Origin of the sequence: Paenibacillus catalpae, from assembly GCF_900112695.1 — a bacterium.
GTDB classification, from domain to species: Bacteria; Bacillota; Bacilli; order Paenibacillales; family Paenibacillaceae; genus Pristimantibacillus; species Pristimantibacillus catalpae.
The window spans coordinates 1-57,671 of sequence record NZ_FOMT01000004.1; the positions used below are offsets into that span (position 1 = coordinate 1).

Annotated in this window: 43 protein-coding genes and 1 rRNA gene (1 of these 44 running past the window's edge); 5 read left to right on the top strand and 39 right to left on the bottom strand. The window is 50.8% G+C overall.

Annotated elements, in window-relative coordinates:
• From BM200_RS17845 to BM200_RS17970, 24 genes are all read right to left on the bottom strand, one after another.
• Positions 1-181, bottom strand: a 16S ribosomal RNA gene (locus BM200_RS17845); the annotation flags it as partial.
• A 286-nt stretch (positions 182-467) separates the two neighbouring features.
• On the bottom strand, positions 468-1,139 hold the full coding sequence (locus tag BM200_RS17850; RefSeq protein ID WP_091188643.1) for a DNA alkylation repair protein: 672 nt from the start codon (positions 1,137-1,139) through the stop codon (positions 468-470).
• A 289-nt stretch (positions 1,140-1,428) separates the two neighbouring features.
• Positions 1,429-2,673, bottom strand: a complete 1,245-nt coding sequence (locus BM200_RS17860) for a Ger(x)C family spore germination protein (protein WP_091187975.1) — start codon at positions 2,671-2,673, stop codon at positions 1,429-1,431.
• Positions 2,654-3,778, bottom strand: a complete 1,125-nt coding sequence (locus BM200_RS17865; RefSeq protein WP_091187976.1) for a GerAB/ArcD/ProY family transporter — start codon at positions 3,776-3,778, stop codon at positions 2,654-2,656. The genes BM200_RS17860 and BM200_RS17865 overlap by 20 nt, the downstream gene beginning before the upstream one ends.
• The gene (locus BM200_RS17870) at positions 3,775-5,334 is read right to left on the bottom strand and encodes a spore germination protein (RefSeq protein ID WP_091187978.1); all 1,560 of its coding nucleotides are present in this window, start codon (positions 5,332-5,334) and stop codon (positions 3,775-3,777) included. Before BM200_RS17870 ends, BM200_RS17865 begins: the two co-directional genes overlap by 4 nt.
• Before the next feature lie 149 nt (positions 5,335-5,483).
• Positions 5,484-7,088 (bottom strand): helix-turn-helix domain-containing protein, encoded by a 1,605-nt coding sequence (locus BM200_RS17875; RefSeq protein ID WP_091187980.1) that lies wholly within the window; start codon positions 7,086-7,088, stop codon positions 5,484-5,486.
• Complete coding sequence (locus BM200_RS17880; protein ID WP_175532918.1) at positions 7,085-8,839, bottom strand: sensor histidine kinase; 1,755 nt, start codon at positions 8,837-8,839, stop codon at positions 7,085-7,087. Before BM200_RS17880 ends, BM200_RS17875 begins: the two co-directional genes overlap by 4 nt.
• A gap of 35 nt (positions 8,840-8,874) precedes the next feature.
• Positions 8,875-10,446 (bottom strand): ABC transporter substrate-binding protein, encoded by a 1,572-nt coding sequence (locus BM200_RS17885; RefSeq protein ID WP_091187983.1) that lies wholly within the window; start codon positions 10,444-10,446, stop codon positions 8,875-8,877.
• Positions 10,447-11,086: 640 nt separating this feature from the next.
• The gene (locus BM200_RS17895; RefSeq protein ID WP_175532919.1) at positions 11,087-17,431 is read right to left on the bottom strand and encodes an S-layer homology domain-containing protein; all 6,345 of its coding nucleotides are present in this window, start codon (positions 17,429-17,431) and stop codon (positions 11,087-11,089) included.
• Between the two features lie 52 nt (positions 17,432-17,483).
• Complete coding sequence (locus BM200_RS17900) at positions 17,484-18,326, bottom strand: sugar ABC transporter permease (RefSeq protein ID WP_091187988.1); 843 nt, start codon at positions 18,324-18,326, stop codon at positions 17,484-17,486.
• Position 18,327: 1 nt separating this feature from the next.
• Positions 18,328-19,638 (bottom strand): carbohydrate ABC transporter permease, encoded by a 1,311-nt coding sequence (locus BM200_RS17905; RefSeq protein WP_091187990.1) that lies wholly within the window; start codon positions 19,636-19,638, stop codon positions 18,328-18,330.
• 110 nt (positions 19,639-19,748) lie between these two features.
• Positions 19,749-21,104 (bottom strand): extracellular solute-binding protein, encoded by a 1,356-nt coding sequence (locus BM200_RS17910; protein ID WP_091187992.1) that lies wholly within the window; start codon positions 21,102-21,104, stop codon positions 19,749-19,751.
• 264 nt (positions 21,105-21,368) lie between these two features.
• Entirely contained in the window at positions 21,369-22,364 is a 996-nt protein-coding gene (locus BM200_RS17915; protein WP_091187993.1) for a formylglycine-generating enzyme family protein, read from the bottom strand.
• A 183-nt stretch (positions 22,365-22,547) separates the two neighbouring features.
• On the bottom strand, positions 22,548-24,014 hold the full coding sequence (locus tag BM200_RS17920; RefSeq protein WP_091187995.1) for a sulfatase: 1,467 nt from the start codon (positions 24,012-24,014) through the stop codon (positions 22,548-22,550).
• 11 nt (positions 24,015-24,025) lie between these two features.
• Complete coding sequence (locus BM200_RS17925) at positions 24,026-24,889, bottom strand: carbohydrate ABC transporter permease (RefSeq protein ID WP_245773079.1); 864 nt, start codon at positions 24,887-24,889, stop codon at positions 24,026-24,028.
• Between the two features lie 12 nt (positions 24,890-24,901).
• A complete protein-coding gene (locus BM200_RS17930; protein WP_091187996.1) occupies positions 24,902-25,822 on the bottom strand; it encodes a carbohydrate ABC transporter permease in 921 nt (306 codons plus the stop codon).
• 86 nt (positions 25,823-25,908) lie between these two features.
• On the bottom strand, positions 25,909-27,213 hold the full coding sequence (locus BM200_RS17935; protein WP_091187998.1) for an ABC transporter substrate-binding protein: 1,305 nt from the start codon (positions 27,211-27,213) through the stop codon (positions 25,909-25,911).
• A 223-nt stretch (positions 27,214-27,436) separates the two neighbouring features.
• Positions 27,437-29,059: a response regulator transcription factor gene (locus BM200_RS17940; RefSeq protein WP_091187999.1), complete on the bottom strand. Its 1,623-nt coding sequence runs from the start codon at positions 29,057-29,059 to the stop codon at positions 27,437-27,439.
• Positions 29,056-30,861 (bottom strand): cache domain-containing sensor histidine kinase, encoded by a 1,806-nt coding sequence (locus tag BM200_RS17945; protein WP_091188001.1) that lies wholly within the window; start codon positions 30,859-30,861, stop codon positions 29,056-29,058. The genes BM200_RS17940 and BM200_RS17945 overlap by 4 nt, the downstream gene beginning before the upstream one ends.
• A 179-nt stretch (positions 30,862-31,040) precedes the next feature.
• Positions 31,041-32,777 carry an extracellular solute-binding protein gene (locus BM200_RS17950; RefSeq protein WP_425434580.1) on the bottom strand — a complete coding sequence of 579 codons (1,737 nt, stop codon included), beginning with the start codon at positions 32,775-32,777 and terminating at the stop codon, positions 31,041-31,043.
• A 211-nt stretch (positions 32,778-32,988) separates the two neighbouring features.
• On the bottom strand, positions 32,989-33,654 hold the full coding sequence (bglS, locus tag BM200_RS17955; RefSeq protein ID WP_425434591.1) for a beta-glucanase: 666 nt from the start codon (positions 33,652-33,654) through the stop codon (positions 32,989-32,991).
• Positions 33,655-33,794: 140 nt separating this feature from the next.
• The gene (locus BM200_RS17960; RefSeq protein WP_091188006.1) at positions 33,795-38,084 is read right to left on the bottom strand and encodes a carbohydrate binding domain-containing protein; all 4,290 of its coding nucleotides are present in this window, start codon (positions 38,082-38,084) and stop codon (positions 33,795-33,797) included.
• Positions 38,085-38,216: 132 nt separating this feature from the next.
• Complete coding sequence (locus BM200_RS17965) at positions 38,217-39,095, bottom strand: carbohydrate ABC transporter permease (RefSeq protein WP_091188008.1); 879 nt, start codon at positions 39,093-39,095, stop codon at positions 38,217-38,219.
• A gap of 14 nt (positions 39,096-39,109) precedes the next feature.
• Positions 39,110-39,994, bottom strand: coding sequence for an ABC transporter permease (locus BM200_RS17970; RefSeq protein WP_091188010.1), 885 nt, complete (start codon positions 39,992-39,994; stop codon positions 39,110-39,112).
• A gap of 220 nt (positions 39,995-40,214) precedes the next feature.
• On the opposite strand from BM200_RS17970, the gene BM200_RS17975 reads away from it, so the two are divergent.
• Together BM200_RS17975 and BM200_RS17980 are read left to right on the top strand one after the other, a co-directional pair.
• Positions 40,215-41,921 carry a cache domain-containing sensor histidine kinase gene (locus BM200_RS17975; protein ID WP_091188011.1) on the top strand — a complete coding sequence of 569 codons (1,707 nt, stop codon included), beginning with the start codon at positions 40,215-40,217 and terminating at the stop codon, positions 41,919-41,921.
• 27 nt (positions 41,922-41,948) lie between these two features.
• Positions 41,949-43,574: a response regulator gene (locus BM200_RS17980; protein ID WP_091188013.1), complete on the top strand. Its 1,626-nt coding sequence runs from the start codon at positions 41,949-41,951 to the stop codon at positions 43,572-43,574.
• Positions 43,575-43,635: 61 nt separating this feature from the next.
• On the opposite strand, the gene BM200_RS17985 is transcribed toward BM200_RS17980, so the two are convergent.
• From BM200_RS17985 to BM200_RS18030, 10 genes are all read right to left on the bottom strand, one after another.
• Positions 43,636-43,947: a hypothetical protein gene (locus BM200_RS17985; RefSeq protein WP_091188015.1), complete on the bottom strand. Its 312-nt coding sequence runs from the start codon at positions 43,945-43,947 to the stop codon at positions 43,636-43,638.
• 135 nt (positions 43,948-44,082) lie between these two features.
• On the bottom strand, positions 44,083-44,562 hold the full coding sequence (locus BM200_RS17990; protein ID WP_091188017.1) for a DinB family protein: 480 nt from the start codon (positions 44,560-44,562) through the stop codon (positions 44,083-44,085).
• 20 nt (positions 44,563-44,582) lie between these two features.
• A complete protein-coding gene (locus tag BM200_RS17995; RefSeq protein ID WP_091188018.1) occupies positions 44,583-45,104 on the bottom strand; it encodes a GNAT family N-acetyltransferase in 522 nt (173 codons plus the stop codon).
• A gap of 1 nt (position 45,105) precedes the next feature.
• The gene (locus BM200_RS18000) at positions 45,106-45,477 is read right to left on the bottom strand and encodes an iron chaperone (protein ID WP_091188020.1); all 372 of its coding nucleotides are present in this window, start codon (positions 45,475-45,477) and stop codon (positions 45,106-45,108) included.
• 17 nt (positions 45,478-45,494) lie between these two features.
• Positions 45,495-46,211, bottom strand: coding sequence for a GntR family transcriptional regulator (locus BM200_RS18005; protein ID WP_091188021.1), 717 nt, complete (start codon positions 46,209-46,211; stop codon positions 45,495-45,497).
• Positions 46,212-46,222: 11 nt separating this feature from the next.
• Positions 46,223-47,242, bottom strand: a complete 1,020-nt coding sequence (locus tag BM200_RS18010) for a sugar kinase (RefSeq protein ID WP_091188023.1) — start codon at positions 47,240-47,242, stop codon at positions 46,223-46,225.
• Entirely contained in the window at positions 47,232-47,990 is a 759-nt protein-coding gene (gene dagF / locus BM200_RS18015) for a 2-dehydro-3-deoxy-phosphogluconate aldolase (RefSeq protein ID WP_091188024.1), read from the bottom strand. Before dagF ends, BM200_RS18010 begins: the two co-directional genes overlap by 11 nt.
• The gene (locus tag BM200_RS18020; RefSeq protein WP_091188026.1) at positions 47,983-49,095 is read right to left on the bottom strand and encodes a DgaE family pyridoxal phosphate-dependent ammonia lyase; all 1,113 of its coding nucleotides are present in this window, start codon (positions 49,093-49,095) and stop codon (positions 47,983-47,985) included. Before BM200_RS18020 ends, dagF begins: the two co-directional genes overlap by 8 nt.
• Positions 49,073-50,182 (bottom strand): amidohydrolase/deacetylase family metallohydrolase, encoded by a 1,110-nt coding sequence (locus BM200_RS18025; RefSeq protein ID WP_091188028.1) that lies wholly within the window; start codon positions 50,180-50,182, stop codon positions 49,073-49,075. Before BM200_RS18025 ends, BM200_RS18020 begins: the two co-directional genes overlap by 23 nt.
• 232 nt (positions 50,183-50,414) lie before the next feature.
• Complete coding sequence (locus tag BM200_RS18030; RefSeq protein ID WP_091188030.1) at positions 50,415-50,759, bottom strand: DUF1801 domain-containing protein; 345 nt, start codon at positions 50,757-50,759, stop codon at positions 50,415-50,417.
• A 138-nt stretch (positions 50,760-50,897) separates the two neighbouring features.
• Between BM200_RS18030 and BM200_RS18035 the strand changes: the two genes are divergently transcribed.
• On the top strand, positions 50,898-51,506 hold the full coding sequence (locus tag BM200_RS18035; protein ID WP_091188032.1) for a transglutaminase-like domain-containing protein: 609 nt from the start codon (positions 50,898-50,900) through the stop codon (positions 51,504-51,506).
• Between the two features lie 74 nt (positions 51,507-51,580).
• Here BM200_RS18035 and bshB2 read toward each other — a convergent pair whose 3' ends face one another.
• The 3 genes from bshB2 to BM200_RS18050 form a co-directional block, all read right to left on the bottom strand.
• Positions 51,581-52,243 (bottom strand): bacillithiol biosynthesis deacetylase BshB2, encoded by a 663-nt coding sequence (bshB2, locus tag BM200_RS18040; protein WP_091188035.1) that lies wholly within the window; start codon positions 52,241-52,243, stop codon positions 51,581-51,583.
• Positions 52,244-52,273: 30 nt separating this feature from the next.
• Positions 52,274-52,618, bottom strand: coding sequence for a YojF family protein (locus tag BM200_RS18045; RefSeq protein ID WP_091188645.1), 345 nt, complete (start codon positions 52,616-52,618; stop codon positions 52,274-52,276).
• 84 nt (positions 52,619-52,702) lie between these two features.
• Positions 52,703-53,257 (bottom strand): GNAT family N-acetyltransferase, encoded by a 555-nt coding sequence (locus BM200_RS18050; RefSeq protein ID WP_091188037.1) that lies wholly within the window; start codon positions 53,255-53,257, stop codon positions 52,703-52,705.
• A gap of 165 nt (positions 53,258-53,422) precedes the next feature.
• Here BM200_RS18050 and BM200_RS18055 point away from each other — a divergent pair, with 165 nt between their 5' ends.
• Entirely contained in the window at positions 53,423-54,241 is an 819-nt protein-coding gene (locus BM200_RS18055; RefSeq protein WP_091188039.1) for a methyltransferase domain-containing protein, read from the top strand.
• A gap of 61 nt (positions 54,242-54,302) precedes the next feature.
• Here BM200_RS18055 and BM200_RS18060 read toward each other — a convergent pair whose 3' ends face one another.
• Together BM200_RS18060 and BM200_RS18065 are read right to left on the bottom strand one after the other, a co-directional pair.
• A complete protein-coding gene (locus BM200_RS18060; RefSeq protein ID WP_139230804.1) occupies positions 54,303-55,004 on the bottom strand; it encodes a VOC family protein in 702 nt (233 codons plus the stop codon).
• A gap of 64 nt (positions 55,005-55,068) precedes the next feature.
• A complete protein-coding gene (locus tag BM200_RS18065; protein WP_175532920.1) occupies positions 55,069-57,156 on the bottom strand; it encodes a right-handed parallel beta-helix repeat-containing protein in 2,088 nt (695 codons plus the stop codon).
• A gap of 207 nt (positions 57,157-57,363) precedes the next feature.
• Between BM200_RS18065 and BM200_RS18070 the strand changes: the two genes are divergently transcribed.
• A protein-coding gene (locus BM200_RS18070; RefSeq protein WP_091188043.1) for a helix-turn-helix domain-containing protein crosses the window boundary here: on the top strand, positions 57,364-57,671 show its 5' portion. The gene runs 2,020 nt beyond the window's last position; only the first 308 of its 2,328 coding nucleotides appear in the window; its start codon is at positions 57,364-57,366; its stop codon lies off the right edge, out of view.

Genomic DNA, 57,671 nt, shown 5'->3' on the forward strand with positions numbered 1-57,671 from the left:
ATTCGCGTATCCGGTATTAGCATTCGTTTCCGAATGTTATCCCAGTCTTATGGGCAGGTTACCCACGTGTTACTCACCCGTCCGCCGCTAACCTTGTCCCGAAGGACAAGATCCGCTCGACTTGCATGTATTAGGCACGCCGCCAGCGTTCGTCCTGAGCCAGGATCAAACTCTCCATGAAATGGTTCTGTTTGACTTGCTCAAACTTGTTTTTATCGCTTTTTCCGTTATTTCTAACGGGGCAGTTTTGCTCGTTGTTCAGTTTTCAAAGAACAATTTTTTCAACAACGCTGAATATCTTATCACGTTATTGAATTTGGTGTCAAGCTTTATTTTTCATCCATTTCAATTTCTTATCAACCGATGATGTTCAGCTTTTCGTTCCAACCGCGTGTCTCTCTCGGCCGGAATTAGAATATACCATAGGCGTAAATACAATTGCAAGCCTTTTTTTAAAAAAACTTTCTCTAACCACTCGCTGCTTCTTTTCCTATATGCTTCAAAGCTTCTTTTACGCTAAGAGCGGATAGTGAAGTCTCCTTCACAAACCGGCGGACTACATCCGGACTGGTCTTCGCATATTCACGGAGCGCCCAGCCGATCGCTTTGCGGATAAAGAACTCTTCTTCCTCTTTTTGCAGATCGATATAATGGAACAGCCGCTCTTGATCCGTACGCTCCTTGTACTTCAACTGATATAGAAGTGCCGTTCTGCGCAGCCACATATTGTCCGATTGAATCCAACGATCCGGATAATCAGCAATCAAGTCAGCAAACTTCAATAGATGGGATCCTACTAATTGCCCCGCAAGAATGTCCACAGTATCCCACCACGACTTCGTAACTATATAATGCTCCAGCCTGTCGATATGCGCCTCATCCGCAAGCTTACGGTGCTTGTCCAGCATAACCATTGCCGTATACTGGTACTCCCGCTCCGGCAACTGCCATAACTCATCCGCGGTTTGCAGCAGTTCCTCGCCTTTTGGCATACCGTGTTCTTTCCAGAACTCCCTTGTCAGCTGCATCCGCTCCGGCGTTTTTAGACCCAGAAACGGGAACTGGTTGCGCATATAGGCTTCCATGCTTCGCGCATTCTCCTGATTCGCATGCTTTCGCAACCATTCTGCTATTTGCATGGCATAGATCGTCAAGCGTTCACCCCTCTCTACATTTTCAAATTATAGTTTCATGAATGTGCTGCCCGCAAGTTATCAACTTATGTCTTCGTATTGATCATTAGAGGAACCGGCTGGCAGCATGGATCCATCTATGTCATCAGGCATCTCATGCTTCCAGGGCGGGTCATGCTTCCGCATCCTGTCTGATATCCAATAAAAGCACATAGGCACTATCGCGCACAGAAAAGCACTGAATAAAATACTGACCGATGGCAAAAGACCGATTACCCGATTCAATAGCTCCATTCTAATCCTCCGTTAAATTAATGTTCCCGCTTCTCCGTACACTCACCTTCACGTCCATCTTTACGGGTCGTGTGGAGAATAGATGGCCTTCTTCTTCCCACTGACTTTCATGCTGCTTAAACCATCTATAATGATTGTGGAACAAATATTCACGGAGTCCCATAACATCGCAGTTGTATTCATGCTGCAATTTATTCGTGGTCATTCTCATTAATTTGACAATCTCCCGCTGTACGGCATTTTCCATATTATCAATTGCATCTTCTTTCAGCGTGTCCGGCGCATGAAGCAATTCACCAACCGACCCTTCAACCCGAATATGAAACGTAAACTCAGGCATGTTGTCCGGACCAAACTTACATTCCAGCCTCCTGCTCATCCGTTCAATGTTAAATACACCAAGCCGGTTGTCAAAGGAGAATTTAATCTGTCCTCCCTTCACTCTCCCTTCCAAAAAGTTAAGCCCGGCTGTTTCCATTGCATTCAAAAAACCAACCAGCTCGTTCGAGGTTCCATTAAAAACAGCGGCTTCCGTCATAGTAGAATAATTACGGTTACCATTCTGGACAGCCTGAATGGCAAAGCTTTTATGCTTGAGCAAAAATTCATGCACATCACCAATGCGGGATTCCGGCAAAATCCTTGAACTTTCCTTCGTATTGTCTGAGAGCTCTTCTAAATAAGCAGAAGGCAGCCTCTGATCCGGAGGATGCGTGTTCAAAACATCAATCGCCTTATCTCTTGTGACCATTACTCTCGTTGATCGTCTCATCTCGCTTTCACGCAAAAAATAATCAATGGTTTCTGCGAATTTCTGGGGCCGTCGGGCAATATTTTCTGAAATGATAATGACTTTGAGATGTTCGAAGAAAGGGGCACGGCTTAATCTCTGAGAGAGCTTTGCCATGGAAGTCGCCATCGTATTCTCTTCCACCGCCATGTTGAAGTAGGCTTTGCCGGCCCCGCCCTCCATTCCTCCACCTTTGTTCGTGTTCAGGCCAGCAGGCATTACAACTTGATAAACTACTTTGAATGACTGTTTGGGGTCACTCTGATTCTTCTCCAGCTGACCCTTCCGATTCTCCTCATCATGCTTCCCTTCCTCCTTATTGTCCGGTTCATCAATTCCCACTCCAACAACAAAGCCGCGCTGATCAATCTCAACCCGGTCCCAGCAGCCTGACATTAAAGCACAAACGGCCACCAGCAGGGGCAGCATACGTCTTTTAGCCGCCGCTCTTGTCATTTCCCTTTTCCTCCTTTTTCTTCTTACCCCCGAACATTAAAAGGGATACCGGCAATAAAATGCCGGAAAGGATAGCCATATAGCTGATCATCGTCCCGAGAGTTGCGAATTCCGCCATATCTCCCGGAGCCATGCAGATTAAATAGGCAATAGGCGCAATGATAAGCAGCCGATACCGTTTACTTAACTTTTTGAACAAAAAGGATAAGCATTCATTTGCCAAATCAAATCCCATTGCCGCCGTATTAAACACCGTCATGATCCATATGACGAAAAACAAGGATTCAAACCGTTCGAAGAAGTTACCCGGGAACTGAATTTCCTTGGCAAGCTCAATAGTCGGATAGACGATATTCATGACTCCAATATTGGAAAAAACACCTACAACGAGATGATAAATGACCAGGTAAATGACAACGGACACTACGATGCCGTAAGAAACGGCTTTCGCAGCTTTTTCAGGACGCTCCATAAAAACAATGTAATACAAAATGATTTCGAAACCGAGCAAGGAATAGATGACCTCCTTCATTCCCTGCACGATGCCCAATGGCGGGGTAATAAAAAAAGGCTTCAGGTTCTCAAATTCAAACCATCTGTATCCGAAGCTGACGACAATGACGACCATGATAAGAACGGAGGGTAAAAACAATACATTCAGCCGAAGCAGCCCCGATCTGCTGCCCGACACGCCGTAGACCACAACCAAAATAAACGCAAGTGAAATGTACTCGACAGGCGTCCGGTCAAATAGATATTGCTTGGAGATATTCGCAATCGCTCTTGTCTCAAACGAGCAAAAGCCTAAAAAATAGCTGAATTGGAGGGCAGCAATAAGGTAAGTAACCGGTCTGCCCACCAAGCTTACGGAATAATCAAGAAAAGTCTTATTCCCCGCCCGGATGGCCACTTTGGACACAAGCAAACCGGCAATAAGCGCAATGCAGCCCGCAAGCAGAATACTCATCCAGCCGTCAAAAGACTGCGTGTAGGTTGCAACTGCTCGGGGAAGCGTCAAAATCCCCACACCAATCAGCATGGATGCTATTGTCATGCTCATCTCCAAAGAAGATAAAGGTTTTTCACCATAGCTATTGATTCTCATTGTGTCCCTTTCTTCTTGCTGCTCTTATCCAATCTCTTCGAGTCCATCGTTTCTAATATTTCAGGTCTGTGAGATAAACGGATAACGGGCAGCCGATATATAAGATCCCGCCAATCCGACAGTCTAAGCGGAGCAAGAGGGGCTGTATACGGAATGCCAAAGCTTCTTAAATTCACGAGATGAATACAATTGATAATCAAGGCGAGCACGATGCCGTAAAGTCCGAATACACTTCCCGCAATCATGATGAGGAAACGCATCAACCTTATGGAAATCGCAAACCCGTAGGATGGTATGGCAAATGATGCAATGGCCGTGACAGCCACGATAACAACCATAACCGGACTTACGATACCGGCTGTAACTGCCGCTTCACCAATAACCAGACCGCCCACGACTCCAATTGTCTGTCCAATTGATTTCGGCAGCCGTACCCCCGCTTCGCGCAGCAGCTCGAGAGTAGCTTCCATTAGAAAAGTCTCCATTACAGCCGGGAAGGGAACGCCTTCTCTCGTACCCGCTACTGAAAAGGCCAGCTTGGAGGGCAGCATCCCGTGATGATATTCCAATAGGGCGATGTAGAGGCCGGGTAGAAACAAGGCAATAAAAACCGCAAAAACTCGCAAGATCCGAAGAACACTCGCCAAAATCCAGTTCTGATAATAATCCTCAGGGGACTGAATGAAGGAAGAGATCGTAATCGGCAGAATGAGTTGAAAAGGCGTACCGTCAACAAGCACAGCAACGCGTCCTTGCAGCAGAGCACCTGCCACCTTGTCCGGACGTTCCGTATTCAGAATTTGGGGGTAGGGTGACCAGTAATGATCCTGAATCCACTGCTCGACAAATCCCGATCCTTCAGCATCATCCATGTCAATCGTGTTGATTCTTCGCTTCACCTCTTTCACGAGCATTGGATTCACAACGCCGTCAATGTAAGCGACAATCAAATCCTTCCGCGATCTCCGCCCAATACAATAGGAATCAAACCGAAGATGCGGGTCCCGAATCCTCCTTCTAATCAGTGTTGTATTCGTCCGGATGTCTTCCGTAAAACCGTCTCTCGGTCCCCGGATAATGGATTCTGTCTGAGGCTCTTCAATCGCCCGGCTTTTCCAGCCTTTGCTTCCGATCAGAACCGTGTCTTCCATCTCTTCTACAAAAAGAACCGCATCCCCGGACAAGATGGTCAGTATAATCTCATCCCAGTCCGAGGAACGCCTCATATCTTGCAGAGAAAGCTGCTCTGTTGTTCGCGCAACTGTTCCTCTGCTGTATTCATCATCCATTTGCCCGGTATTCTCGGTGCGGTCCGTGCGGGTGAAGGAGCTCCCGCTTTCCTGCATCAATTGGCTGATGACCTGATTCTGAATAACCTGCTTATCGACCAGGCCTTCGATGCATACGACTGCTGCTTTTTGACCATCTGCCGTCAGAAAGGTACGGATCAATAAGTCGCCTGGGGAACCAAGCAGCTGCTTAATATAGGCTATATTGTCTTTGACCGATGCAGATGGTATAGATGGCTGCTCTAATGGTTGTCCGTTATGCTCCATTTATATCCCCCGCTTCTCATGCCGATTTCGTTCGTTCGTGAGAGGCGGAATTACGCCTCATTATGTACTTTAATGATTCCCTCGAAAGGGAATTTTATGAAGGAAAATAAAAAAACCACCTCTCAAGGTGGCCTTCAAATCCTATCAAATTATCTGCGGTACGGCTTGCGGTATTCCTGCGGAGTTACGCCATGCACCTTGCGGAACAGTCTCGCAAAATACGAGAAATTTCCGTAACTTAGCCCGTCGGCTATCTCGCTGATACTGCGGTCCGTTGTAGAGAGAAGCTCCGCTGCTCTATCCATTCTTTCCTTCAGTATATAATCGGTCAGCACCATACCGGTCTCCTTGCGGAACAGGCGGGACAGATAAGCCGGATTCACAAAAGCAATGGATGCCAGCTGCTCACGGGACAGTTCCTCGTTCAGATGCTCGTCGATATAAGCTTTTACCTTTTGAACAATGGGGCTGACGGCCATCGTTCTTGTAAACAGGCTGCCTGCGGCCCCGGCAATACATCGTACCCATGTCTTAAACTGTCCGACTGAACGGGTGGCTGTCTCCACACCGGAACAACGATGATTCTCGTATAACTGCTGGGCTTGAAGCCCTTTGCGGTGCATCGCATAATAGATTACTTGCAACAGCGCGTGACAGGAGGCTGTAAGACTATCGACCGTTGTTGTCCGCGGATCAATGGCATCGGTCCATTCCTCCAGCCTAAGCGCCAGCTCCGTCACAGCGCCTTGCTCGAGCAAATCCGCCCAGTCTAACATGGATTCCGTAAATGGGGCAGCTGTCTTGACCTTGGTATCCGCAGGATCCTCGCTCCATATAATGCCGCCAGCCATGCTGACATTCCGGTATTCCTTGTTAAGCAGCGTCAGATAGCTTTGAAGCACATCGTTAACGGCGGTTAATTCGCCGATATAACAGGAGAGTCGGCAATAGAAGTAACGACTGCAAGCTTCGGCATAATTCCGGCACAACGTCTCAATCTCTTCCCTGACCGCATCCACCTCGCCGAGATGCAGCACGACCATAATATTGCCCCGATGATCTTGAATGACATTGCCCGAAAGCTTCTCCAGCAGCATTTCTTCGGCTGACTTGCGCAGAGCAAATTCCATAATAAGCTCATCCCGCTCGTTGAGCGGTCTTTCCCAGCTCTCCACGCTGATGAGAATCAGGCGAACGCGTTCAACCGCACTCATCCGCATATCATAAGTGAAGAGCGATTGCCGGATTGCTTCCGGACTGGTTGATACTCTGCGCTCCAGCAGGTCCTGCCAGAAACGCTCGACAAGCATCGGCTTGCGGCTGTTCCACAGCTCTACGATTTTGTTGTATTGCTCATCCGTTTCGTTAATTCTCCGCTTCTCCTTCACCCGGGAAATCGCCGTGAGAAGAGTCTCCTCCAGCTCTGTATAAACAACCGGCTTCAGCAAATATTCAAAGCTGCCAAGATGAATCGCACGCTTGGCGTACTCGAATTCGGAATGGCAGGTCAGAACAATTGTCTCCGGCTTCATGCCGCGTGACTTCACCCATTCCATCAGCTCAAGACCGCTGATCTCGGGCATTTCAATATCACAAATGACGATGTCAATCGGCTGTTCGAGCAGTACCTGCTGAGCCATCGGCGCATGGTACGCCTCATAAACCTCGTCCACCCCGATCAACTCCCAGCGCACCCCGGAACGAAGTCCCTTCACCGCATATATCTCATCATCCACAATGAGCACTCGTATCATTGTCCCGGCTCCCTTTCGCCCGTTTTGTTCCTCGGCACCCGCAGCGTTACGATCGTGCCTTGCGGATCAACGCTGTCAAATGCCATTCTGACTGTACCTTTGTAATAAAGCCTGCAGCGCCGTACAACATTCCACAGACCTAAGCTGCCGTCACCGGGTTCGAGCTGATGGACCTTCATGCGCAAATGCTCCTTTTGCTCCTCGGTAAAACCTTTCCCGTTATCCTCCACTTCAATGACCATGCCGGCATCCTCCCCGCCTTCGGCCGATATCTTCACCCGGATATGGAAAGGCGTGCCCGTCCGGATGGAGAAGCCGTGTACCATCGCGTTCTCTACAAGTGGCTGAATGCTTAGCGGGGGAAGACTCGCGTTCTCCAGCGCCGGATCTACTTCAAAATCAAAAGCAAGCGTCTCCGGGAAACGGTACTTCTGAATCGAGAGATAATGATAGATATGCTCTACTTCTTCTTTTACGGTAACCGTAGACACCTGAGTCCGCGTAGTGAACCGGAAATAGCGCACAAGATGAAGCGACATGTTCTGAATCACTTCATAATCCTTGATCTGTGCCAGCTGATAGACAATATTAAGAGAGTTCATGAAAAAGTGAGGGTGAATTTGTGCCTGCAAATGCTTCAGCTCCGCCTTCTGCGTACGGATCTGCTCCTCATAAATATCAATCTTCAAATGCTCGATCTGCTGGGCCATTCCGTTAAAGGTTTCTTTGAGCGTAATAAACTCCTGAAGCTTATAATCCTCCATCCGGACACTCAGGTCGCCGGAACGGATTTTCCGCATCCCTTTAATGATATGATGGATCGGCTTGACGATGGAATTTTGCAGGAAGAACAAATAAAGACCAAGCATAATAGCCGCCAGCATCGGTATGACATACGTCATTTTACGGAAAATCGGAAGACCTTCAAGCAGCGTGCGCTCCGGCAGCAAGAAGATCAGATTCATCTCCGCCATTCTGGAGCTCTTTGCTACCAGCAAATAAGGATTGCCAAGCTTCACAATGTTATAAGCCGCATTGCCGTTATCCATATAAGCAGTCAGATCAAACGCTTCAATCTCTTGACGGATGGAGGATCCTACCGTGGATATCGGCCTGCCTTCGCCGGATACTAGAAGCGCTTCCGCCTTGCCCCCCTGCCCCAGCACCCGCATCGGCTCCATCAATCGGTTCAGGTCAATCCATGCCCCGATATACGAATCGTAATTCGTATCCACGACCCGGACGAGTGCATACTGACCCTTCAACTCTACGACATTCCACCCTGCACGAATCATTGGATCATCATTAACGAGCAGCTTTTTCAGCTTGGATTGAATCTCCTGCTTGCGGTCATAGGTGACGGATTGCTGCTGGGCAATCAGAAGCTCCTCGTATTTGGTGCTGTAAGCGAACAAGACATCCGCCGCGTCATAATAGTTAATGTTCAGATCCAAGTCGTTTGCCGTCTGCGTCGTAGACAAATAATACTCCCAGCTGTCCCTGTCATATTGACTGAGCGAGATTAGGCTTTGATCCTGCTCGGCTGCTTTATATAAGTAGTTCTCGATTTCTCCCAGAACCTGATCCATATCATTCATATACATCGTGAGCATGTTCCGGTTCGACTGGGCGACCTGGGAGTGGACGACCTTCGTTGCGTAAAGATTGTTCCACAGCAGCAGGATGACAAGAGGAATAATGACGAGACCAAAGCCCAAGATTAGTCTGGAACGCATCGTCGCTTGTCTCATTGCCGTACTCCTCCTCTCCTCATCTGCGAATATTGCTAGTGGCTGGCCAGCCATAGATCAAGCTGACGCTGTTTCTCCCGTACAACTTTATCGGCACCAGCTGCCTTCAGTTTGCTTACGTACATTGGAATGATTTTCTCCGGATCCTGCGCACCGGTGTTAAAGGCCGGCATAAATTCTTTCTCTACTATAAGCGAAGCGGCAATTTCGGCCTTCACGCGCTCCGGGTTAAACACAAACCCAAGCGCCTTCGATTTATCCGCCTGCTCGTTAAAGCTGCGGTATTCCTCCCATAAGCCCGGGTTCTCATTCTCCCAAAGATAGGAGTTCAGCTGATTGCCAAACATCCATGGCTGATTGAGATTATAGCCAACCGTCTTGGCGTCCACGCCAGACGGATATTCAATGACGCTATCCGATTTCTTCACATAGTGGACTCCTTCAACACCCCAATCGAGCAGGTTCAGCAAATAGGGATCCGTATACAAAAGGTTCAGGAGCATCATCGATTTCTCCGGGTGCTGCGCATTGCGGGTAATCGCAAACATGGCGCTTGTTGTGTCTGCCGTTGTTGTATATGGTTTCGTCAGCTCAACGCTCACCATCGGATAGCCGGTATCCCGCGAGGCTTGAATCTCGAAGCCGGGCTTTAGCGATTCCGCATAAGCGAAGGCATTGCCGGCTTTTACCGCGTCGTACTCATTATCCTTGGATGTTGTCGCATCCGGGTTGAGGTAGCCCTTGCGGTTCCACTCATAGAGGAGCTTTGCATACTCCATGAATTCAGGGGTTTCCGCCATATTCAGCACTTTCGTCGACTGCCCTTCACGGCGCAGCACGCCAGGACCCTCTCCCAGCATGTCAAAAATGCCGTATTGCATCATAAACGTCAGCGGACTGCGGTCAGCACGGGCCTGAAGAGGCGTAATGCCTGGCTCATCCTGCTTGATCCTCTCGAAGATCGGGCCAAAATCAGCCAGCGATTTGACCTTGGACAAATCAACATCATACTTGTCGACGAGATCCTGACGGAGGACAAGTCCTTTGCTGGATGCAAATTCCTTGTTGGTCACGATCCCGTACAGCTTGCCGTTCACCTTGCTGGCCTCCAGAATGGAAGGATCCAGAATCTTACGGATGCCTGCGCCATATTTGTCCAGAAGCTCATCAAGCGGAAGAAAGCGTCCCTTCGCGATCTCGTCGCCAAAGCGCATCCAGCCCGCGGTAAAAAGAATATCCATCTGTTCGCCAGAAGCAAACATGAGCCCGGTCTTATCCCACCAGGAGCCCATATCGATGGTTCGGATGTCGAGTGTGGCATTGATTTTCTTCATCAGATAATCATTGATCTTATCCTCTACAAGGTTAAGATCCCTCGGCACATTGCCCGCAGGGAATACCATAACCAGCCTGTCGGTATTGGCATCTGCAGACGACTTGAGCTTCGCCGCAGAAGATTCGTCGTCATTATGGGTATTGGAGTCAGCTGTTGATTTAGCCGGCCCCGGCGTCTGTCCGTACATCGTCGAGAATGCAATTAGAATAGCGACGACGAGCAGCGATCCGATCATAATTGGAAGCGCTTTCTTGTTGACTCTGTTGAACATGTCACTCGTCTCCTTGGCACAAGGTTAGATACCTCATCATACAACGGCTCGATTCCCTCCGACTACTCTAATTGTAACTATTCATAATAAGATTGTGACTTTGAGCTCATGACAAATAAGGGGTGTCCCATAAGTCATGTAAATGACTAAGGGACACCCCTTTGAAAGTTGGATTAAATAGCAACCTGCGCATTTTAATGTTCTTCCGATCGCCATTGCTCGAGGATTCCTTTGAATCAACTTGGTAAGGATGGAATCCCCTCACAAAAGCGAACGCTGACGCTTCTCCAATATCATTAAAACGCTCCGTTTGCCACTAACCTGTCGATGAATCGCAAAAGCGGTTCGCGAAAACATTATGTTTATGTGGCTGGCAGCCAGACAACGCCCAGATCACAAACGGCCAACAGATACACGTTGCCTAAAGCCGCACCTAGACCAAGTGAAGGCTTTGCTTGGTCAATTGCCGAGAACCATCAATGCAGATGCGGGTTATGGGAGCGAAGAGAACTATACTTATTTAAAAATAGCAGTGCAGGGATAGCCCTTGCACTACTATTTTCATAAAAATTACACGGATGCGAGCCGTATCTCTAGCGAGCGAACCTCTTTTGAGACGGCCTCTTGCTTGTATTCATTATTATTTGTTCATCAGGCCAGATACCTGAAGCAATCGCTTCAGCGTAACAGCTGCTTCAGCGCGTGTTGCATAGTCGAGCGGCGCGAACTCGCCGGCCGCCTTGCCTTGCATGATGCCTGCCGCAACCAGCCCGTTGATTGCTGATTGTGCCCAATCGGCGATTTCACTGCCGTCTTGCGGGAAATCGGCTTTTGTTGCGGAAGCTTGATTCTGGCTCTTTGCAAGCTCAAGTGCCCGAGCAAGCATTACCGCCATCTCCTGACGCGTAACTTCCCGATTCGGACGGAATGTACCGTCACTCATCCCTTTCACAATGCCGTATTGGACAGCCGTCCCCACATAAGAAGCATACCAGGCGGAGGATGTCATATCTGTAAAGACTGCAGTTGCATCAGTTGCCGGAGAAAGGCCAAGCGCCTTCACAACCAGTGCTGCAAATTCGGCTCTCGTCACATTGCGGTTTGGCGCAAACAGATCGGCCGATACGCCGTTCACGATGCGTTTGTTCGCCAGAAGCAGAATATCCTCTTTTGCCCAGTGTGCAGAGATATCCTTAAACGCGGCATTCGTAACCGCAACAGCATATAGGCTGTTTGTTGTGCTGAGTACCGTTGCGATTGTATGGCCGCCTTCAGTTGCGAACAAGGCAGGTACCGTTCTGAACTGGCCGGTTGCCGGATCATACACAACCACCGAGCTGTGTTCCTCATCCAATTGCCCGTCAAGAGCAAAGCTTCTTCCGATAAAATGCTTTCCGAATTGATGTACCGGTATCGACTGATCGCCGGCGTGCAGCGTCAGCTCGAAGGAGACCGGAGTGCCCGCAATCGTAAAGCCAGCGACAGCCGCTTTATTCTTCATCTCAACCGCAGCCGCGCTGGTAACCGGTGAGAGCGTAATCGTCAGTATAGCATCCGATTCTGCCAACGCATCCGCCAAACCCGCTTCCTCAAGGATGTTCCAAATCGTTGAAGGGAGCGTATACATCATTCCTCCATAGCGGATGACAATAGATGCTTCTTGCGGTGCAGATGCTGCCGCCTTTAATATGGCAGCGGAGAACCCGGCGGTTCCTGCATCCCCGGTTGCTGGCAGGTCAATAAAAATTTCTTTTTTGCCTGCGCTCAGTCCAGCTTTCAGATCGGCATCATGATTAACGGACGGCTCTGCCGGAGTCGTGCCGCTGCCTGTATGGCCAATACCCGAATTGTCTTCATGGGTGACGGTACGAAGCTCAAATCCGGTTGACTTGGCGTTGAACACTGGACCAATCTTCGTATGGCGGACAATCACATTATCGAGATTAATCGAACCGCTGACGTCATTGTTTACGTGAATGCCCCATGTTCCCGTGCCGTCAATGACATAGTTCTCGATCGTAATGCTGCGGGCACCATTGGCAATGGCGTTTGGTCCATTGACGTACAAGCCCTGATACGTGCTGTCGAGTGCCGTGTTATTGCGGATCTTAATATCGGCATCAATCGGCTTGTCGCCGGTGAACAGCCAGATCGCTCCGAAGTTTTGCCCCCAGCTTGGCTCTCGGCCGCCGGTACGGATCAGCGTGTTGCGTTCGATCAACGTTGTGCCGTCAAAGGCAACCGGATTAAATCGTGTCGATATGGCGATCCCTGCACCAAACCCTACTGTATCCGATAGAATATTGTCCTGCACTTTGTTGTCCCGTCCGCCAAAGATCGCGACGTTATCCGCCAGCCATGGCAGCTGGACCGTATTAAAGCGTACGGTATTGCCGCTTACCCGGCTCTCATCATCGGATACGCCTTCCGGCTTTTGCGACCACAATGCGATGCTGTCATCCCCGGAGTTGCGGATATGAGTCTGCTCAATCATCGAGTGTCTTGTACCCGTTGTAAAGTTGATGCCGTCGGCATACGTATTGCGAATACGCACTCCGCCTACATACAAGCCGTCTGTCGCAACTCCCGCATCGCTGCGCATCGACCAGATGCCCGCTTTGGCATGCTCGATCCATACGTTCTGAATGATGGAGCCTTTGCCAAAGGTGCCGTCAAAGCCCGCTTCGCGCAGCTCGTCGTGACGGGCTGTTACGCCAAGATCCATATACAGATCATAAATGCGCACCTTGCTGCCTTCTACCAGGAAGCCTGCTCCATGCAGCTCGGTATGCCAGATACCCGCTCCGCGTATGGTTACGTTGTCCACATGGAGTGGACCTTGCGCAAGCGTAAATACGCCTGCCGGAATCCATACGCCAACTCCTTGGTCCTTCGCAGCTGTGATTGCCGCTTCAAAAGCCGCCGAGTCATCTGAGCTGTCATTCGCCGTTGCGCCAAAATCCGTCACCGATACGTAACCGTCCGGCTTTGCATAAGCATCAGGCGCCTGCTCGAGATCAACCAAATCAACCACATAATAATCGGCGGTATCATCCGCTTCTTTCATCAGCCGGATTGTGGAGCCTGCTGCAACATCGCCAATGAATAGACGAGACTCATCGTAGAAGCGGTGAGCATCTCCATCTGCCGGATTATTCGTCCAGGGATATTTGCCATACACCCAGCTGTACTTGCTGGACAGATGGATCTTGCCTTGCTTCTCGCCGTTAATGTATAGGGTTAACGTATGCTCTTCGCCGTCGCCCGCTGCGGAGTCAGGGATGATATAACGCATCGTCATCGCATTCGCCTGCTCTGTTGTCTTAAACTCTACATATTGCCCGTCTGCATCCAAACGGACTGCTTCTCTGCCGGATGCTTCGGAGGCGAAGGTCTTGAACGAACGGTCCTCTTCAAGGAGTGTACCGTTTGTTCCGCCATGCTCTGCCTCATACGTTGTAAATGGAACGGTTGCTCCACGGTAATCTTTATTGACCGCATTTTGCACGAGGAGATAATCAACGTCAACACCGCCGGTGCTGCCATTGTCGTACTGCAGCGATATCGTGTTCATCCCTGCACGAAGCGGAAGGTTAAGCGCTTTGTCAGCCCAATCGTTGCCTGTTCCCGGGAACTCCACAGTTGCAGTCTGTTTCAAGCCATTGACATAGACAGCTAAATTTCTCGCATTGCCGTCCGCATTGCGATAATGCACGTTTGCAATATAATCGCCTGCGCTGTCTGTATTTACTGCAAATAATAACGCTGCATCTTCTTGCGTAAAGCCGGTTACCGAGGTGCCGTTCGCAGTAACCCCGCCAGCCATAAAAGCTTCTTCCGCTTCATAACGAACGTCACTCTTTACCGGCTGAAGCAGCCAATGCGCCGCGTCCTCCGATGGCGCCACCGCTTGAACAACTGCAGTACCTGCTGCACCAAACGTCAAATACTGCTCCGCGATCGCAGCATTGCTAAGCACTTGATAGCCTGCGTAGGTATCAACATCCCATTGCGTAGACAGTGATGCTCCGTCCGTCAGAACCGTTGATAGACCACTTGCCTTGACCGAGAGCTTATGACCGGTTGCCTGGTTCACATATTGCTTGCGACCGTTGTAATCCTGAGGCAGCCACTCGGCCGCTTTGCCGTCAGAAGCAGCCGGCGTATCTGCCACAATAACGCCATTACGTTCGATTAACGCTTTGCCTGTCGCCGCGTCAATAATCCGAATCGCGTTCAGCTCTTTCAATACCGGAGTTACCGCGTTTGCTGGACCGTCTTCTGAGGGGATCGTTACCGCTTCTTCCGGTGCAGTATCGAATCTCCACTGCACGCCGCGGCTTTCAATCGATCTCAGCTCGTATTGCGCATAGCCCTGCAGATCCTCGGTATGGATATAGTTGTCTTCGTAGCCTTCCGCATTGCTGCGAAGCAGATAAAGACCTGCCGCAAGGCCATTTTCAACTATCCATTGCGCTTTCGTATCGTTCTCGGACGGCGATGCTGTTGTCTCGAGGTAGCTTTGAAGATGTTCAATCGAAATCGCATTGCCTGTCGCGCGGTTCACGATACGCTGTATACCGTTCTCGCTCGTAATCTTCCAATGAGAAGCCGCGTTGTTTGCCTCAGGGTTGCCGTACAAAACAACGTTGCTGCCATTCTCGTACAGATATTGTCCGGAAGCTTCATTCTTGATCCGGATAAAACCTTCCGGCAGCTCGGCCGGGGCTTGCGGTGCCGGTTCAAGAACCCATTGCGCGCTTCCCCAGTCGGCAGGAATCGGGCTTGCCTGACCATATCCGGTCTGATCCTGCACATGGATACGGGCAGCAGCCGTTGTATCGTCTTCGTTTTTCCATTTCGAATTCCAGCTGTTGCTGAATACTTTCGTATTTGTCGATCCATCTACATCTGTTACAACCCACTGCACACTGCCCCATGACCTATCGATAACGAGGCTCTCAAGCGCTTTGAGATGCGGATTGGTTTCATTCTCGGCACGGTTGATATTCTCGTTCGAGATCAAATGACCGGTTGCCTTGTTCACTACATACACGCCTTGCGGAGCGGTCTCGATCGACCATTGGGAAGCCGGATCATCCGCTGTAGGCTGTCCGTAGGCAACCTTGCCCTCTTCATCTTCATAGAGATATTGGCCAAAGTAGCTGTTCTTCAGGCGGACATAAGCCGGAGCTGTCTCTCCCACCGTAACAAACTCCCATTTCGGGCTGCCCCAGTCCTTCGGCACCACGCTGAACTGCGCAAACTTCAGCTTGTTCTCGGCGTTGACGTATTTCCCGCTGTCATCGCCAGGCTTGCCGATCAGCTTATAGCCTTGATACGTCTCAATTGTCCAATCGCCTGCCTTTGAATCCTCTGCCAGAGCCGTAGACTTCAAAGCATCCCGGTCACCCGTTACACCATCATTGTTCAAATAATGGCCGGTCCCGCGGTTCTTGATCCGCTTCACGCCGTCATGGTCTTCTACCAGCCATTGTGCATTCTGATCGGAAGGCAGAACGTTGCCGTACTGAACAATACCGTTTGCATCTTCAAAGAGATATAGCTGCAGCCAGTTGTTCTTGATCCGGATGTAAGGAACAACCGGAGTCTTTGGCGGTGCCGGATCCTCCAGCGCCCATTGCGCGCTGCCCCATGTCGCCTGCGCCCAGTTATTGCCCTGCGCAAAGCCGTCCTGATTTTGCACGTTGATGAAGCTGCTTGCGTTTGCCGCGCTTTTTAACGTGACGCTGCCCTCCACTTCGCCGCCGCCGTCATTCTTGGCAGTCGCTACGATCCAGGCCGAATCTACGCTTGGCGCATCTTCAGCGGTCAACGGAGTTGCTCCCGCATAGTCGACACTCGTTACATAATGGCCGGTTGCGAGGTTGCGCAGCAGCGTGCCTGCAGCCGTGTCGATCAAAATCCATTGCGAAGTCTTATCTGTATACGAAGGCTCGCCGTATTTGATCTGGCCGTTGTCTTCATACAAATAGGTGCCCTTCCAGTTGTTCTTGATCCGCTTCGGAGTGGAATCCGCCGCAGGCTCAAGCTTCCAGACCGCACTGCCCCAGCTCTTCTGCGCCCAGTTATTCGCACGGACAATCCCGTCCGGGCCGTTGCCGGTGCCCTGGATATTCACAATCCAGCTGTTATCGCGGGAGCTTACGATGTTGATGCCGCCATTGTCGTCAACCGCTTCGAAAGACCACAAATCCGACGTCCATCCCTCTCCAATGGCGGATATGCCTACCGGATTTGTAATCTGCTCGGCCGTGATTGCCTGAGAATGAAGATAATGGCCGGTTGCACGATTGCGAAGACGCTTATGTCCGTCCTTGTCTTCCGCAAACCATTGCGAAGAAACATCGTTCAAGGCGATTTCTCCGTATTTGACCTCTCCTTCTTCCTCGTACAAATAAGTGCCGTTATCCGGATTAAAGATACGGACCGGTTCGCTTGCCTCCGCCGGATTAAATGTCCATGTCGCGCTTCCCCAATCCTTTTGCGCCCAATTATTTGACTGCACCTTGCCGTCGTCAATCTGGAAATTAACGATCCAGGAGGAGTTGCGATTGCTGATTATATTGAATTCTCCTGGCCTGTTTGCAACTTCAGCGATATCCCAAGTGTCAGAAACCCAATCCTCGCCAATGGCGGAACTCTCGACTGCATTAGTAATATTCGCATCCGTTACCTGCTGGGAGTTCATGTAGTGACCGGTTGCGCGGTTCTTGATGCGCGCGTGGCCGTCTTCTGTTTCAATCGTCCACTGCGCGTACGGATCATTTACAGCAGGATAACCGTAACGCACTTTGCCCTGTGCATCTTCGTAAAGCGAATAACCTTTCCATGAATTATGAATTTGAATGAAAGCGTCTTCATTATTACCCCCGGAAACGCCGTCCGCACTAGCGGACAGCGGGGGGATCGCAATAAGGAGCGCCATACAAAGAATCATCAGCTTCTTTAATAATGATGGCATTGATCCCATTCCTCCTGAAATGAAAAGAATTACAAAGCAATAAATAAAACCATTAACCTTTGGTTGCCCCATCGGCAAGACCCGAAATGAGGAACCGCTGCAGCAGCAGGAATACGATTGAGATCGGAACCGCTATCAGAATGGTGCCTGCAGCAAACATCGTAAAGTTGTTCGAAAACTTATCGTTAATGAAGTTGTACAGGCCAAGCGCCAGCGTGAACTTCTCCGGGCTGCGGATAATGATCTGCGGCGTCAGGAAGTCAAAGAACGGCGCCATAAACGTGAACAAGGCAACTACCGCAATAATCGGACTGGCGAGCGGAATCAAAATCTTGAAAAATATCGTCAGATAGCCGGCTCCGTCGATCTTGGCCGATTCGTCGAGATCGCGCGGAATCGTATCGAGGTAACCTTTTACAAGGAACAGATTCATAGGAAGCCCGCCAAACACGTAGATCAGGATTAGCCCCGTGAACGTATCCAGCAAATTAACCGTGTTAAGCAGCAGGTAAATGGCAACCATCCCCATGAGCACCGGGAACATCTGCAGGAGCAGGAACGTATAGATGCTGTTCTTGCGGCCGACAAACCGGAATCGAGAGAATACGTACGCGACGATTGATACCAGACAGACCGATGCGAGACCGTTGATAACTGCAACAATCAGCGTGTTTTTGTACCATAGCGTGTAGTTACTGCTCGGATTGTTAAAGAGCCATTCATAATGCTCGAGCGACCAGTTGTCGGGGATCATCTTAAGGGAGAATAAGCTGGTGCCCGGGTTGAGCGACATGCTGAACGCCCATAAGAGCGGGTACAGAATAACGACAAACATTATTAGGACAATCAGATAAATACCGGATACTTCCAGAGCGGATTTGAGTGAGCGCTTCATCTTAGTACATATCCTCCTCTCTGAAGGAACGGGTTTTGCTGAATTGATAGAGAGCAAACGCCGCTACCACGATACCCATGATGATGGATACGGCAGCCGCCATTTTGTAGTTGTTTTCCTTAAACGTCAGGCTGTACACCCAAGAGATCAGGATGTCGGTTGCGCCCGAGTTCTGGCCCGGTACCGGCGGACCGCCCTTGTTAAACAGGTAGATAATATTGAAGTTATTGAAGTTGAACGAATACTGCATGATGAGCAGCGGCGCCGTAGCGAACAGTACATGCGGCATTGTAATGAAACGGAATTTCTTCCACCTGGAACCTCCGTCGACATCGGCAGCTTCGTACCAATCCTTCGAGATCCCTTGCAGCACACCGGTAATGAGCGTAAATACATACGGAAAGCCAAGCCATACCTGAATGCCGATAATCGCTACGCGGGCCCAGGTCGGATCGGAGAGCCAAGGAATAGACACGCCAAAGTGGGAGAAAATATCCCGGTTAATCGCACCAAATGTATCGTTAAACATCGCGGTAAACACAAGCACGGTCATGAAGGACGGAACCGCCCACGGCAAAATCAGCACGGTACGGATCAGACGCTTGAATCGGACCCGGCTGTCATTCACCATTACGGCCAGGAAAAAGGCCAGTACAATTTGCAAAGTGGTTGCTGCCAGCGTCCATACAACCGTCCAGGAAAGAACGGTGAACAAGCTTTTGCTCCACACGGCTTCCGTGAACAGCGCTTTGAAGTTCGCAAAGCCGACCCAGTCAAGCAAATGAGCGGGCGGAGAATTGTACAGGTTGTAGTTGGTAAAAGCGAGAGAGATCATAAATAGCAGCGGGAAAATAACGATCAGCGCCATCATGATGAAATTCGGCACGACAACAAAATACGGGAAGCCATGCTCCCAGCTGTCCTGGAAGGCCTGCCGGACCGACGGCGTGCGGATACCCTCCTGCCGTTTCTTCGCATCCTTGCGGGCATCAAGCAAATTCAGCACGTAAAGGCCCAGCAAAATGATGCCGATAACCGAAGATAACAAGCCTTGAACGAGTAAATTTCGGGAGTCGTCCGTCTCCGGGTTATCCCCAAGTGTAATCATCCCTGCAATGCTGTTTGCGATAGGCGCGGATAACGCAATGATCAAGCTTAAGCCAATTACGAGAAATACAATTCCTTTTATCCACCTTCGGTTATACAGCTGCCCTAATCCAGGCACAATCGAGAGCACGGTTGCAAGAACCGGGTTATGGCTGTTCCTGATTGGACTGGCCTGCGGTACCGGTTCCAGAGCGTTGATGTTCATGTTTGGTTCACCTTCCATATTTCCGAATGCAATGAGATATTAAAGCAAAAGGGGCTTCGAGGAGCCCCTTTCCTTCACTTCATGCTGCAACTGCTTTTGTGCGGATGTCTCTATTTCGCGCCGGCCATTTTCATTTTGTCGTTAATAAGTTTGACGGCATCATCCAGGGAAGCTTGAACGTTCTTGCCTTCCGTGATGAATTTAAGTGCGTTCGCCATTGGATCCCAAACATGGTCAAGCTCAGGAACGGTAGGAAACGGCTGGCCGTATTGGATTTGCTGCGAGAAGCCTGCTACAAGCGGATCTCCTGTCAGAGCCGAATTGTTCAGAACATTAATAACCGGCGGAACTTCGCCTGTTTGCTTGAAATAGTCAAGCGCATTTTCTTCGTTTGTCAGGAAGGCCGCAAAGTCTGCTGCCCACTCTGGGCTTTTCGAGAACTTGGAGAGCATCCAGCCTTTTACGCCGATGAAGGAAGTTGGATGACCGCCGCCTTCAAGGGTAGGGATTGGAGCAACCGCAAGATCGTCGCCCAGTGCTTTCTTGTAATCATTGATCGCCCAAGGTCCGTTGATAACCGCGCCAACTTTGCCTTGCGTGAACAGGCCGCCAACGATGTCTCCGTTTACGCCTTTCGGCAGGTAGCCGTTGTTGAACCAGCTTTGGATCAGGGAAGCGCCTTTTACAGTGCCTTCTTTGTTGAGGCCGATGTCATTGATATCGTATTTGCCGGCATTGTCCTTGAAGATGTAGCCGCCTTCGCCGCCAAGGAAGCCCCAGGCAAAGTAGAAGTTTGCTGCTTCAAAGAGGAAGCCGTAGTTTTGTTTCTTCGCGTCCGTCTGGTCTTTCATGATTTGCTCGAGATCAGCAATCGTCGCAGGAGCATTAGGAACAAGCTTTTTATTATAGAAAAGAGCGTAAGTTTCGGTTACAAGCGGAAGGCCGTACAGAACGCCGTCTTGGCTAAGCGCGGCCAGTGCTTCCGGTGTGAATGTGCCTTTTACTTCGTCCGAAGCTTTCACTTCTTGCACAAGGCCCTTCACGACAAGGCTGCCGATCCCCGGCTGATAGAATAAGTCCGGACCTTTGCCGGCAGGACCGTCGAGAGCAAGCACATCCGGCTGGTCGTTCATCGCTACCGGCTTGATGTTGATTTTGATCCCCGTTGCGGCTGTGTATTTGTCTGCTGCCGCCTGGATAACGGCGAGCTTGTCTTCAGCAGTGTCCGGCCAGATTGTCAGCTCCGCAGGCTTTGCTTCAGTTGGTCCGCCGCTGTCTGTTGCCGCCGCATCCGCGCTTGGCGATTCCGAAGCCGGTGCGTTTGCGTTTGTATTTGCGCTTGCAGAAGCATTGGCATTGCTTGCCCCAGTGTTATTGCCGTTATTGTTGCCGCCTCCGCATGCTGCGAGCGACATCGAAACAGCCAGCAAGCTAAGCGTGACAAGCATCTTTTTGCTCTTTAACATGGTTGTGAGCCCCTTCCCTTTATCAACTCTTGTATTTGTTGACCCCGGTTTGCCGTGGTTCATGAGTTAATTGTAAGAGTCAGAGGGGGGGCTTCACTACCAATCCGGTGACCTGAAAGGCTAAGATTGTGACTTGTCGATTGCAAGCAATGGCGGGATAGGGCTAACGATTCGGGACATCGTTTATGCTTGTGTCCACAACTTTCAGCCATATTAAAAAGGCTGCCTCCTAGCTAAATGAATAGCTTGGAAGCAGCCTTGGTCTTATTGTGGCGCGGAAAGCACCGTTCGGAACCCGCAATTGCCGGTTGAGCTGTCGGGGGTATTTTTGCTGCGTGCCGCTACCCGGTAACGGTTGCAGTAGGAGCTGTGGCAAAGATACGACCCGCCCCGCATAACACGTCCTTCTCCCGTGCGGGGACCAGCCGGATTGTCGTTCTCGCCGCTTTGGTAGTAGGTTGAGCTGAACCAGTCCGAGCACCATTCCCATACGTTGCCCGCCATATTGTAGAGGCCAAAGCCGTTTGGCCGGAAGCTCTTCACCGGGGCGGTACCGAGGTAACCGTCGCTGGCGTGATTTTTAACCGGGAACTTGCCCTGCCAAATGTTGCAGTTGTGCTCGCCGCCCTGCTTCAGCTCATCCCCCCAAGGGTATCGCTTCTGCACGAGACCGCCGCGTCCCGCGTATTCCCATTCCGCTTCCGTCGGCAGGCGTCTGCCCGCCCACTTGCAATAGGCCATCGCATCATTCCAGCTGACATGAATGACGGGATGATCCTCGCGGCCTTCCATATGTGAGTCCGGCCCTTCCGGATGGTTCCAGTCGGCGCCTTCAATCGGGTACCACCATGGTGCCGACTGCGGAACCGTCTTGACCTTCGCCGCTACTGCTTCCGGGACAAATAAGTGGAACACATAAGACCAGCCAAATTGCTGAGCTTCCGTTACATAGCCGGTTGCCGCGATAAACCGTCCGAACTGCTCATTGGTTACGGCACATTCATCCATGTAAAAGCTGTTGACCGTAACGGCATGCACCGGACCTTCTCCGTCAGCAGGAAAGCCTTCCTTATCGCTTGTCCCCATCAGGAAGGATCCGCCCGGAATATAGACCATCCCTGCTGTATCAGCATTTGCCGGTTCAGCTGTTGCCGCTTTAACTTCTGCTTTGAGCTTAAGTCCTTTAGGAGCAACTACAATGGATGAGCGCTGTGTGGAACAGCAGGATTTTATCGTGCTATTGTCCGATTCCTGAGCCATTCTCAACTTCCTCCCTGAATGCGCATATGCTCTAAGTCATCAATGATCTATTAATCTACTACTAACACTACCATAACAAGAGAAGGCCGTACAACGCCTGCCGCCTGCGAATACTGCGCAATCGGCAGGCATTATACGGCCCGCTTAACGGTTACTTCCTGCTGGTCTTACCCTGCTAATTCGTTAGGCAAGTCCCAGTCTAACATATTGCTCTTCCGGTGCCCCCGCCTGCTTCATAGCCTGATTCAGCAACTCTATCATTCGGGCTTCTGCTGCCTCATCCTGAAGAGGATGCTCCTGATGCTCGTCGTTCGCAAGGTCATACAGCCGTGTCTCCATGACAAATTGATTCCGTGCATACGTTACCCCTTGCGTGCTTTCCGGAATCTTGAACACCGGATAGGCCGTATAAGACAGAAAACGGCCAGCTTCAATCCGCTCCGGGGCTACTCCGCCGAGATAGGAACGGAATGTTGTTGGCATAGCCGTATAGGCATAACACGGGTAGTTATCCTTGGAGACCGGTGCGCGCATATACGAATAACGGCCGTCCGTTACATTGACACACATCCCATGATAGCCATACAAGGCCGCTTCCCTCACTTTTTCCTGCGTCCCCTCCAGCAGCCCCCGAAGGGATGCACCTTGCACCGTATCCGGAATGGCTGCCCCCATATAGTCAAGTATGGTAGGCATAAGATCGATATTTTGCGTTACAGCCTTGATGCGGGTCCCCGCTGCCCTGCCTTCGGGAAGGCGAATCATCAGCGGGATATTAGCCAGCTCGTTATAGACATGCATCACATTTTTGCCGGTCTGCTCATGTTCTCCCAGCAATAAACCATGATCAGTTGTAAAAATAACAAGCGTATCGTCCAGAATATCAAGCCGCTCCATCGTATCCAGCAGCTTGCCGAGCCAATGGTCGATCATCGTAAGTGTCGCCGCATAACGCTTCTGAATATGAGCAAGCGCTTCAGGCGGAACATCAACGGTACCATACTTCGGCCAGCTGTACGGCGGACCTTCATAGTTATCCTGGTACATCGCCAAATAATGATCTGGCGTATCAAATGGTTCATGCGGGTCAAAAGCTTCCACGGTCAGGAAATACCGGTCTTCCCGCCCGTTCTTCTCCAGCCAGTCGCATGCCGCCTGAATCGTACGCGGCCCTGGATAATCTTCCTCGCGCGCAAAGCGCGTACGGTTCTTATCGCACTGCGCGCGTACCTGACCATAATAACGTTCCGGCGCGGGCAGCTCTTTAATAGAAGAAACCCAAGGATCATCCTCCTGCCCCCGGTGAAAATCCCAGGTCGAGAAAGACTGGCAGTAGTTCTCCCCGCCTGTTGCGAAGTAGTGATAATGGTCAGTCACGATATGGCTGAAAATCCCCGCTTCTCTCAACGATGCCGGCAAGGTGCGGTCAAACGGTTCAATGCCGCCCCAGCCCTTCTCCAGAAAAGCCGCCCGTCCTGTCAGCAAATCACGCCGTGCCGGCATGCATGGCAGTGAACCGGACCAATGCTGGTCGAAGATAACGGACTGCTCGGCCAGCCGGTCGATATTAGGCGTTAATACGCCTTCCCCGCCATAAGCGGACAAAGCCCGCCGGTTCAACGTATCCAGCATCATCATAATCGTTCTCATGAAAGCACCCCTTATTTCAGACCTGTCGTTACAATTCCCTGCACGAAGTATTTCTGAGCTGCCAAGAATAATAATACAAGAGGCAACACAACTAAGGTAGTTGCGGCCATCAACAAATTCCATTCCACATTGGTCTCGCTTCGGAAAATGGTAAGGCCAAGCTGGACTGTGCGCATCTGCTCCGTATTCGTCATAATAAGCGGCCACATGTAGTCGTTCCAGGTTGCCGTCGTCTTGAAGATCGCGAGAGTTGCCAGAATCGGCTTGCTGAGAGGCAGGTAGATTTGGAAGAACACCCGGAAGACATTCGCCCCGTCGATCTGTGCGGCCTCATCAAGAGCTCTCGGGAAGTTCAAGAAATATTGCCGGCAGAGGAAAATACCAAACGAGCCCGCAATAAACGGAAGCACCAGCCCCGTATAGCTGTTAATGAAGCCAAATCCGCCTTGCCCCTGCCAGTCGTTACCCCCGAAGAACGGGAACATCTTCATCATGAGGAAGGTTGGAATCATCGTTGCCTGCGCCGGCACCATAATGCCAATCAGCACGGAGAAGAAGAGTACATCCCGCCCCGGAAACCGCAGTCTGGCAAACGCAAAACCCGCCATGGAGTTAAAGACCAAGCTGAATACGACCGTAATGGCGGTCACAATAAACGAGTTTGAAAAATATTGAACCCAATCGCCTCGTCTCATGGCGACCGAGTAATTGTCGAATAGCCAATGCTTTGGGATGAACGTAAACGTCGGCGATTGAATCTCGCCCATTGTCTTCAGCGATGTTACGACCATTAGCAAGAACGGGAACAGCATAAGAAGCGCAATGATAAGCATAACAGTTGAAAAAATAACAGTGGTCCCTTTTCTAGTAATCAACGGGTCCGCCTCCTAATCCACATCAATGTCATTCCCCTTATTTCCGAGACGGAAGTTCAATAAAGTAATAAGCAATGTAATGACGAACAGCACCATCGCCATTGCCGATGCATAACCCATCTGGAAATCCTGGAAGCCGCGCAAATAAATCTGATGCACGATTGTTGTTGTTTTGTTTAAAGGCCCGCCGTTGGTCAAAATATTAACCTGTTCGAATACCATAAACGAGTTAATGCAGGACATAACCAGAATAAAGAAGGTCGTTGGCTTCAGCATCGGAATCGTAATGGCAAAAAACTGCCGGATCTTCGTTGCGCCATCCATATGAGCGGCTTCGTAAAGGCTTGTCGGGATGGACTGCAAACCGGATAAATACACGATCATCGTATAACCGATTGATTTCCAAATGCCCATAATCACGATGGCAGCCATCGCCGTGCTTGGATCGTACAGCCATTGCACCGGATCTAGTCCAAAGGTTTTTAACGCACGGTTCAAAATCCCGAGAGAAGGATCGTAGATCCACAGCCAGATCATCGAGACTGCCACCATGGAGGTCACGTTCGGAACATACACGCTGACGCGGGCAAACAGGCGGCCTCTCAGCTTTCCATTCAGCAGTACGGCAAGCAACAAGCCAAGCGCCATCTGGGGAAAGATCGAAAATAAGGAATATATAAACGTATTGTAGACCGCTGTGCCAAACAGCTTGTCATGGAACAGCCGCACATAGTTGTCAAAGCCGACAAACGCAGGCGTCGAGTAAAAGTTGTAATTCGTAAAGCTGTAATAGAGTCCGACTAGCAGCGGAATAAAAATAAATGCGAAATAAACAAGATATCCCGGAGCAATAAACAGATATCCGGCTTTATCAATTGGAACGCGCCGCCGGCTTTTAGGAGTTGTTGCCTTGCTGGTTGCCGCCGAATTCATAACGCCTCACCTCTCTTCCTGAAATGAGAAAGCGCCTGCCTTTTTTTCTGCAGCAGGCGCCTATAGCTTAATCGATCGAGTTAAAGTTAGTTGGTAATCAGGTTTGGAAGCTCTTTTCTCAGCTCCGCGGCTGCATCCTTCATCGCTTGCTCACCTGTTTTCGTGTTGTAGAATGCCGCTTCAAGATGCTGGCTTATCATTTCGTACATTTTGCTGGAGTAAGTCACTTTCGCAGCGCCCTCCCCGTAAGATACCGCGTCAAATACCGCCTGGTTCATGTCCGGCTTGTCCTTGATGTAATCTTCCTTCAGCGAGTTCAGAACAACCGGCGTGCCAAGCTCCTTGTAACGGTTCCAGGTTTCTTCCTTGGACATGACCGTTTGCATGAAGTCAAAGGCCAGATCCTTCTGCTTGCTTTGGGAGCTCATGAAGAGCAGGCGCATGCCGGCGAACGTAGCTTTTGTCTTCCGTTCAATCGGACCGGATACGCCAATCTTGCCGGCCAGCTCCGGATGATCCTTCTGGGTATTCACATAAGCGGCAGGACTGTCATAGGCAATTGCAGCCTTGCCGTTAGGGAACAGGTTCTCATTGGCTTTGGTCGAATCGTTCGGGATCGTAATCCCTTTCTTCACCAGGTCAACAATGTAATTGGTAGCTTCAATCGATTCCGGAGAATCAAATAACGGTTCATTCTTGTCCGCATCGATAATCTTCCCGCCGTTCTGCAGAACAAATGACTGCCAGAACGTCCATGCGTTAGCGGTAGGAATAGCCAGACCCGCCATGACGGTTGTGTTGCCGTCCTTCTTCGTCAGCAGCTCAGCGTCCTTCGCCAGTTCCTCCCAATTGGCCGGAGGCTTCTCCGGATCCAGACCCGCTGCTTCGAACAGATCTTTACGCCACAGCAATACCCGGGGATCCGGGATAAAACCGATTCCGTACAGCTTGTCTTTGTACATACCGGTGTTGAGCACGCTTTCCATCATGTCGCCTTTGCCTTCCCATTTGTCCGCATAAGCATCAAGCGGCTCGTATTGGCCAAGGTTGGCACGTTGCGCCACCGATGCGAGCGTATAAGACAGCACGTCCGGAGCCGTGCCGCTGGCATAAGCCGCATTCAGCTTCGTCTCCATGTCGTTGCCGAACGGAACCTCGCTGTAATTTACCTTTACGCCCGGATGGCTGGCTTCAAATTCCTGAATGACGCGCGTCCAGTACGCTTTCTCCGGCGCATCGGTACCCGCTCTCCAGAATGTAAGCGTTTTTCTGCCACCCTCGCTTTTAGGGTTCAGCTGTTCGGTAGCATTGTTGTTTCCGCATGCACTAAGCGCGATGCTGGCAAGTACGGTTACGCATAAAGTCGTTAATAGAGCTTTTCTTTTTCTCATGTCGCTTGCGGCCTCCCTTTATCGAATCTACTTGAAGTATAAAGAATTGCCCGGAGCGCCAGTGACGCCATGTTCCGGTCTTTGATCATAAATGCAGGCGATTAGACACGGCTGTTCCTAACCTGTATACAGGAATAGAAAAATATTCGGACCCCATACTCCAATGTTCGGTTATGTACAAAAAAACACCGCCACGGCGATGTTAGATAGCAATTCTATTCATTCAGACTCTTCTATGCTGGTCGCTATATTCGGATGGGGACAAGCCGGTGTAACTCTTGAACAGCTTGATGAAGTAGCTGGTATTCGAATAGCCGACAAGCGAAGCGGCATCGGCAACCTTGCAGCCGCCCTTTTTCAGCAGATCCTTCGCCTTCTCCATCCGTACCTGCATCAAGTATTCGTTATAATTCATCCCCGTTTCCTTCTTGAACAGTTCACTGATATACGTCCGGCTCAAATGAACATGATCGGCAATATCCTGCAGCAGCATATCCTCTGCATAATGCATGGCAATATATTCACATGCCCGTTCCACGGCTTCCCCGTATTTCGGACTTTGAGCGCTTATCCGTTCTTTGATCTGGCGTAACGTCTCCTTCGCCCATACGGACAATTCCCGGAACGTTTCATACCGCTGCACCTCGACATGAGCGTCAATATAGAGCTCTTCCAGCCTCTCCACCGGAACCCCTACCGTTCTGCCGCGGTTAACCGCAATATAGATCAGTTCAAGCACGAGGGCTCTTGCCTGCTTCGCCGAGAGCAGCTTGCCTGTCTCCACTTCATCCATGAGCTGCTCGATGAACTGGCCGGCTCTCGCCGTAAGTCCGCTCTCCAGGCAGCTCTGAAAAGCTTCGGTCCAGCCTTTCCTGTACAATGATGATCCGCCTGCACTGCCGCTGTCTTCATACCATGTAATACTCGGATCGCCATAGAACAGGTGACGGTCAGCTGCTTGAAGCGCCTCCGACAGCTGCTCGGGCAAATAAGCCAGCTTACTGTATACATGACTAATGCCGATGACTGCCGAGGCGCCAATAAACTTCTGCAAATGCTCGCTTGCCCGGCTCGCCAGCACTAACAGCGACTCGCGCTGCGACTTCAGGCCCGTATGGCTCGAATTGCACAGCATGATGTACAGATTAGGCTTATGCAGGAATGAACAGCCGTTGCCCAGCTCATGCTGCAGCGTCTCATCCAGTATGTTAATGACCGCATTTTGCAGCAGGCCTTCCTCCCGAATCCGGAAGGCGGATTCCTTGTCCTTGCTTTGGATAATTCCGACAGCAAGCAAGGAGAGATGCTTCTCGGACAAGCGGATCTGCAGCTGCCCCATCCGTTGTTCGAATCCGCGTGCCGTTTCGCGGCTGCCGGACAGCAGCTCATGGAAATAAGCGTTGCGAAGCGTCATCTGGCTTTCGTTCAAGCGGTACCGGAGTGCATTCATCTCGTTTGTTGTCCGGTGGTCCAAATCGATATCCTTCTTGATTTTCTGCAAAATCTCTTCCAGTCCGGCCAGCGTTATCTCGGCCTTCAGGATATATTCACTGGCCCCGAACTTCAGGGCATCCGCCGCGAATTGAAATTCACTATACGAGCTGAAGACGACGGACCGGATATGCGGCATCTCTTCCTTTAGGGCTTTGATCAGATCAATCCCGTTCATGCCCGGCATCTTGATATCGGTCACGACAAGCTCAACGGAATGGCTGCGGCAGAAAGCGAGCGCATCCTCGCCGTTGGACGCTTCGCCGGCAATCCGGTAGTCGCCTCCAGTCCGCTCCACGGTCATCTGGAACCATTCGCGGATCATCGGTTCATCGTCCACAATAAGAATATTCATCGCACACGCACCTCCTCCCATTTGTGAATAGCGGGAATCCGCACATAGACCGTTGTACCTTCCCCAAAGCAGGTTTCAAGTCTGATCCCATAGCTCCCGCCAAAATAAAGCTGCAGCCGTTCATGCACATTGCGATAGCCTCCACGGTGCACAAGCTTGCTGTCCTTATCTGCTGTTCCGGCCAATTGCTCTACTGCCTCCTGTTGCTCCATGCCGATTCCGTTATCCGAAATTTCAAAGAGAATATCCATGCCTTGTATATAGCCTCTCACCTTCAACTGACGAAGTCCTGCCGCCTTGCGCTCCAAGCCATGAAAAATCGCATTCTCGATCAGGGGCTGAAGAATGAGCTTGATCGTTTTGTACTCGTAAATGGCTTCTTCGAGCTCATACCGGATTTCCATCCGGTCTCCTTGCCTGATCTGCTGAATGTACAAATAATTACGCACCATCGCCAGCTCTTCGCCTATCGGGATAAGCTCGTCCTGCTTCGATATCGACTGCTTGAGCAGCTTGACCAACGCAACAATAACGGAATCAATCGTCTCCGGCGTATGCTTGAACAGCATAAAGCGGATCGAAGCCAGCGTATTGTACAGAAAATGCGGATTGATCTGCGACTGCAGCGCCTGAAGCTCGGCATGCCTTTTCCGCTCCTGCTCCAGCCGGATATTATCCAGCAGCTCTTCAATCCTGTCCAGCATCCGGTTGAACTTCCGGGTCAAGTTTCCGATCTCGTCCTCCGAGGTGACGGGCAGACGAACGGATAAGTCACCAAGCTCAACCCGTCCAAAATGGTTATACAGCCTTTTGATCGGAACGGCAAGCCTTCTTGCCATGAAATAGGAAGCAGCATAAGCAAGAAGCACAACAACGGCAAACACGATAATGACAATCTTCTGGAGCTGGTTGATGCTGGCGAGAACGGTTGCCGTTGGCGTATACGAAATCAGCTTCCAGTTCGTCTTGCCAATCGTCTGGAAAGATATCAACTGCTCCTCCCCGCCTTCCTTTGCTATAAAATAACCGGAATCATAATCCCGGATCTTATGATAATAAGGCCGTTCGGCCAATGACTGATCGAGCTGGTCCTTATGCGCAGAGGATAGAATCAGGCCATCCGTATCCACGATTTCGATCTCCTGGGCTTTATCAAGCGCGCTGCTGTACAGATCATTCAGTGAGCTTTCGTCCACGCTTACCGACACAATCCCTGTAGGTGAACCGCTTTCAAACCGTTTACTGATCCGTACCCCGTAGAACGCGGCATGGCTCTTCGCTCCGGTCAGCTCAGGCATCGGATTCGTTACCCATATAATTCGGCCCTGACCATTAAGGGCAGCCCGATACCACTCTTTCTCCATAAATGAACGGACAGGCGGCGGGTCTGCCGAAGGGTCCGCCGGAAATTGAAAGCCGTTCAGCCCGGTCAGAAGCACTTGAAAGCTGATCCGGTTAAACGAATAGATCGAGTTCGACAGCATATGGTCGAAGGAGGATCGCTGCATCGCATAGTCATAGCTGTCCGGATTATAGGTCGTCGTAAACGCGTGATTGACATCGGTACTGAGGTAAAACTGATTGGATACCGCAATAATGTCGTCCAGCATTCTGTCGGTCTTATCGGCGATCTGCCCAAGTGTCTTCAGGTTTGATTGGCTTACCTGCGAGGCAATGGAATTCTTCGAGATCTGCAGGGAGATGGCCCCGAACAGCCCAAGCGGAATAATGATCAGCACAAGCGAGGCGATCAGAAATTTGTTTTGCACGCTGCTTTTGCGGATAAACCAGTTCCATACCATGTGAAGTTCCCCCGTCGTTCATGTGAGTACGTTTTAAATAACCCCTACTATAGCATAAAAAGTGCAAATTGTTGCTGGTAACGACGGGACTACGCAAGGAGTGGGCACTGAGCAAGTGTTTGGGGAGGAAGCAGAAAAAGACCGCCTCTTCATAAGGAGAGGCGGTCATAAAATGTTTATTATTTTGTTCCGCCGCTGACGGATTGGTACCACTCGTTGACTTCCTGCGTAATTTTGTCGCCGCCGGATGCTTTCCATTTCTCAACGAATTTGTCGAAGGAATCAACCGGTGCTTTGCCGTAAATGATCTGGGAGAACGTATCCTTCTCCATCTTCGCCAGAATATCGTTGCTTGTTTGCATGGTTGCCGTTGGAGCGCCTGTGAACATTTGAGGCAATACCGAATCTTTCTGCTCCTGAACAACCTTCGCTGCTTCAAGAACCGGCAGTGTCGAACTTAATTTAAGCTTTTTCTCGAACGGTGTAGTGGCTTCTTCGCCATTTGCCAGCTTCGAAAGCACTTGCATGTTGAGGCTTGGAATGCGCGCTCCGTCGAACGTAATCGTATACTTCTCCGGTGCGTAACCGCCAGTGCTTGCTGCATCGGTTTTCACCTGGCCGTCTACCATGACCCAGTCATAGCCTTCTGCAAGACCGTTCTCGAACTCTCCGCCAACCTGCGGATTCGCGTATTGCTCGAACAGGTAGTTCTGATAGGCGAAGAACGCTTCCGGATGCTCCATCTCAGCATTAATCAGGACAACGCCGTTAGAGTTCGAAGTGCCGTGACGTCCCACTTTACCGTCAGGTCCCGCTGGCAGCGGATAAGCTTTGTACTGCGCGTCTTTATTATTCTTCTTCACATCTTCAAGCGGCCATGACGGCATCCAGTGAGGACCAACCACGATACCCGCTTTGCCTGCCGTAAAGTCTTCTGCTGCCTTGGTCTCGTCGTACAAGCCCGCTTCCGTCGGCAGGTAGCCTTTGCCCATCCAGCTTTGAAGCGTAGCAAGCGCCTGCTTCGAGCCTGCGGATACGGAGCCGTATTCCAGCGAGCCGTCTGCTGTTTTATTCCATTGGTTAGGCATGGTGCCGTAAGCGCCAAAGATCCAGCCTGCATCCGACATCCATGTATTTATCCAGTTCTTAAATCCGATAGCCAGACCATACGTATCTTTCTTGCCGTTGCCGTCCGGATCCTGATTCGTGAACGCATCCATTACTTTCTCGAGATCATCCAATGTTTTTGGAGCGGCAAGTCCAAGCTTCTGCATCCAGTCTTCTCGGATCCACATCACCGGGTCGCCATTGTATGCGTAATCGAGAATGGGAATACCTACGCGCTTGCTGTCCTCCATGTAGGGATACCATACTGTCGGATCTTCGTTCATCGCATCTTTCCATACCTGGCCTGCATATTTATCGAACAGCTCGCCTGCATCGATAAACCTGCCGGAATCGATCAGCTCTCTTACGAGGGTGAAATCGCCGCGGTACGAAATAATGTCCGGCATTTTCTCGTTTGTCGCAAGAGATAAACGAAGCTTCGTTTCGAAGGCATTGTTCGTCGAAGGAGCGATCCATTGGTTCTTCAGCTGAATGCCGAATTTATCTAGCGCCCACTTGGTATGAACGTTATTGTCTTGATCTTCACCGGATTTGAATTTTACATCCGGACCCCAAGGACGCAAATAAGTGATGGTAATCGGAGGATCGAATTTGACGTCTTTTGCTTCTGTGCCGGCGTTCGTGTTCCCGGCAGCAGCAGTATTGCTTGGTTCTTGACTTGCATCCGCATTGGCATTGTCCGGTGCATTGTTATTGTTGCCGCAAGCGCTTGTAATCGCCGTCAGAGACATCACTCCCGCGAGTACCATCGTAGGCAGCCATTTTCTTTTGTGTTCTTTCAACTGCATTTCCCCCAGTGCAATGTATTAGCTTACAGGACTTATATTAAGGAGTCGAACAACCCCGTTCTATACTAAGATTGCAACATCAATTGCACTTCTTTAGGATGTTGGAAATTGAATATGTATCTTGAAATTTTACTGTACCTGGCCTCCCGCTGCCAGCTGTTACTTTCTGCATAAAAAAGCGGTGCAGGTTATTCCCTGCACCGCTTTCCCATTAGTTGCTCGTATATTTCATCCAGTCATACTCCGCATAAAGCGGGTTGGCGCCATTATAGGCTCCAAGCCAGCTGTCTACACCGGTGCCGTTCCAGATGTTCATCATGATTTTGCCCGGGTTGCTTGGAATGTTGGACGTAGCCGTATGCTTCAGTACCCCATCCACATACCATTTAATCGAGCCGGCCTGCCAGTTGAACGCGTAAGTATGGAAGCCTTGAGAAGCATCAAAGCCGAGATCAACAACCTTCTCGTGACCGCCAACGCCGTTCGTAAAGTAATTGAACTGCACCTTCGTCGTATCCTTGCCCAGGAATTCAATATCGATCTCATCCCATGGCGTATCGTCAGCCGGACCGGTATAGGTGAAGAAAGAGGAGACAATGCCCGTATTTTTCGCCGGTTTCATGCTGACCTCGTAGAGACCATAGCCGTATTTGTAGACAGAACGGTACTCCGCGCAATTAAACACATTGTAAGCAGAGCTTGTTAAGCCCAGCTTTAGATGGCCGTCGCTTGTGAAGCTCACATTGTTCGCGCGCCAGGTGCAGTTGAACATGCCGCCATTCGAGTAGCCGTCCGCCTTTTGCCAGGTTGCAGGATTATAGTAGGTGAGCGGCTCCCAAAACTCCGTAGCTCCGTATGAACTCGAAACGAATAACATCGATACAATAGCCGAACCAGCCATAAGAAGTGATGCTTTCTTTCTCATAGAACACCTCCGTCTATAGTGGTAACGCTTGACCAGCCTGCCTTCCTTGGCATCCCCCCTTCGAACAAACACTCTCGATCTATAAAATGGCGTTAAATCGGCCCAAGATTGACCAAGCTAACGTCCGAGATCGTAATGGTCGTATTACCGGCGTTGCCGCCTGCAATATTGCCCATATCAAAGGAGACGCGGGAAGTATTGTAGCCCTCATCGGTCACGTCAAAGGTGAAGCTGTAGGTCTGCTCCTCTTCCGTCAAATCAACCTGCTGGCCAAAATAGCCATGCCAAGCGTAGCCTGCCGGAACGTCTACCCATCCGATACCGAGCCCTAATTTCCTTGCTGTACTTGCCTTCGCCTTAAACGCAAACGTATATTTATATCCCTGCTGTACCGCGAACCCTTCCTGGATCACCTGACGGTCCCATGAGTTATCGCCTACGGCGCCGATAGCTGCCTCAAGCTTGCCGTTATTTGCCGCAATCGAAAGCTCTCCCGGAGCGGCCGTGTAAGAGAACCAGCCCTCCAAGCCACTCTCAAAATTCCCGTTTTGCAGCAGGTTTACGTTCGTCGGCTGTCCTCCGCTGTCCGCAGAGGCATTCACCTCGTATAGCAGCACATTGTCAATGGAAACCGTATGCGCACTGGCGTTTTCTGCCGGATTGCCTAATCCGAATACAAGAACGGAAGCCGGATTGGAGTCGCTAGTCATGGTAAAAGAGTACGTATAATGCTTACGGTCCGCAGTAAGTTGAGCTGCATCCTCCAAATACTTGGAAAATTCGCCGCTGCTCTGCGATACAACAACCTGCACGTTTTTCGAGCTTGAAGCGGATGCATCAAACTCCAGCCTGTAGGTCTTACCTTTCTCGACATTTACACGGCTTTGCTGCAGCGTAGCGTCCCACCAGTTCACGCTTGTTCCCGGCAGCTCTGCCACAAGCTCACCTGTATCCGAACGGCTTATGGAATTACCGGACAGATCCCAGCCTTTAAGATCCGCATCAAACCCGCCGTTCGAGATTAGACTCGGAGACAGATCCACCCATAGCGTGTTATAGTCGTAGCCCTGAAATTCCAAATAATAATTATGTCCGGCTTCCAGCCCTGCAGAATCCAAGTAGATCGTTTGATAGTTCTGCCACCCGCCGGTATTGCCAAGATCATAGCTGGATTGCGAGACGACAGCACCGGTCTCGTCTTTTACGCGCAGATGGATTTGAGATTGCTCCTGTCCGCTCGCCACTCTCGCCGAGAATTGATACTCAGCAGCATGTTCTACACTAAACTTGTATTTCAGGGTATCTCCTTCATCCATATAAGCGACGTTTTTGCCGCCTTCACTTGCATTCTCCAGCTGCAAGCCTTGCATCTCCCATGCGCTGGCGGCAGGTATATGCGTATAACCCGAGACCGTAACCGGCTTGCCCCGCTTCACCAATCGGACATTGTCTACATAGACCTTACCGCTCTCGCCGCCAAACAGCAGCTTTAACGCAGCTTCAGCCTTATCCGTACCTTCGCCCATAATAGCTTCTAGCGAGTAGGTTTGCAGCGATGGGCCAAGCGTTACGGTATTCCCTCCCGGGAACGAAACCGGATGGTCGCTTGCCAGGTCCACCTTCATCTCCCGCGGCGCATCAGCTTTTGCTTCAAAATAGATCCCGTATTCGCTGTTCTTCTCAAGCATCAGCTCAGGCTGAGAGACCGTTACCGCGTCCGCATCAGCGCCTCCGTCTGCCACATCAACCACCAACTGCCTCTCGTAGACCGGGAAGGCCAGGAAGTTATTGACGCTGATTTGTGCCCCCGCATCAGGAGCAACCGTCTTCGACCAGAAGGCAAGACGATCCTTCCCTTGATCAAACGTACCGTTGTAGATCAGGTTGCCATCCGGCAATGCTGACCGTTCCACCGGTACTTCCGGCTGCGGAGAAGCATCGCCAATCTCAACAAGCTTTACGTTAGCGAAGTAGACGGTTGTCGCATTTTTCCCGAGGTTAAATTCAAATCTCGCATTGTTGTCCGTGCTCTCCAGCATGTCAAACGTATATTCATAGGACTGCCAATCTGTCGTCAGATTACTGGACTGCTCGCCGGAGTAATTTTTCCAGCTCTTCTCGAATTGATTGACCTTCGACATGATTGACCGGGCCGAATCGGCTTTCGCATCATAGGTGACTTTGTATTTCTTGCCCTTCTGCAGATAGACCGGCATCTGGGTCAGCTGAACCGAATAAATCTCGGTACCGCTGTTATCGATTGACACTTTAGCTGCTTTCCCCTTGGTCTCATCATCTACAACGGCGATTTGGCCAACTCCGCCAGCGTTCAGAAGGAACTGCCAGTACGGCGGTACACCGCTGACATCTGCCGATTGGTTGAAGCTCTCATTGTAGAGCAGATTGCCGTCTGCCTGCGGTTCACGCTTAGGAGACGGCTCCGGCGGATTGCCCGTTACATCCTCCCAGCTGTCCAGATTCTTGTATTCATACACCCGTACAAAGTCGACATTCATCTGATCCGCTGTAAAATCGCTGTTTGGAGATCCCGGCCAGTCGCCGCCGACAGCCAGGTTCAGAATGAGATAGAACGGCCGGTCAAACGGCGCAGGGTACGTATAGTAATCCGGCTGGCCCGGACCTTTCGTCTTCCAGTCTCTTACTTCATGATAGAGCTGGCCGTCGACATAGAAACGAATCACACCCGGCAGCCATTCCAGCTGAAAATCATGATAATCATCAGCGAATGTCTGGCCTTCCGGCAAGACATAGCTGCCTTGATCGGAGCCATGCGAGCCGTCCGCTTGAACGCTGTCGTAATGAAGCGTACCGAAGGCACGGTTCTTGTTCGCTCCGCCGATCAGCTCCATCACATCAATCTCGCCGGAAGCCGGCCAGCCGCCATAATGGGCTTCATCCGTCGGGAGCAGCCAGATTGCCGGCCACATGCCCTGCTGGACCGGAAGTTTGGCGCGGACAACAATCTTGCCGTAGGTCCAGTCGCCTTTTTCCTTGGTAATAAGCTTCGCAGAAGTGTACTCGCTGCCTTGATGCTCTTCCTTCTTCGCTTTAATGCTCAGGACGTTACGATCGCCATCCTGTTCGATAACGGCATTATTCGGCGTGTAATATTCGAGTTCATTGTTATAGACAACGCCGGTATCCTGGACGGTCCATTTGCTTGCATCGATTGCCGGTTGGTTAAACTCATCGTTCCATACCAGCTGCCATTCGTTATCCGCGATAGTAGTAGGCGGAACGGGCTTTTCACCAGAAGTTGCCGGCGGGTTTGTTGTGGCAGGCGGATTTGTTGTTGAACCTGAACCGAGTGGCATCTCCGTCCCTGCGGCCACGGGCTTGTCATTGACGGTAACACCGTCAGCGTTCACCCGAAGCTGTTCCACCTTACTGTCTTCCGACCATTCGAAGCTTGCTCGCTGAAGGATTTGCACTTGCCCCGCAGCGGTTCCGTTCCTGAAAACAACACGCACAGGACTACCCGGCTTGTTAATCGTGACATTGCCAAGCCTCGAGCTGTCAAAGACAACCGAGTGGCTTCCGCCGCCATTAATGACCGTCAAGCCTGTAACGGAAACACCATTAAGCGTGACGTCGCCTTCCTTAATCCCTTCGGCAAGCAGCAGATTGCCATTCACGGTTGTACCTTTGATCGTTACGCCGGTCGACCGAATAATGAGGTTGCCTTCGACTTGCGGGGCCTCATGCACACCTGGTTTAGTAATTAGATCCCCAATCATGCCGGACAGGAGAACGGCTGATTCGGCACGTGTAATTGGTGCCTTCGGCTGAAGCTTTCCGTTATAACCTTTCATGTATTTCTCGCCAACCAAATGAGAAAGCGCTTTCTCCGCATAGCCGGAAACAGCCGCAGAATCCTTAAACTGTTGAAGCGCTGACGCCGGTTCCGTTCCCGTCGAGAGCCCAAATGCCCGGTCAATCATCACGGCAGCATCTTCTCTAGTAATGCTCGCATTTGGTGCAAAATGTCCGGAATCCACGCCTTGGACAATGCCGGACCCGCTTGCTCGCGTAACCGGGTCATAATACCAGGCATCCGGCGCTACATCTTTAAACCCGCCTGTCTTCTGACCGGCAAATCCAAATACACGGTCCAGCATGGCAATAAATTCTGCCCGGCTGATAGATAGGCCTGGCTTAAACTGATCATTCCCGTAACCGCTTACAATCTCAAACGAAGCCATGCGTTCTACAGCGGATTTTGCCCAATGCCCTTCCATATCCTGAAACGCAGGCGCAGCAGCCAGCTCTTCGGCCTGAATTGTATTCCCGCCAATAAGCGGACTTAGGAAAGCAGCCAATAAACAACAAATTATCGATTGTGACAGCCATTTTTTAACCATTCATTGTATCCTCCTAAAAAGAATTGTGGAGCAATTTTTGCTTCGTAAGCATTGGCTAAAAAGAATTGTGGAGCAATTCTTGCTTCGTAAGCATTGGCAAGGCCGCGTTGACGGCCCCGCCCTTTGCAATGGCTACTCTTTTACCGCGCCGATAACCATCCCTTTAACGAAGAAGCGCTGAAGGAACGGATATACGAGCAGAATCGGAAGTGCGCCGATAAAGATTTGCGCAGCCCGAACGGTCCGGTTCGAGATGTTCTCGAGCGCCTTCGGATCGACATTAATTTTGCTGAAATCCTGTTGGACGATGATTGTCTGAAGCAAGGAAGCCAGCGGATAGTCCTTGATGTCGCGCATGTAGATCATTCCGTCGAACCACGAGTTCCACTGGTACACCATCGTGAACAGCGACAAAGTCGCGATAGACGGCATCGACAGCGGAATGAACACCAGCACCAGCGTCTTTAGCTGCCCCGCTCCATCCAGATAAGCTGCTTCTTCCAGCTCCTTCGGCAGACCGCGGAAAAAGTTCAGCATCAGAATGATGTTCCATACCGATACCGCACCGGGCAGAACAAGCGCCCAGATAGAATCCATCAGTCCAATCTTCTGAACGAGAATATAGCTTGGGATCAGGCCGCCGCTGAACAGAATCGTGAAGACAAAGATCCAGACGTACATCGAGCGTCCCCGGAAACTGTTGTCTTCCTTCGACAGCGGATAGGCAGTCAACAGGACAAGGACCATACCAATAATTGTTGCAAGCACAGTCCTAAGAACCGATACACCCAGTGAGTTCAGAAAGTTGGAATTGCCAAACGTTTTCTCATAAGCATCCGTCGTAAACCCGATCGGCCAGAAGCCTACGAGGTTCGAAGAAGCCGGCGCCATGCTGCTGAACGATACGGCCAGAATATGAACAACCGGCAGGATACATAAGAGCGACAGAAGCCCAAGAAACACATAGTTGCTGATACTGAAAATTTTGTAGCCTAGCGTTTTGTGGTACAAAATGGTGAACCCCCTTAGAAGACGCGATAATTCGCAAATTTATAGGCCATGCGGTAAGAAGTCGCAATGAGGATCGTAGCTACTACGGATTTGAATAATCCAACCGTCGTTGCGAAGCTCATCTTCCCGTTCAAAATCCCCAGCCGATAAACGAAGGTGTCGATAATATCTCCCTTCTCATACACGAGAGGGTTGTACAAGTTAAAAACCTGATCAAACCCGGCATTCAAAATATTGCCTATGGACAACGTTCCGAGCACGATCGTAATCGGCATGAGAGCAGGCATCGTAATGTGAATCGTCTGCTTCAGCCTTGTTGCCCCGTCCACTTCCGCTGCTTCATAAAGCGCCGGATTAATCCCTGCTAATGCAGCCAGGAAGACGATCGTTCCAAACCCGAATTCCTTCCACACATCACTGACGATCAGCGTGAACCGGAACCAGTTATTATCTCCGAGGAAGAAGATGGAATCAAAGCCAAGTGCCGTAACCGCCTTGTTCACAAGTCCTCCGTCAGGGGCAAGAATATCAAGCAGAATCCCTCCGAGAATAACCCAGGACATGAAATGCGGCAGATAAACGAGCGTCTGCGTAACACGCTTGAAGGCCATCAGCCGAACTTCATTCAGCAGAATCGCGAATAGGAACGGGACAAAAAGCCCTGCCGCCATTTTGAAGAAAGCAATCACTAGCGTATTCCAGATCACCTGGCCAATATCGGGATATTTGAACAGGAACCGGAAGTTGTCCAGCCCTACCCATTCAGACCCGGTTAACCCTTTCCAAGGCTTAAAATCCTGGAACGCAATAACGATGCCGGCCATTGGAACGTACTGAAAAATAATGACAAGCACAAGCGCCGGCAGGAGCATCACGTGCAGGGGCCAGTTCCGTTTCATGTTCCAGCTTTTCCTTGAAACACGGCGTTTTTCTTGTGTGGCGGGTAGTTGTACAGCTGTTTCTTTCACCGCGGTATCCTCCATGATCGAACAAATTTTTTACTATGCGAGGTCGACCTGACCTTGTAATATAACGATTATAGCAACGCCGATTTTGGATCTATATCCTAATATTGCAACAACGATATTGATATTTTAACTATCTTAGGGGGGCTTCTACTTGCTGCTGCGCTTCAATGTTTTTACGAAAATTTCACTTCTCGTGCTGCTTTTGCTCATCCCGGTACTCTCCCTGTACACCTATTCCAACCGGGAAAGCGTGCGGGTAATCGAGAATGAAATCCAGAGCGGCACAACGAATCGTTTGTCCTATTTCGCCTCCCAGGTCGAGTCGAATATCTATCAATTATCCCTCTATGGCGTATCCATCGGACAAGATTCCAGTATTCAGGAATTTCAGCGCCCGGACTTCAAGGGGCAGCCTTATGAGCGAGTGAAGCTGAGCGTGGCGATACTGGAAAAAATGAATCTGTACAATGCGGCAAGCAAATGGCATTCCACGATTACGATTTATTTTCCGCGTACCGGAGACGCTCTCTCCACGGAATATTACAATACGATCACTTATCAGGAGGATACGTTCACGAGGCCCTTCTCCAAGAATTGGGAATACTTGGGCGACAGCTTCGTCTGGTACGCAACAGAACCAACAACAGCGATGTCAGATCCCCGTCATGCCAGGCTCATTACGAAAATCAGCTTTCCAATCACTCACTTGAAGACGATGCTTGACCAGAACAAGGTAAATAACAGCGGTGATCCGTTCCTGTTCAATGCCAGTCAGGGTACGATCCGGAACAGCTCCGCCAATGGAGACACCATTTCCCTGCTGTCGCAGCAATTGAAGGATTCCAGGATGGGCGGCAGCGGAGGATTCCGGGCCGAGCTGGGTAACACGGAGTATTATGTCTCGTATATCAAATCAGGCAGTCTGGATTGGTATTATGTGGATTATGTGCCGATGCAGCAGATTCTCAGCCCGATTACGAGCAGCCGGAATTTGTTTTATATCTCGATCGCGGTCCTGCTGGTCATGAGTATCGCGGTTGTATTCGTCATTTACCGAAGTGTTCAAGTTCCCCTGCTGCAGCTTGTCCGGGGTACCAAAAGACTGTCATCCGGCGACTTCTCCGTCCGGCTTCGCCATTCCGGCAGCAACGAATTCAGCATTCTGCTAGGGCGTTTCAACATCATGGCCCAGCGGATTCAGGAACTGATCGAGAATGTGTATGAGGAGAAGCTGCGGCGTCGGGACGCGACGTTAAAGCACCTGCAGTCCCAGATCAACCCTCATTTTCTGTACAACTGCTTGTTCTATATCAAGAACATGGCGCGGATGAAAAATGAAAAGGCCGTCGTGGCCATGGCGTTAAATTTAGGGGAATATTTCCGCTACATTACGAGGTCTGAGAATGATGTGGCAACGATCCGCGAAGAGCTGAATATGGTCACGAATTACTTGGAAATCCAGTCTCTCCGGCTTGAACGGATGCGATTTACGATTGAGGTGCCGGATGATATATTGGACAAGTCGATTTCCCGGTTAACCCTGCAGCCGATAGTGGAGAATGCGATTATCCATGGATTAGAGCCGAAGGCGGAGAACGGCGAGATACGCATTCGCGGCTATGCGAAGGATGGCTTATACCGATTGATCGTAGAGGACAGCGGAGTTGGCATGTCTGACGAGGAAATCCAAGATCTGCAGCTTAGTCTGACCAAGCCGCTTGACAATAATATGGGCTGCGGAACATGGAACGTGCATCAAAGACTGATGTATCTGTTTGGAGAAGAAGCCGGCTTGTCCTATTCCCGCTCGGAATTAGGAGGAGTCAAGACGACCATTACCTGGAGTGAAACAAGGTGAATTAAATAATAGAGTAGGTGAAGCAGCATGTTACAGCTCTTGTTGGTAGATGATGAACGATCTGTTGTTGAGACCCTTGCCGAGACGATTCCTTGGGAAGAGTGCGGCATTACCGTTGTTCACGAAGCGTTATCCGGCCCGATGGCCCTTCACATTATGGAGGACCATCAGATCGATATTGTGATCACGGATATCCGGATGCCGGGGATGTCCGGTATTGAGCTAATAACGGCCATTAACAGCAAATGGCCTCATGTGAGGACTATTCTGCTTACCGGCTATGCGGATTTTGATTATGCCAAGCAAGCGATTGCCCAGAATACCTTTGATTACCTGCTGAAGCCGGTAAGCGACGAGGATCTGGTCGAATCCGTTCAGCGGGTTGTGAAGCAAATAAAGGACAAATGGGAGGAAGTTGCTTCGTATCAAAAGACGCTGTACACCTTAAACGAGAATCTCCCCCTGCTCCGTGCCAATACGCTTAATGAGCTGCTGAGAGGAAGCCATTCCGCCGCGCTTCAGGACAAGCTGAAGCTGCTTGAGCTGCCTTTTGCAGACGGAGACAATATCTGTCTGATGCTTATTCGGATGGAAGAGCGTTTTGCCGAAATGCCTGGTCAGGACTCGGCGCTTATGGAGTATGCCATCTGTAATATAGCAAGTGAAATGATGCAAAAAGATTATTATCTCTGGCATGCGCGCGATGCCCATGATTATATCGTGCTGATCGTCAAACCAAAGGATTCATCGAAGGTTGGGGCTGATGCCAAGAGTCTGCTTGAACGTTATGCGGCGCTGATTCAGACGAATGTTCAAAGTTACCTCAAAGGGGCTATCTCTATTCTTGTCGGTGGCTGGGGCCAGTTCCCCGGCCAGACGAAAGAAATCTATGAGCATGCCGTCACCTCCATGCGCAGGAAGATGGGCCACGGAAAAGGTTTGTTCGTAACCACCCAAGACACCGTTGAGACCGGAGAGGTTCATACAAATTGGTCTTTGTATGAGCCGCCTACTCTGATCAGCCTTCTGGATGCAGGACGGTTCGAGGATGTCGAGGCCAAGATCCGTCATATTTTCCGCGATATGCTGAATAAGGACAGCGGTCAGGATGTATCGGAGCAGCTGATTGAAGCTTATCATGTGCTGGCGGGGGCTTTTTCGTATATCATTCACAAGAACGGAAAGACGTTGTCTGCGGTACTGTCAAGCGAGGCATTGAAGTTTTTCCATGCGCCAACGTATACGACTGCGACGCAGCTGATGGACTGGTCGATCCGCATCCTGCAGGGCATCCGGGAAGATGCGGAGAAGGAGCTGAAGGATAATCACAGCTCGATTGTCCGCATGGTCCGGTCGTTCATCGATCTGAATCTGGCGAAGGATGTATCACTGCCTGCGATCGCGGATCATGTTCATCTGCATCCAGTCTATCTGTCGAAAATCTACAAAGCAGAGACCGGCGAGCCGCTGACGGAATATGTTTACCGGCTGCGGATGGAGAAAGCAGCGTTCCTGCTTCGCACAACTCCCGCTAAAGTGTTCGAGGTCGCCGAGATTGTCGGCTATAACAATACCGCGTATTTCATCCGCGTGTTTAAGAAGTTTTTTGATGCGACTCCCCAGGAGTATAGAGACGATGAAGGTCGGGGATAAAGCAAAAAAGACCCCGAAGGGTCTTTTTTGCAGCGGCTACTGCTGCCGTCCCGCAAAACGACTAAGTAGTGTCGCTGTCGCCTTTTGGCTTGAATCGTCCGATAATGTCCCGCACATACTTGATTATGATGGATAAGCCGCCTATAAAGAACAGGGTAATCAGCGTCCATTCCGTCGGGTCCAAGTTTACAATCGATATAAGGAAATATAGAGGATATACGTAGAATAGAATGTCTTTTAGATAAGGAAGAAATGATGTCTTGAAGCTTCCCTCCCAGAACGACTTGGAAAAGGCTATCACGAAATCGATAATCATAAATCCGAAAACGCCCCAGAACGTGTACTTAATCCAGTCGACAAGTGTAAATGTCACTTCATCATCACCACCTTGCTACACCATATGCTTGGAAAGGTGACATGTTGATTAAAGCGCCCGGAACTTCTCGACTGGATTGTGTGAAAATTGACAAATTTCGAAACAAAAACCTAAACGGTTAAGGAGGGTTCCTTACGGACGGTTAGCCGCAAACCTTTTGAGCGTATTGATCGCATTGAAGTGGATGCCTTCATGGTACAAGGTATAGCTTAGAAACTCCCCAATAGTGCTTAAGGTCAAGCCGTTCCCTGTTGTAAGCGGGGATTGGACCTGCTCGTCCAAGCGATCGTGCAATTTTTTCTCAATGCGTACAGGCTGCTCGGCAAGCAGCTTCAGCAATTCATCGAGCGTTGGAAGCTGCTCCTCCTGCCAATCCGCGGGCTTTGTTCCTTTGGCAAACCACCGTTCAAAGTTGTCCGGCAATTGAAGGGGCTCACCTGCAAATTGGAAAGCGAATTTTTCCTGGATAACAAGGATATGGCCCAGATTCCATCTGATATTGTTGTTAAAGCCCTCCGGAATGTAATCCAGTGCTTGTTCCGACAAGCCTTGCGCTGCTTTAATCGTAACTTGGCGTACAAACGCGAGATGATTAAGTAACGTTTTGCTCATATAATCCCTCTTTTCTCGTTTTACACTTCGATCCAAAACCTCCGGATGACATTGCCGCTCTCTTCCACGAAGCTCTTGTCTTCTACTCCGCCATTGTTCAAAATCGTCTTGGCCGAGGCCACGTTGCTCTCATCACAAACGACCAGAACACGCTGAATGCCAAGCTCTTTGGTCTTCTCAAGCGAGTGGGCCAGCAGCTTGGTCGCATACCCTTTCCTTCTGGCCGTTGGACGGATTCCATAACCAATATGTCCGCCCCTGTCCATCAGCCAAGGCGTTAGATCATGCCTGATATTGACCGCGCCAACAATGGTGCGGCTGCCTGCGGCAAGCCAATATGTCGTGTCCGGCACCCAGCCATCTTGAAGGCCAATTCCGTTTGAATGATCCTCCAGCCATTGAACCATCGCCTCAAACTGAGAAGGGTCCTTCTCTACGACCCAGGGAACAATATCTTCTCCGCTTGCGATCCACTCCTGATAGAAGTCCAGATAAGGCTCCATCCATTCCACAGAAGGCCGAACCAGATACACGTCCTCCATGCTACTTCTTCCCTTTCTCCCGATTCTCCGCCGCCCGATATTCGGTAATCCGTTTAATCAGCTCATACGGAATCGGTTTATTCAAAGGAAACTGCACCGAGCCTTTTGCTCCTTTGTAACCAGAGAGCTCTTCCTGAAAAGCACTGATACCTCCAGCCGTCGGATAGAACCCGATATGCTTTTTGAAAGCCGCATAATAAACCAGGTTTCCATTCAACTCAAAGGCCGGCATCTGGTAGCTGATCTTTTCCTTCGCATCCGGCGCAGCCGCCCTGATCACTTCCCTGATCTTCGTAAGAATGGCCTGTATCTCTGGCGAGAAATCCGCAATATATTCATCGATGGAGGTATAACCTGTCTTATTCGCTTCCATGTCGGCTCCTTTCGCCTCTACACATCATAATTGACAACATAAGGCTGCATGTCCGTATTATAAAAGCCAACGCTATACTCAATCAACTCATCATCCGCTCCATAAGCAAATCGGGAACGCTTCAGCAATATGGCCTGCTCCGCAGTTATTCCCAGCGCTTCCCGCACGGTCCCGCAGGCCGGTGAAACGGCAAATTCATCGCGGTAGTGTTCTGGTACAAATCCGCGCTCCTCCAGCCAGTCGTATAACGATTGGATAGACAGATCATTTGCGCTATCCGCATAAAGCCCGGCCTGCAGATAATGCGTGTAATGAATATAAGGCTTTCCGTTCAGCAGATACAATCTCTCTACCTTTAACGCCTGCGGGCCAAACAGCCGGTACGGCTCGGTTCCTTCCTCATTATCCGAGAGTCCTGCACGGAGCAGCTGCTTGCCGATCTGATGCCCCTCCTCTACCAGTACTTCGGTGAAACGCTTCAGCTTGGACAGCTTGGATGACGACGTATTGCGGACCACCCTTGTGCCTTTGCCGCTGCTCGTCTCCAAATACCCTTCCTGCACCAGCGCTTTGATCGCATTGCGTACCGTTATTTTGCTCACCTGGAATTCCTGCTCGAGCAGGGGCTCGGAAGGAATATTCGTGTCAACCGGGTACACGCCGTGCAAAATCCGGTCCTTAATAATACTCATGACTTGTATGTAAAGAGGCCTGTTATTTCGTACTAATCTCATCTCACCCGTACCTACCTTTCTATATCGGCAGCGTCATCCTCCATCGCTCGGCTAATATCCCGCTCCGACGACATCGGCGTATCTCCTGCGGTCGTATGCGCGAGTACCGCTGCCGCAGCGGCGAATCCAACGGTTTGCTCCGGCGCAAAGCCCTGCAGCTCCCCATGAATAATCCCGCTTGTATAAGCATCGCCTGCACCAATCCGGTCATATACCCTGAACGTCCGCTCCGGTGAAAAAGAGAACTTCTGCTCCTTGTATAGAAAGCCGCGCAGCGAGTGGGTATGATCGGCATTTACAGTACGGTGCGTACCTGCAATGACGGTAATTCCATATTGGCTGGCTACCGCCGGGATCAGCTCCTTCAGCTGTTCCCCACGTACCGCTGCCGATGTTGACATCCCCAGAATGTGAACGGCATCCCGCTCATTCATCATAACGGTATCTGCCAGCTGAAGCATCCGCTCGTAATGCGGCTTCGCTGCGGAATAGCCGCCTTCCCCCCATAAAGCCGGACGGTAGTTGCAGTCAAATACAATGAGTCCGCCGTGCTGCTTTACAGCCTCGGCCAGCTTGCGCATATGAAGCCGGACGCCGTCATTCATGGCAAGCGCAATGCCGCAAAGATGAAGAACGTCAATCGCCTTCGCCAGCTCCTCGTAATTATACGCCTCGGCAGGAGCCGTATTAAAGCTGCTCTCCTGCCGGTTCGTATAGGTGACGCGGCTCGCACGCGATCCGAAGCCGTTTTCGAGAAAATACATGCCGATGTACCGACCGCCCCGCTGGAGCAGATCCGTTGCCACCCCAAGCTTGCGCAGATTTGCCATAGCTGCATCGCCAAGCGGATTATCCGGCAGCCGGGTAACAAGCGAGGCGGGATGGCCGAAACGCGAGAGCGCCGACATGACATTAACGCCTGTACCCGAGAACGAATAAGCCAAGCTGCCCGCCTGCGCCAGAAGCTCGTAGCCCGGTGTCTGCAGCCGCATCATCACTTCGCCAAAAGCCGCGATCCGCTTAGCCGCCATAATGGTCAACCAGCTTTTTCATCGTTATCAACAGCTCCTTCACGTCTTCCACCTTGGTTGCACCCGTTGACTTATCAATGATCGAGGAATAAACATGCGGAATAACCTGCGGTACGCCCGCTTCGAGCGCAATACGAAGAATCGCCTCAAAGTTCTCCTTGTCGATGCCGCCTGTCGGCTCAAGCGCAAAGCCTTCCTCCGCACATGCCCTCGCCACCGCACGCAGCTCCTCTTCGCAAGCCAGGCCGTTCATCGGGAAATACTTCAGCGCATTGCCGCCCATGTCGCGGACAAGCGCAATCGCCGCCTTCACCGGCACAATCGCATGATCCCGCTGAGCAGCGCTTGCCGGCCCGGTCGACAAATTCACATAACCTGCTTGTCCGGTCGGGGACACCAGGCTGTTGATCCAGCTCCCCCGCGCTCCCAGGTTAGCCCTTGTCGCACCCACCGCCGGAAATACCTGATTTATATGCGTACCTCCATATTGCTTTGCGATCTCCGCTACAACGGCTGCCTGACGGTTATCACCGGCACCGAGACCAATCGATACGGCATCGTCAATGGCAAGACCGTATTCGCGCATCGCTTCCACCGCTGCCTCCACGGTCGGATAATTTTTGGACAAGACGCCAACGAGCACATATCCTTCCGCTGCTTCAAATACGTCCTTCGCATTGCCGATGCTTCCCGCCAGCACATTTAGGGCGGCGCGCCCTTTATACAATCGCTTCGTCATATTAGACATTCGTCCGACCTCCTGCCAGCTGCCTGATTCGAGCTTCAATAACATCCATATCGTCGCCCATCAGCGGACGGGGATCGATATCGAAATAACCTTGCTTCACGCCATAATCCCGGGTATATATTGCGATTTCACCTTCGCGCAGCCCATCATTAACAGCCTTCGCCGTTGTGCCTGACAAGGAAGGATCGATCTGAACACGCGCACGGAAAATCGCCCGTCCCGCTTCGTCCTGCACGATCGCCACCTTCACGCCGGGCAGCCTGCCGAGCGGAAGAAGCTTGCCAAGCGATGCCTTCTCGAGCTCGCTGTTGTCCGGCTTGCCGCGGTATTCCTCCAAAGCCTGCAGAAGGCCAAAGGATGTCTCCTTCCCAACCTTCATGCTGCGGCCGATGCCGTGAAGCTGCATTTTCACCCATTCGACGTATTGCCGCTTGCCGCCAACAATGCCGGAGGTTGGTCCTTCAATCGCCTTCGAGCCGCTGTAGATGGCAAGATCGGAGCAGGCGACGTATTTCCATAAATCCTCTTCCGCCGCCGCATCAACAATCATGGGAACCCCCCGCCTCCGTGCAACTTCCCAGGCTTCCTCTACGCTGATCATGTTCTTCTGCACGGCATGATGGGATTTCACGTAAAGAATCGCAGCCGTACGCTCGTTAATGGCCTCTTCGATATGCTCAGTTTTGCCTTCGTTCGCATAACCAGCCTCAACCAGCTTGCCGCCGCCGAGGTAGACCATTGTCTCAACCGGTGCACCGTACTGCACGTTATGACCCTTGAGGATAATAATCTCATTCTGTGCGATCGGCTCCTGATGAAGCTTCTCCGTCAAACGCCGATTTCCTCTCGTTACGAGCCCGGCAACGGATAGCGCGATGCCGCTTGATGCGGAGTTTACGACCACGGCCGCTTCCGAACCGATAATCCCGGCGATATAGTCGCCTGCCTTATCGACCAGATCCGCGATTTCCACATAGCTCTGTCCGCCTTGCTTCATCGCCTCCATTACGGAATCGGTTGGTGCAGATACCCCCAGAATGCTCATTCTCCCGCTGGCGTTAATAACCCGCTTTAATCCGTATCTAGCATGTAAGGTACTGTCCATTTGTATAAACTCCCCTCGCCTGAATCGTTTGTACGGCTGTCCGTATTTCCCCTTCGGAATCAATAAGCTCCGACGGATGGTCCGCCACTTCGAACAAGGTCAGATTCGCCGGCTCTCCGACCTTGATACGCCCAAGCTCCGGTCTGCCCAGCCATTCGGCTGAACGGCTTGTAACCGCCGGAATGATCTCCTCGAGCTTGTAACCCAGATGCAGAAACTTCGTCAGAACATGGGACATGCTTCGAACCGGACCATTCAGCCGGTTTCCCCGGTAAATGTCGGTACTGATCGTATCGAAGCTTATGCCGGAACGCTTCGCCATCTCCGCTACTTCAAAGGAGAAGCTCGCCGTCCCATGCCCGACATCCAGGCGCACGCCTCTTGCCCTTGCATCCAGCAAGGCTGGGATCGGCTCACCCGCCGCATCGAACAAACGGTTGTCCTGCTTGCCGTTCAAATAATGCGTGATGACATCCCGCTCCTGAAGCAGCGGCAATATTTCCTCAACGCCCGGCGGCCTTGACCCGATATGCACCATCAGCGGCAGCCCGCATTCCCCGGATAACCTGCGCGCGATATGCAGCGGCTCGAGGCCGTTTGGACCAATGACGCTGCCGCTCATTCTCGCTTTTAACCCCACGATAAAATCCCGATGCCGGGTGATAGCCTGCAGCGCCTCTTCCCGGTCAATCCAAGGCAGCTCCGACAGCTCATCGATCCGTTGCAGCCCGATACGGGACACGTTAAGCAGCGCCAGCACTCTCGTCCTCGCCTGCTGCCCGCTTGCTGCCAGCTCATCAATCCGGTCCGCGCCGCAGCTTCCCGCATCTACAATGGTTGTGACCCCATGCTTCACGCCAATCTCATCGATCTCATCCCCATACGGATCCAATCCGGGAACAGCATGCACATGCAGATCGATCCATCCGCTGGAGGCATACATCCCGGTACAATCGATTACCTTGCCGCCGCTTGCCGTGCAGGCCCCGGCCAGCTCTGCAATGCGTCCATCCGCTTCTACAACAATATCAGCCGTTTGCGGGCGGTCCGCCAGCCTGACATTCCGCCATATCGTCCGTTCTTTCATCCCGCCACCTTTTCACCAAGAGACTTAATTATAACGTTATAAAGTTAAGATACATGGGAAACGGGAAGAGGTCAACAAACATTATAATGTTTGTTGACCTCTTCTTTGTTGACGATGCTATTTTATAATACCATTTTCCTTCAACGGTCCAATGATCTTCTCCGCAAAACGCTGCCCTTCCACTAAAAGAGAGCGGGGTAAACCCACTCTCCAGGGATACGATTCTACTCTCCTACAGCGTTGACGAAGCTTGCTTCAGCAGACTGGCAAGCAGATCATAATCTACGGCTTGTCCCGATTTGATTTTGATCGTCTTCCGTTCAGGCGGCCCTTCGAACTGCCCTTCCGGAAATTGAACGTCCGCAGCGTTAAAAATAACAAAGCTGACGGCATCCTTCGCCGTGGAGATCACCGCAGCATACTTGCCGTTTTTCAAGAAATGAGGCTTCTTGTACTGAATTCTCTCCTCGATACCCGGCACGTTCTCATGCACCAAAGTACGGAGCTTGTTCGTCAGTTCAATTTGCCACGTCTGTACTAATGCCTCGATATAAGCCGTAACCTCTTGCTGTTTCATTCGATTCTCTCCCTTCGCCTAGTTCTATCATTCACTATACCATTTTGTCCAAATAATAGAAGACATAGAGACGATTGTATAAATATTAATATTATCGCATAATTATAGATATTACACTCGATCAGGAGGAACCTTAATATGCCTTTCCGTTGTGAATCACCGTTATTAGCAGACTATTTAGCCGATTCAGAAATCATTGATTACCGTCATCCTTCTATTCTGGAGCTGGCGGCAGAGTTGCAGCAGCAGTCAGCAGGCGAGACAGCCTTCGTTCGGTCTGCCTTCGAATATGTGCGCGACCGCATCTCCCATTCCTGGGATATTCAAAGCTCGCATATTACTTGCCGGGCATCCGAGGTTCTTCTATACCGGGAAGGCATCTGTTATGCCAAATCGAATCTGCTCTGTGCGATTCTGCGGAGCCAAGGCATACCGGCAGGCTACTGCTACCAGCGCCTTACACTTGGCGACACGCCCGATACCGGTTATTGCATCCATGCGCTGAACGCGGTGTATCTGCAGGAGATCAGCGGGTGGGTAAGAGTAGATGCACGCGGCAACAAACCGGGCATTGACGCTCAATTCTCCCTTGATAAAGAAAAGCTGGCTTTTCCCATTCGTGAAGAATATGACGAAATCGACTATCCTGTCATTTATGCGGCACCTCATCCGAGTACCATTCAAGTCCTGCAACAGAATACTGACTGCAGACAAATGTATCTGCACGGTCTGCCTGCGGAGATATAACGGACGGACATAGATAAAAAAAGCGGAACACCTCACTTGGCAGTGAGATGTTCCGCCTTGTTCTTGTTAAGCATTTAGTTCCACTTCTCAAACTTATACGTCCAGAACCGTTCCGTGCCGAACCGTTCCCTAAGCTCCTTGTCGGTATGATCCTTGTCTCCGAAAATTTCGGAAGCGTGAAACTGGGAGCGGTGGGCCCTGATTGAAGCCATCTTGTTCTTCAAATAATCCCGCACGTCAAACGAGATATCCGGCTTGCCGATAAACTGCTCGTGATTTCGGGAGAATGCCGAGCAATAAACGGGCGGACGTTCTTCCTCGGGCAGCCTACCCACCGTCCGAACAACGGCTTCGCCGGTTGCGTCATGGTCCGGATGAACGCTGTAGCCCGGATAAAACGTAAAGATAACGTCAGGCTTCACTTCTTCAATTAGAGCATGAATATGTTCATCGAGGAACACCTTGTCCTCGAACTCAATTGTTTTGTCATGGAAGCCAAGCATTCGAAGATCCTGGATGCCTATCGCCGCGCTGGATTCTTCAAGCTCGCCCCGACGGATTTGCGGCAGCGTTACCCGGCTTGCGAACGGCGGGAAACCCATGTTCCGGGCCATCTCCCCAAGCGTCAAGCAGGCGTAAGTGACATGAGCACCTTGATCGATCAGCTGCGCAAGCGTGCCCGACATCGTAAATGCTTCATCATCCGGATGTGGTAGAACAACTAATATACGGTCCATATGGTCCTTCTCCTTTCAGAAAACATTTGTTTAGAACGGTTCCCGGCTCAGCTGCAGCGAGACAACCAGCTTGCCCTGCTGGTCATGCCCGGCGAGAATCAGCCGTTCGGGTTCGTTTTCTTCATAGTGGGTTAAGCCTTCGGAATACACCCAGCCCTGCTGCATTTTCAGTCCGACACGGAAAGGGCCGTTTCCGGAAATCAAACCATTCGTGTATTGAATAACGGCGTTTGTTATAAAAGTAGCGGCCGGATGCTTGGAGGCATCATTATGAGCCGCGTAAGCTCCTGTCGTCATCTCAAGATGAATATACACATCTTGATCTTTCAAGCTTTCCAGGCGTCTTTGAACTTCCGCCGGATGGATTGGTTGCATCATCTTGGATTCTCCTTTGCCCTATAACGAATTCATGAATTGAGAAGATTGTATAGTAAGTCAATCGGAATAGCAAGATTAAGATTAGCGTTCCGATACCTTCTTCTCATACAGATTAAACTCACCAACCGGATTAGAGGCCATTCCTTTAAACGCATAGCCGCAGCTGTTTAGGTAGAAATCATTCAGCTTCGGATTATTGGCAATGCAGTCAAGCCGAATGCGGTCTTTGCCCGGGAAATGAATACCCGTGCTCGCCCAGGAGACGATTGCCTCGCCAAGATTTGTCCCCGCTGCCGCACGGTTAATATTAAGTCTGTGCAGGTAGACGGAGCTCTCGTGCCCTTCCTCGCCCCACAGCTCCCTGTCCCATGGACTTGCTTGCTGCATCAGCATAACCATGCCAAGCAAGGTATCCTCCTGTACGAAGAGATATACCTCTCCCCGCTTGATCGCCTCCGGCGTCTGATGGGAGTCTTCCCCGTGCAGCAGGGCGTTCCATTGAGCAGAACCTTTGCTTTCCAGCCATTTCGCCGTATTGACGAGCAGCTGCAGCACCGCTGCCGTATCCTCTTCTCTAGCTTGGAATACTTTTATATGATTCTGGATGATCCCGATTGGTTCTGCTTGTGTATACATAAGATATCCTCCTGCTATAACCAAAGATACCTCCAGTATACTCCTTTCGGTCAAACCTCTACAAATTTCAACTGCCGGTTGAGTCTGATGAAAAATCAATCCGCGCGTTATTGTTCCGCTCGGGCAACTCCAATAGAATGTGTAGTAATAAAGGAGTGAGCGAACATGAAGGAGAAATTAGCGCGGAATATTGCGATTTACCGAAAAGAAAGAGGGCTGACGCAGGAGGAGCTGGCGACAAGGCTCGGCATCTCGTTTCAGGCCGTATCCAAATGGGAGAACGCTTTAACGATGCCGGAACTCTCGCTGCTGCCTGAATTATGCCGCGCTCTTAGGGTAAGTATCGACAAGCTGCTCGGATATGCCTCCCAGGATAAGCCGATTACGATCTATGAGGAAGAATATAAAACAGAGAATTATTATTGGGGAACGGAGCCTAACAACGGCGTGTACGAGGTGCTGCGGCAGATGCCCCCGACCAGACGGCTGAAGCTGCTGGACATTGGCTGCGGAGAAGGCAGAGATGCGGTATTTTTTGCACGGAATGGTTATGAAGTAACGGGGATTGACGTATCGGATGCGGGAATCGAGAAGACCAAGAGGCTCGCCGGTCAGGTCGGCGTTCATGTGAATGTGATCAAAGCGGATGTGCTTGATTTCCGGCTGGACTCGGCGTACGACATTATCTACTCCAGCGGGGTGCTGCATTATATCAAGCCGGAGTTCCGCCAGGAGATCTTCGCGAACTACAAGCAGTTCACTAACCCGGGCGGAATCCATGTGCTGAATGTATTTGTGAACAAGCCGTTTATCGCTCCGCCGCCGGAAAAGGAGCCTCATGCCTACAAATGGCATTCGGGCGAGCTGCTGTCGCACTACCATGACTGGCTGATCAAGGACAGCGCGGAGATCGTATTCGACTGCAACTCCAGCGGCATCCCCCACCAGCATGCGATGAGTGCGATAATAGCGCGGAAGGTTTAACGTTTGGGCAAGAAAAATAACCGCGCAGGACCATTAAGGTTCTGCGCGGTTTTTATGTGTGTTACTCTACATTCAAGATATCTTCATACTTTTGAGAGATTTGAGTCCAGTCAGCGTCCTCCTTGCCGTACTGCTCAAACAGATCCGAAAGCTTGTTATTCAGCTCTTCATCCAGAGCCTGATGCTGCTGCAGTTCCATGTCCAGCGCGACCAGTAATATTTTCGCCAGGTCCAGATCACTTACTTGAAGCTGGCTAAGGTCTTTCGGGAAAAACTTCGCCCGCATCAGGGATGCGGAATGACTGTCTTCCTTCGAATACAGAAGGTCATAAAGTATTTCGAAATTTTTGGCATGCTCGGTATTCTCAATTGTTCTTAAGAATACTGTCTGGGTGTCTGACTTCGAATGAGGCGACCCCACGAACAGCGTGTTTCCTCCGGCGTCGGTCAGAACAAACCGTCTGTCATCCGCCAGATCCTTCACCTTGGATATGCGGGGAATTCCGCTGCGCGGGATTTTACCGGTCTTCTCCTTGATCGATGACGTGAAGCTGGCATAGAGCTGATCGACATGATCCGTCTGGACATAGCACATATTCGGATTCTCGGCAGGCAGCGTTTTTTTACTGCCATAGAAGTGAAGCTCCACATCGCCGTATTTCAGTACCGCATATGGATTGGGACGGGTATACGTTTGCACGGTTTGAAAGCCCAGCATCTCATAGAAGGCAACCTGCTCCTTAATCGAAGGACACGGTAACATCGGGATAATCCTCTTCAGACCATTCAGCTCCTTAGGCATCATTTAAGTAGTAATTGATTATACCTCAATAGGACTCCTTTGGTTTCATTCTTGGCCCAAATTGAGAGAAATCGATGTCCTGCCAGCCCAGCCGGTAGGCGGGAGAGGTTGGCTGAAGGCGGTAATCTCCTGCCGCTTCATTCACAAACCCGGCAGGAGCAATGATCGTCTCTGCATCAAATTTCCCGTCCATCCATGCTCGCCAGGAATCCCAGGCATACACTTTGCCCCAGACTTTGCTTACTCCAGTTGACGGGAACGGCAGCTCGCCTGTTACCCTTGGGGACTCGCCGCCGCGCCAGTACAAATTGCGGCCGGCCGATGCCAGCCGCTCCGCGCTCCAATTCACATGAGCGTACATGTATCCGGAATGGGATACGATGTTCGAGCTGATTACAATATCCCGGTTGAACTCGCCGACCATCTCCTGCGTACCAAAGGCGCATTCCGATTCGTTATTTGCGATTAAGTTGTTCATTATCCGGTTGCCGATTCCTTTCGAGAAAATCGCCATCCACAGCTTGCCTTCTCCGGTCTGGTACAAATGATCAATCACGTTATGGGTAACCTCTACATCATCGGTTGCATCGTCGAGATAAATGCCAAACCCGAAGGAAAAATGAATGCCGCTATGATGCAGCCGGTTGTTATGAATCACATTTCCCCTCCCAATCCCCCAAGACTCGATCATTCCGCCGTCTTGACTGTCCGTCATTACATTCGACAGATCATTAAAACAAATCCGGTTGTTGCGGGTGTAGAGGAATGCATAATGGTTCTCCCAGGTGACTTCCGTCTCCCAGAGTACAGACGGCATTAGTTGATAACGCAGCCCTTTCATGGAAATACCGTAACGGGGCATATTTGCTATTTTGTTATGGGCAATCTCGTTATCCCCGCTCTGATACAGCACAATGCCGCTGCCATGCCCAACAAGCTCGCCGCCGCCTGTAATGACATTATCGGTTATGCGATGACCTTTATTCTGGTAAGGAGCGGTGTTATCCCGAAAATCCCCCTCACCCGGCGCATAGCCGGAAGCATAAATACCGGTATGTCCTAACCGCTCAATTCGGTTGCGAAGCAGCCTCGCTCCTTCTGCACAACGGTCGAGATATACTCCGCAAGTGCCGGAATTGCGAAGGATGCAATCCGAAATTTCTATTCCTTGAGCATTGCGCATATAGATGATGCCGCTTCGGTTCTCATCCGGTTCGGCATTGTCCATGCCGGGCTCTTCCCGCATCATGCGGAAATCCTCTACGAAATCCGTGCAGACAAACGATAACCCCGAGAATGTCAGGCCAGATACTCTCTCCGCTTCGCTATCCCCTTCTATATGAAGAATCCGGCCGATCAATGGCGCAACTACCCGCTCATTCAGCGGCGACCCGCTTCGCGGACGGTAATACAGTACGCCTGCCGGCTCATCCAGGTGGAACTGGCCAGGCTCCTGCAGGAAGGCTAGCGAGCCCTGCAAGTAATAGCGGGATTCCTCCCCGATCTCCCAGCAGCTAGGCCGTTTGAACATAATCCGGCGCTCATTGACCATAACTCCGGCAACCGGAATCGTCTCCGCGAACCAATTCGCCTCTCCTCCGCCCGGCCAGACATAGATCTGCAGGCCGTCCGCATCAGCAAGCAAACCGTCCGGGAATTCTCCCTCCCCGTAACGGAGGCCTGCTCGTCCGTCTTCCTCCAGCAGAAGAGAGTGATAGTAACCGGAGGCCGGCATTCTCGCTTTCGGAACACGTTCCCCATCCGTATATAAAGTATGGAATTTAACGCCGTTCGGCACCTGCGCCGTCCAGAGTCCATCCCCTGCGTCCTCCCATTTTGTCAGAACCATCCCGCCGACAAACTCGGCTGTTTCACCAGCAGCATTCCGGTAGATGACCGGGCAGTGTTCTCCAGCGGCATCGCCGCTGCCGAAGCGAAGCGGTTCATCAAGCGTATAGGTCCCCCCTCCGACAATAACGGCAATTCCACCCGACGCTCCATGATGGATTAAGGAACGGACAGCTGCTTGTGCTTCCTGAATGCTCCGAAACGGCTCCTCTCTGCTTCCGTTGCCATGCTCATTGCCCGACGCGCTTACATAGATTTCAAGCATGATCTTCACCGCCTTATCCTTGTGGTTTGACTTCACACTGCCATATCCCGAGCCGGACTGTAAACTGCACAAAATGCTAAAAGGTATACGATACGAGTATATCTCCTTCATAAGGTGATTCCGTCTAAAATAACCCTTGCACAACGGTTTGGTAGCGTTTACAACTATACATATAGACCTCATGCTTGATAAAGGAGCAGGATACTCATGAAAGCATATGGCTACTTTACTTCCAAAAAATATTTCAAGCGCGTGTTATTCTCCATTATGCTGACGATGGCCCTGATCCTCACCGGCCTGTCAGCGGCAAATACCTATCTGCTGGAGAGGTCGGTCAAGCATGTTCAGGAGGATGCGAACCTGAAGGTTCTGACCCAGACCCAATACAACCTCTCTTATATGAATGAAATAATCGTTCACCTGTCCACGTTCGCGTTTCGCGACAATGCCCTGATTCCGCTGATGTTCAGCAACAACTTGCCCAAAATGGACTATATCCGCGGCTATCGACAAAT

Coding starts and splice junctions, on each gene's coding strand:
- BM200_RS17915 (WP_091187993.1), bottom strand. CDS start 22,364: ATGGCTCAGGAATCGGACAATAGCACGATAAAATCCTGCTGTTCCACA.
- BM200_RS18045 (WP_091188645.1), bottom strand. CDS start 52,618: ATGCAACCAATCCATCCGGCGGAAGTTCAAAGACGCCTGGAAAGCTTG.
- BM200_RS18035 (WP_091188032.1), top strand. CDS start 50,898: ATGCCTTTCCGTTGTGAATCACCGTTATTAGCAGACTATTTAGCCGAT.
- BM200_RS17990 (WP_091188017.1), bottom strand. CDS start 44,562: ATGAGCAAAACGTTACTTAATCATCTCGCGTTTGTACGCCAAGTTACG.
- BM200_RS17875 (WP_091187980.1), bottom strand. CDS start 7,088: ATGATACGAGTGCTCATTGTGGATGATGAGATATATGCGGTGAAGGGA.
- BM200_RS18065 (WP_175532920.1), bottom strand. CDS start 57,156: ATGCTTGAAATCTATGTAAGCGCGTCGGGCAATGAGCATGGCAACGGA.
- BM200_RS17885 (WP_091187983.1), bottom strand. CDS start 10,446: ATGTTCAACAGAGTCAACAAGAAAGCGCTTCCAATTATGATCGGATCG.
- BM200_RS17950 (WP_425434580.1), bottom strand. CDS start 32,777: ATGCAGTTGAAAGAACACAAAAGAAAATGGCTGCCTACGATGGTACTC.
- BM200_RS17870 (WP_091187978.1), bottom strand. CDS start 5,334: ATGGAGCATAACGGACAACCATTAGAGCAGCCATCTATACCATCTGCA.
- BM200_RS17905 (WP_091187990.1), bottom strand. CDS start 19,638: ATGAACATCAACGCTCTGGAACCGGTACCGCAGGCCAGTCCAATCAGG.
- bglS (WP_425434591.1), bottom strand. CDS start 33,654: ATGTTATTCGTTTCGAGTTCATACGGAGCTACGGAGTTTTGGGAGCCG.
- BM200_RS18060 (WP_139230804.1), bottom strand. CDS start 55,004: ATGTTACCGTGTCCTTCGATTAAGGAGCAGGTTGCCTTCTATGAGATG.
- BM200_RS18055 (WP_091188039.1), top strand. CDS start 53,423: ATGAAGGAGAAATTAGCGCGGAATATTGCGATTTACCGAAAAGAAAGA.
- BM200_RS17900 (WP_091187988.1), bottom strand. CDS start 18,326: ATGAAGCGCTCACTCAAATCCGCTCTGGAAGTATCCGGTATTTATCTG.
- BM200_RS18010 (WP_091188023.1), bottom strand. CDS start 47,242: ATGGCGGCTAAGCGGATCGCGGCTTTTGGCGAAGTGATGATGCGGCTG.
- dagF (WP_091188024.1), bottom strand. CDS start 47,990: ATGTCTAATATGACGAAGCGATTGTATAAAGGGCGCGCCGCCCTAAAT.
- BM200_RS18050 (WP_091188037.1), bottom strand. CDS start 53,257: ATGTATACACAAGCAGAACCAATCGGGATCATCCAGAATCATATAAAA.
- BM200_RS17850 (WP_091188643.1), bottom strand. CDS start 1,139: ATGCAAATAGCAGAATGGTTGCGAAAGCATGCGAATCAGGAGAATGCG.
- BM200_RS17895 (WP_175532919.1), bottom strand. CDS start 17,431: ATGCCATCATTATTAAAGAAGCTGATGATTCTTTGTATGGCGCTCCTT.
- BM200_RS17995 (WP_091188018.1), bottom strand. CDS start 45,104: ATGGAGGACGTGTATCTGGTTCGGCCTTCTGTGGAATGGATGGAGCCT.
- BM200_RS17935 (WP_091187998.1), bottom strand. CDS start 27,213: ATGAGAAAAAGAAAAGCTCTATTAACGACTTTATGCGTAACCGTACTT.
- BM200_RS18005 (WP_091188021.1), bottom strand. CDS start 46,211: ATGAGATTAGTACGAAATAACAGGCCTCTTTACATACAAGTCATGAGT.
- BM200_RS17980 (WP_091188013.1), top strand. CDS start 41,949: ATGTTACAGCTCTTGTTGGTAGATGATGAACGATCTGTTGTTGAGACC.
- bshB2 (WP_091188035.1), bottom strand. CDS start 52,243: ATGGACCGTATATTAGTTGTTCTACCACATCCGGATGATGAAGCATTT.
- BM200_RS17860 (WP_091187975.1), bottom strand. CDS start 2,673: ATGACAAGAGCGGCGGCTAAAAGACGTATGCTGCCCCTGCTGGTGGCC.
- BM200_RS17910 (WP_091187992.1), bottom strand. CDS start 21,104: ATGTTAAAGAGCAAAAAGATGCTTGTCACGCTTAGCTTGCTGGCTGTT.
- BM200_RS17880 (WP_175532918.1), bottom strand. CDS start 8,839: ATGAGACAAGCGACGATGCGTTCCAGACTAATCTTGGGCTTTGGTCTC.
- BM200_RS17930 (WP_091187996.1), bottom strand. CDS start 25,822: ATGAATTCGGCGGCAACCAGCAAGGCAACAACTCCTAAAAGCCGGCGG.
- BM200_RS18030 (WP_091188030.1), bottom strand. CDS start 50,759: ATGAAACAGCAAGAGGTTACGGCTTATATCGAGGCATTAGTACAGACG.
- BM200_RS18020 (WP_091188026.1), bottom strand. CDS start 49,095: ATGGACAGTACCTTACATGCTAGATACGGATTAAAGCGGGTTATTAAC.
- BM200_RS17970 (WP_091188010.1), bottom strand. CDS start 39,994: ATGAAACGGAACTGGCCCCTGCACGTGATGCTCCTGCCGGCGCTTGTG.
- BM200_RS17960 (WP_091188006.1), bottom strand. CDS start 38,084: ATGGTTAAAAAATGGCTGTCACAATCGATAATTTGTTGTTTATTGGCT.
- BM200_RS17945 (WP_091188001.1), bottom strand. CDS start 30,861: ATGGTATGGAACTGGTTTATCCGCAAAAGCAGCGTGCAAAACAAATTT.
- BM200_RS18000 (WP_091188020.1), bottom strand. CDS start 45,477: ATGGAAGCGAATAAGACAGGTTATACCTCCATCGATGAATATATTGCG.
- BM200_RS17865 (WP_091187976.1), bottom strand. CDS start 3,778: ATGAGAATCAATAGCTATGGTGAAAAACCTTTATCTTCTTTGGAGATG.
- BM200_RS18025 (WP_091188028.1), bottom strand. CDS start 50,182: ATGAAAGAACGGACGATATGGCGGAATGTCAGGCTGGCGGACCGCCCG.
- BM200_RS17940 (WP_091187999.1), bottom strand. CDS start 29,059: ATGAATATTCTTATTGTGGACGATGAACCGATGATCCGCGAATGGTTC.
- BM200_RS17920 (WP_091187995.1), bottom strand. CDS start 24,014: ATGAGAACGATTATGATGATGCTGGATACGTTGAACCGGCGGGCTTTG.